The following is a 55,703-nucleotide window of genomic DNA, read 5'->3' as shown; positions in this document are numbered from 1 at the left end:
GTCCGGACGAGTCCGAACCCGGCCGCGGCGACGGCCGCCCCGAAGAAGTTACACGCCACGTCGACGGCGGTGTCCGCCGCCCCGCCGGCGACGAAGACGTAGTTCGGCGTCGCGAACTCGGCCACCTCCCACGCGCCCGAGAGGGCGGCGAGGGTGACGAGGACCCACGCGAGGCGGAGGCGGGAGAGCAGGAGCCAGCCGGTGATGGCCGCCCCGGCGAGCGTGTGGGTCAGGAGGTCCCACCACCACACCGACTCGTACAGCGGAAGCAGGCCGAGTGCGGCGGCGAACGCCGTCGCGACGGCGAGCGTCCGGCGCGTGGCGACGCAGGCGACGGCGAACCGCCACGCTGCGGCGGAGTCGTTCGCGTCGACGCCGGCCGTGTTCGGTGTGAGTGACATGCTGAAAGGGAGAGTGTGATACCGTCGAAGCGGCCGCCGCGACGCCGCGCGCCGGGTGACGGCGCGTCGAGACGCGAGTGAACCGGGGGGATACTCGCGCGGCAGCGAGCGCCGGTCTGGCGCGCCGCGTCGCACGGTGGCCGAACCGTTCCGCCCCGGAGATGGTGACGCAAGGTCGGGCGAGGGGGAACGCGCCCGTTCGGTCGAGGGGGGGGATGGGATGGAACCTCTCGGAGCGGACCGGTCTTCGACGGCCATCGAGTGCAACGCCCCGGACGGGCTTAGTTATCAGTCGAATATCGTGACTGTCGTCGTCGTTAAGGGATGCCAATCACCCGTTAGGCGGCGACGAACGCGGTGAGAGCGCCGGAACTCGGGTGAGGGCCGTCGGTGCGACTCGGTCCGCCGCTCTCCGGACCGCGGCGCTTTTCAGCCCGTCGCGTGAGGCTCGTGTATGGCCAAGCAACCCCACCTGCTCGTCGAGGAGGGCGACGTGGAAGACATCGCACTCGTCCCCGGCGACCCCGGGCGCGTCGAGCGAATCGCCGCGCAGTGCGAGAACGTCGAGGAAGTCGCGGAGAACCGCGAGTACAAGGTCGTCAACGCCACCTACGAGGGCGTCCCGCTCACCATCTGTTCGACCGGCATCGGCTGTCCCTCGGCCGCCATCGCCGTCGAGGAACTCGCGCGCGTCGGCGTCGAGACGTTCGTCCGGGTCGGCACCATCGGCGCACTGCAGGAACACGTCGAAATCGGCGACATGATCGTGGCGACGGGTGCCGCGAAGGAGGAGGGGACCTCCAAGCGCTACGAGTCGGCGGTCATCCCGGCCGTCCCCGACTACGACGTGCTGTCCGCCCTCGTCGACTCGGCGGAAGCGAACGACGAGGACGTCCACGTCGGCCCCATCGTCTCCGACGACGCGTTCTACAACGAGTCCGAGGAGTACGTCGAGGCGTGGAACGAGGCGGGCCTCCTCGCCGTCGAGATGGAGGCGGCGACGCTGTTCTCCCTCGCGCGGCGGCGCGGACTCCGAGCGGGCGCCATCTGCACGGTGGACGGCAACCTCGTGAAGGGGACGCAGAAGGGCGCCGACTCCGACGAGGAACTGCCGGAGAAGGCGAAGAACAACGTCGAACGGGCCATCAAGCTGACGTTGGACGCGGTCACGACACTCGCGTAAGCCGTGTCTCGACTCCGACGGGTCGCCGCCTCGCTGCTGGCGCGAATCTCGCCGCTCCTCGCCCGGGTTCGCCGGGTCGAACGGCGTGAGCTGTCGGAGTTCCGTCGCTGGCTGGAGAACACGAGTAACCTGCTGCATCTCTCTATCCTGCTGTTCGTCCCGCTTATCATCGGGTTCGTGACGTTCCTCACGGGACGCATCGGCACGCTCTCGTACCTCCTGTTCCCGCCGCTTGCGTCGGGGACGTACACGCTGTTCTCCGACCCCGAGGGGCGGTACGCCGACCCCGTTCGCTTCGTCGGGAGCCTGACCATCGGGGCCGTCTGCGGCCTCGTGTCGCTGTGGTTCATCGTGGCGACGTACGGCGAACCGCAGACGGCGACGCCGCACCCCGTGAGCGCCGCGCTGGCGGTGTTCCTCACCGGCGTCGTCACGTGGGCCATCGACGTCGAGGCGCCGTCGGCGTTCTCGACGGCGCTCCTCGCCCTCGTCTCCAACCCCGCGACGGCGGTGTCCCAGACGGAGAGCGCCGTCGCGTACGTCGTCAACATCTTCCTCGCGTCGGCCATCGTCGCCGGCGCGTTCGTCGTCTGGCGCGAACGGTTCTACGAACGCCGCGCGCAGTACCTGTACGAGACGGTCCACGGCGACGACCACGTCCTCGTCCCCATGCGCGGCGACGACGCCCCGCGCACGGCCCTGTTCGGCGCGCGCCTCGCCGCGGCCCACGACGCCGGGAAAGTAGTCTTGCTCGGCATCGTCGCGGAGGCGCCCGATACGGCGATCGACCCCGACGAGGCCGACATCGCCACGACCGAGGGCGACGACGACGCCGACGCCGAACTCTCCGCGGAGGCGGACGAGACGGTGTCGGAACTCGAGTCGTGCGCCGCCGACATCCGGACGAGCGTCGGCGTCCCCTGCGAAGTCGTCGTCGCCGCGGGCGACCCCGTCCCGACGACGGTGCAGGCCGCGCAGAACGCCAACTGCGACCTCGTGGTGACGCCGTACGAGGAGGACCGCGGCCTCCTCTCGGAGTACGTCCGCGGCATCTTCCAGAGTCCGCTGGACGCCGTCGCGTTCCGCTCGGTCGGCGACACCAAACGCTGGAAGCGCATCCTCGTGCTGGTGTCGCGCCCGGGCGACACCGCCCACGCGATGATAGACTTCGCGACCCGCCTCGCCGGCCGGAACGGCGTCGTCAGCGTCACCACCTGCATCAACAGCGAGGTGGAACGCCGGACGGCCGAGACGCGACTTGCCAACTTCGCGGAGACGGCGGACGGCCCCATCGAGACGCGCGTCTCGCGGTCCGACGTGCAGTCGTTCATCTCCGCGAACGCGGGGTCGTACGACCTGCTCGTCCTCGGGTCGAGTCAGGAGCGCTCGGCGGCCTCGCGGTTCGTCTCCCCGCCGACGTTCGAGCGACTTCGGAGCGTCGAGTGCGACGTCGCCATCTTCGACCGCGGGACGCCCTGACCGCACCGGCCGCCGTCGTCGGCGGCGCGCACACTCGCCGAGTCGTCGTCGGCCTCCCCGGCGAACCGTCGTCGGCCTCCCCGCCGAATCGTCGTCGGCTTCCCCGCCGGACCGTCGCCGGCGTCGTCAGTCGCCGTCGCCGCCGTTCTCGTCGTCCTCGTCCTCCAACACGTCCTGCGCGCCGCCGTCCTTCGACGGTTCCTCGGCAAGCAGTCGCCGTTCGAGTTCCTCGACGCCCTCGCCGCCGAGGGCGGACTCCGCGAGGAAGTGCGCGCCGAGAGCCGCGGGGCTGATGACGGTGTCCGCGCCGGCGCGCTTGAGTTTGTTCACGTTCTCGCGCTGGGTCGCCGCGGCGACGATGGTCACCTCGGGGTTGAGTTGACGCGCGGTCAGGATGGCGAGGGCGTCCTCGGCGTCGTTGTTCGTCGCCACGACGACGGCCCTGGCCGACGCCACGCGGGCGCGCCGTTGGGACTCCTCGTCGCTCGGGTCGGCGGTGAGGACGGTGTACCCCCGTTCGGTGAGGCGGCGCGTCCGCTCCTCGTTGTCGGTGAGGATGAGGACGTCCGACTTCGGGCTGAGTTCTTCGAGTATCGGTTCCGTCAGGTCCCCGTAGCCGAGCACGAGGACGTGGTTTTCCAGAAGGTCGAGTTGTTCTTCGGTCATGCGTCCGAGTGCCTTGGAGAGTTGCGCTTCGATGAGCGGGGTGAAGACGACACCGAGGACGACGGCGAACGACGACACGGTGACGAGCAGCACCGAGAGGGCGAACAGTTCGCCGACGGCCGAGTTGGGCGTGATGTCGCCGTAGCCGACGGTGCTCCCGGTGACGAGCGAGAAGTAGAACGCGTCCAGCAGGTTCCGGACGCCGTCGAAGTGTTCCCGCAGGGCGAACGCGCCGACGGTGCCGTACGCCTGCGCGCCCGCGAGAGCGGCCAGCGCGGCCAACTGCGTCGTCGTCAGCTCCAGTTCGCGGTCGAAGGCGCGGAAGTTGAGCCCGACGACGACGAACGCGACGGCCGAGAGCCCGATGAGCGGGAGCGACTGCTCGTTCGACTGCAACGCCCCCTGAGCGGCGGTGACGGGGAACAGAAGCATCGTCGCGTACCACCCCGCGCGCAGGCGCTTACGGAGGCCGAACGCGGTGACGAGGAGGACGAACCCCGTGAGCGTGCCGGTGAACGCCGCCACCTGCTGGACGTAGCCCGGGAGGGTGACGCCGAACAGGACGAAGTCGGGCGCGTCGATGGTGACGGTGATGTTGGCGATGCCCGTGACGACGGAGACGACGCCAACGAGGAACGCCAGCACCATCGACGCGCGCGCGCCCACCCAGTCCCGTTCGAGCACCATATTTCACCGGTGGCGGGTTCGCTACTTAACGGGCACGACAGCGAAGCGATGCCGCTCGCCTCACAGGTCTACCACGTCTGCGGCTCTCTCGTCGCCCGCGGCGTCGCCGGTGTTCGCCGTCCCCGACGGTTCGAACAGGAGCACGTCCGCCCCCTCCGGAGCGACGGGGCGGTGTTCGACGCCGCGCGGGACGACGGCCATCTCGCCGGCCGCCAGTTCCACGTCGTCGCCCGCGCGGAGTTCGAGCGTCATCGACCCCGCGACGACGAGGAACAGTTCGTCCGCGTCGGGGTGACTGTGCCAGACGAACTCGCCGTCCATCTTCGCCAGCTTCACCGCCTGTCCGTTCAACTCCGCCGCCAGTCGCGGGGACCACGTCTCGTCGAACGATTCGAACGCCTCGGCGAGGGTGACGGGTTGGACCCGTCGGTCGTCGTCTGTCATCGGTGTCCCGAGAGACGGCGGGCGATACACGTAAATCGTTCCCGCCGAGAGGAACGTCCAGATGGAACCACTCCCCGTCGAACTGCTCTACGGGCTCTACCTCGGCGTGCTGACCGGGTTCGTCCCGGCCCTCATCGCGTGGGCGCTCGGCTTCACGTTTCGGTACTTCACGGGCGTCTCGATTCCGGGGCTGGCGGTCGTCGGTCTGGGCGTCGCCATCGCGGGGCTGAACGGCGGTCTGCTCGCCCTCGCGGACCCGGCGGTCACCGTCTCGGACGACCAGGTGCGCCTCACCGTGGCGCTGCTCGTCGTGTTGATGGTGACGCTGTACGCACACAGCATGGGCGACAAGATGGGCGCGAACCTCCCGCGGAAACTCTCGCTGCGCGAACTCACCGCGCGGACGCTCTCCTCGGACGTGGTGGAACTCGTCGGCGGCCGCGGGCAGGTCCGCGTGAGCGTCGTCGGCGAAGTCGGCGACGTCGAAGGCTACCCGCCCCTGCCGGCGACGCTCCGCGACGAGATTCGGGCCAGCGAGTGGACGTTCCCGGCCGACGTACCGCTCCTGGAACTGGAGACGCGCGTCGAGGAGCGCCTGCGGACGGCGTTCGACCTCGCGGAGGCGTCGGTGACGCTGGACGAACACGCGCGGGCGACCATCGCGGCCGCCCCGGCGATGAGCGGCCTGTCGAAGCGGCTCGAACCGGGGACGCGCGCCGTCTCCACCACCGCGCTCGTGCCGACGGGGACCGCCCGCGGCGACGAGGTGACGGTGCTCGCGGACGGTGAGCGGGTCTCCGCCACGGTGCTGGGCGTCGCAGACGACGCCGGCGGGAAGAAGGCGGAGCGAGGCGGCGACGACGCGGCCGTGACGGACGGCGGCGAGCGAACCGCGGGTTCGCGAGGTTCGTCGGGGCTCCGGTCCGACGGCGGCGTCGACGTGTCCCCGCCCGTCGAGACGGTCACCGTCCCCACGGCGGCGGGCGGCGAGGCGCGCGTCACGCTCTCGGTCCGTCGGCAGGACGCGACGACGGTGCTGTCCGCGGCCGACGTGGCCCTCCTCGTTCGCTCCCGCGGCGTGCGTCGCGAGTTCGAACTGGTGACGCTCCTCCGCCGCGCGGGCAAGCGGTTCCGACGCGTCACCGTCCGCGACGGGGGCGTCCTCGACGGCGTCACCCTCGGTGAGGCGAACGTCCGCGAGGTGTACGGCGTCGTCGTCCTCGCGGTGCGACGGGACGGTCGGTGGACCATCGCGCCACGCGGCGGTCAGGCCGTCGCCGTCGGCGACGAACTGGTGGTCGCCGGGGCCTACCCCGACCTGGCGGCGTTCACCGAGGTGGTGTCGTGACGCTCGCCGCCCCCCGCCTCGTCCTCCAACTCGACTCCGCGGTCCGACTGGTCGGCAGTCTCCTGCAGGACGGAGCGCTGGTCGTCGGGCTGACCGCCCTCTCGGCCGGTATCTCCGCCGCCGCGGCACTCGTCTACCGGTGGTACACCCGCGAACCGGTCCCGAGGTGGCTCTCGGCGCTGTTCGGCGGGTCCGCGGCCGCCTTCTACCTGAACGCCGTCGGACTCCTCCGGACGACGACGCAGGACCCCACGGCCGTCTTCGACCCGCCGCGGATACTCCTGAACTCGACCATCCTCGTCGCCGCCGTCGCCCTCTCGCCGGTCGGACGGGCGGTCGGCGACCGACTCGCAACCGACGTGTTCGCCGTCGCCGGCGCGCGTTCGATAGACGCCGAGGTGAGCCGCATCGTCCGGACCGTCGGGCGCGTCACCGCCGTCGAACTCCCGGCGGAGGCGTCCGACGTGGGCGACATCGACGGCTACGACCCGGTCCCCACGGACCGGAAGGAGGCGATGGCGGGCAAGCGACTCCTGTTCCCGCGCACCCTCTCCCGCGAGGAACTCGCCGACCGACTCGTCACGCGCATCAAGGAGGACTACGGCGTCGGCCACGTCGACGTGGAACTGGACGACGAGCGAAACGTCTCGTACCTCGCCGTCGGCCGCCGCGTCGCCGGTCTGGGGCCGACGATGCCGCCCGGCGTCGCTGCCGTCGCGGTACGTGCAGACCCCGGCGCGGGCGCCTCGGCGGGCGACGCCGTGCAACTCTGGCGGATGGGCGAGGACGGCGACCCCGAACGCGTCGCCAGCGCCGAACTCCGCGCGACGGCCGGCGACGTGGCCACCGTCCTCCTCGACGAGGCGGAGGCCGAACGCCTCGACCACGAGGAGACGTACCGACTCCTGACGCTGCCCTCCGACCCCGGCGCGGAACACGAGTTCACGTCGCTCCTGCGGAGCGCCGACGAGACGATGGAGACGGTCACCGTCGAGGCGGGCAGCGAACTCGCGAGCGCGACGCTGTCGACGCTCGACGCCACCGTCGTCGCCGTCCACCCGTCCGACGCCCCCGTCGAGACCATCCCGAGGCGCGCGCGGGAACTCGCCCCCGGCGACGTGCTGTTCCTCGTGGCCCGCCCGGAGACGATTCGCCGCATCACGCGCGCGGCGTCGGCCCCCGACGACGGGTCCGCGGAGACCGACGAGTCGGGGCCGGCGGCCGCCGACCGCTCGGACGACGACGACTGAGCGTCGGCGGCCGACGCGCCCGTGGCGCAATACTCATGACTCCCCGGCGGGGAATATCGACACATGACGACCGTACGTTGGCGCCTGTTCGCCGACCTCGCGGAGGTGGCCGGCGCGAGAGAGACCACCGTAACCGTCGGGGACGACGCGACGGTCGGAGACGCACTCGACGCCCTCTTGGACGGCCACGACGGCCTGCGCGTCCGCGTCTTCGAAGACGACACGCTCGCGGACCACGTGAACCTCCTCCGAAACGGCGACGACGCCTCGCTCTCGGAGACGGTCGACGACGACGACGAACTCGCCCTGTTCCCGCCCGTCAGCGGTGGCGCGGGACGGCGTCGCGTCTGACCCCCCGTTCTCGTCTCGGGTCCGACCGCTCGCGCACGTCCCCCGTCCGACCGTCGCCTCAGGTCATCGCCGCCGACGAGATGTCCGGGTGCTCGCGCACGAACTCGACCAGCGCGGGGGCGTACGCGGCGAACGGCGGCGGCGAGACGCCCGTCCCCGACAGGTCGCGCCGCGCGTTCGGCGCGACGTAGCGCGTGGGGTGCGTGTAGTACGGCACGACGGCGGGGTCGAACCCGGTGGCCGCGCGGACCGGACCCGCCGAGAGAAGCCGTTCGAGGAGCGACTGCGTCGTGGGGACGGAGACGACGCGCCGACCCGCCGCCTCGGCGAGGACGCGTTGCGCCTCGACGGCCGTCGGCGGGTGCGGGTCACAGAGGTTGTACGTGACGCCCGCGGAGCGGTCCATCCGCGAGAGCGCGTCGATGGCGTCCACCACGTAGTCGCGCGGGACGACGTTCAGTTCGGTATCCGACGCGCCGAGGGGGGTGAAGAGGACGGCGACGCGCGGTTGCCGGAGGAGGTACCGAATCACGTGGTACGGACCGTCGTACTTCTGCGTCTCGCCGGTCCGACTGTCGCCGACGGTTATCGCGGGCCGGTATATCGTCGCCGACAGGCCCTCGGCCATCCGTTCGCGGACGGCCACCTCCGCGCGGAACTTCGTCTCCTCGTAGTGGTTGGTGAACGACTGCCCCTCCCGGAGCATCTCTTCGGTGAACACGCCGTCGTACCGCCCGCTGACGTAGCAGGTGCTGACGTGGTGGAGTCGGGCGTCCGCCGCTTCGGCGAAGTCGAGGACGTGTCTCGTCCCGTCGACGTTCACTCGCTCCGCGAGTTCCGCCTCGACCCCCAGGTCGTACACCGCGGCGAAGTGGAACGCCTCCTCGGCGTCGCCGGCGAGGCGGTCGTACGTCTCCTCGGACAGTCCCAACCTCGGGTCGGTGATGTCGCCCTCGTGGAGGGCGATGTCCGCCTCCCAGTCGTCGCCCGCGAGTTCGGCGGCCCGACGTGCGGCGTCGTCGCGGTACTTCGACTGCACGAGACAGTCGATTCGGTCGGTTCGGTCGAGGAGGCGACCGACCAGCGCCGACCCGAGGAAGCCCGGAAAGCCCGTCAGGAAGACGCTCATCCGCCCCCACCTCGCCGCCACGCGGTGAGTCGACTCGTCAGTCGTTCGTTCGCGTTCAACAGGAGCGTCCAGAGGCGGCGCGGCACCTCGGCGGGACGGGTGAGCGGTCGGCCGCGTTGCGTCGCCACGGTCTGTGACTCGGTGAAGCGCGTCATCCCAACCTCGCCGTGCCGACGGCCGATGCCCGAGTCGCCGACGCCGCCCATCGGCGCGTCCAGCGACGCCCACGCCGCGGCGTAGCCGTCGTTGACGTTCACGGTGCCCGCGTCGACGCGTTCGGCGACCTGTTCGGCGCGGGCCGTGTCGCCGGACCAGACGCTCGCGTTCAGGCCGTGCGGTCCCTCGTTCGCCCGTTCGACGGCGTCGGCGATGCCCGACGCCTCGTGGACGGCGACGACCGGCCCGAACGTCTCCTCGGTGGCGCACGTCATCTCCTCGGTCACGTCGGTCAGCACCGTCGGTTCGTACGCGTACGGCCCCACGTCCTCGCGGCGGCGGCCGCCCGTCAGCACCGACGCCCCCTCGTCGACGGCGTCCTCGACGTGCGCCTCCACCTTCTCCAACTGGGCCGCCGAGGTGAGCGTCCCCACGTCGTAGTCGAAGTCGTATCCGGCCCCGAGGGTGAGTCGCCGCGTCTCGCGGACGAACGCGTCGAGGAACGCCTCGCGCACGTCGGCGTCGACGTAGATTCGCTCGACGGAGAGGCAAAGCTGTCCCGCGTTCGAGAAGCAGGCGTGCGCGGCGTTCTCGGCCGCGGCGTCCACGTCGGCGTCCGCGAGGACGAGCATCGGGTTCTTCCCGCCGAGTTCCAGCGAGCAGTCCACGAGGTTCCGCCCCGCCGTCGCCGCGACGGTGCGGCCCACCTCGGTACTGCCGGTGAAGCAGACGTAGTCGGACGCGGAGACGAGGGCCTCGCCGAGTTCGTCGCCGCGGCCGGCGACGACGGCGAACAGGTCGGCGGGCAGGCCCGACTCCACGAGCAGTTCGCGAATTCGCAGGGCGGTGAACGGCGTCCCCTCGTCCGGCTTACAGACGACGGCGTTGCCGGCCAGGAGCGCCGGGACGGCGTCGGAGATGGAGAGCGTGAGGGGGTAGTTCCACGGCGAGATGACGCCGACGACGCCGACGGGCTTCCTGTGTTCGGTCGTCCGCGTGAGGAGGGGGACGGCGCCGGTTCGCCGGCGACTCGCGAGGAACGCGCGGGCGTGGTTGGCGTAGTACCGCGCGGTGGCGGCGACGTCGACGGCCTCCTCGTGGGCGTCGAGTCGCGCCTTGCCCGTCTCGGCCTGCACCACGTCCAACAGCGACGACTGTTCGTCGAGCACCCGGTCGTGGAACTCCTCGAAGACGGCGATTCGCTCGCTCAGCGGTCTGTCCGCCCACTCCGCTCGCGCCGCGCGGGCGCGGTCGAACGCGTCGCGCACGTCGTCTGGCGAACAGGCCGGCACCTCGCCCACCGTCTCCGCGTCGAACGGCGACTCGACTGCGAGCGAAGGACGGTCGGCGACGGTGACGACGGCGTCCGCGAGGGCGTCGAGGCGGGACCGTCGGACGGTTGTCGGCGTCGAGAGCGTCATGACTCGTCGTTCGGTCGCGTCTCGTATAAGCGAGGGGTAACGAAGCGACGAGAGTCGGGGACCGCGGGGGTATCGGGGACGCGTCCGTCGGTCGAATCAGTCGGGACGCGGACGAGCGACGAACAGGGTCTCGACGATGCTGAAGGGGTCGTACACCGACTGGTGGCACTGACAGTAGACGTCGTTCTCCGCGTTGAACTTCTCGGAGCCCTCGGTCTTGTACTTCGGCACGCAGCAGAAGTGCGTACACTTGTTCAGCCACGCGATGAAGCCGTCCTGCGTGGACGCCTGTAGCCACGGGTCGTTCTGGGCGGCCTCTTCGATGCGTTCGGAGCGGAGGACCTGAATCGGGATGACGTCTTCGGCGTCTTCGGACCGCCAGCGGCCGGTCGCGCCCTTCCCGATGCCCGACTGCCCGACGCCGTTGCCCCACTCGCGGTAGTCCGAGAAGTCGTCCACGTGGAGGCGGTCACCCTCCGAGTACGCCTCGGACTGCCAGTCGTATCCGGGGTTCGACCCCGAGATGAAGTAGTTGTCCGAGTCGTAGTCGGGTTCGATGCCCGCGTACGACTCCACGCCGCAGTACTGGAACCACTCGGAGGTGTACGTGACGCCGGAGCCCTCGTAGTCTTCGGTCTCGGCGACCTGAATCTGGACCCCCTGCTGCTCGATGGTCTTCACTTCGGGCCAGACGCCCTTGAGGTACCCCTCGGAGTCGATTTCGATGGGTACCTGCGGCATCCCGCGCGGTGCGGGACCGTCGGTGTTCTCGATGGCCATCGCCTGCGTCGAACCCCCGCCTGCGCCGGGAGAGGTGGTCGCGGAGTTGATGGCGGCCGCGCCCGATGCGCCGACGCCGGCGAGTGCCGCGCCCCCCACGACACCTTTGACGAACCGGCGACGACCCGAGTCTTCCGGGTACTTGTCGCTCATACACGAACCTTCGCCCCGCCGGTAAAAAGGGTGACGAAACCCGACCCCACGAACTGGTCCGTCCGTCGAATCACCCGTCTGACCGCCGCGTCGTCGGCGTCTCAGTCCGAGGCGCCGTCGCCCTCGGCGTCGGACCCGCCGCGCCCGCGGGTCACCGCCCACAGGACGAGACAGAGCCCTTCGAATCGCGCGGCCGCGTACACCCACCGGCGGACCTCGGCGTCGCCCGTCGTCGCGAGGTTCATCCAGAAGTCCACCACCTGCTTCGGCCGGAGGAGTTCGACGAGTCCGAGCACGAGGAGGGCCGCTCTGAGCAACATAGTCGTACGGAGGCCCGACGCGTTCAAAAGCGTGCCGCCGCGCCCGAGCGGCGGGCAATTTTTTCTAACGACTCGTGGCTTTTACACAGATGCGAGTATAGCCTTGGTCATGGAGTTACACACGCGAGACGTGAGGCGGGACGTCCGGGAGCTCGGGGCGCTCCTGGGCGACGTGCTGGAGGAGCAGTCGTCCACCAGTTCGTTCCAGACCGTCGAAGACATCAGGACCGCCGCCATCGACTACCGGAAGGGCGACCTCGACTCCCGTGCGCGCCTGCTGCAGGTACTCGACGGGCTCTCGCCCGACGGCGAGAGCGTCGTCGCCCGCGCGTTCACCACCTACTTCGAACTCATCAACCTCGCGGAGGAACGCGAGCGCGTCCGGACCATCCGCGAGGCGTCGCAGGCCGGCGACCTTGAGGACGGCCTGCTCGCCACCGTCGAGTCGTTCGCGGACGGCGACGCCGACCCCCAGACGGTCCAGCGCATCCTCGACGACGTCCTCATCGAACCGACGTTCACCGCGCACCCGACCGAGGCCCGGCGGAAGACGGTGAAGGCGAAACTGCGCTCTATCGCCGCGCGCATCGAGGAGATGGACGAACGCCTCCTCACCGACCGCGAACGGCAGCAGCTCTGGCGGAAGGTGGACGCAGAGGTGACGAGCCTCTGGCAGACCTCGCAGGTCCGCGACCGCCGCCCCGAACCGCAGGACGAAGCGCGGAACGTCCAGTGGTACCTCGAGTCCATCCTGTTCGACGTGGTCGGCGAGGTGTACGCCGAGTTCGAGGACGTCCTCGCAGACGAGTACCCCGAGGTGGACGTGCCGAAACTGTTCGAGTTCCGCTCGTGGGCCGGGTCGGACCGCGACGGCAACCCGTTCGTCACGCCAGAGGTCACCGAGGACACGCTGGCTCGCCAGCGCACGGTCGTCTTGGAGAAGTACAGCGACGCGCTCAAGCGCCTGTCCGGCGTCCTCAGTCAGGACGGGTCCCGCATCGACGTCGGGGCCGACTTCGAGCGCTCGCTGATGGCGGACCGCGAACGCCTCCCCGTCGTCGCCGAGGAGACGGAGGAGCGCTACCCCGACGAGCCCTACCGGCAGAAGCTGAAGCTGATGCGCGAGCGCATCCGCCGCATCGAGGACGTTCGCCCCGACGGCTACGCGAGCCACCACGAACTCCTCGAGGACCTCGAGACCATCGACGCGAGCCTCCGCGCCAACGGCGCGGACGTCGTCGCCGACGAGTACGTGAGCCCGCTGATGCGGCAGGTGGACACGTTCGGCTTCACGCTCGCCAGCCTCGACCTGCGCGACCACCAGGAGAACCACACCGAGGCGGTCCACGAGGCGCTCGAACACGAGGGAATCGACTACCGCGGCCGCGACGAGGCGGGCCGCGTCGAGGTGCTGACCGAGGCCATCCTGCAGGACGAACCCCTGCTGGACCTCGCCGACCCCGGCGACATCTCGGACACGGCCCAGCGCGTGCTGACGCGCTTCGAGAAGCTCGGCGAGTGGCAGCGTGAGTACGGCGTCGGCGCCATCGACACCTACTGCATCTCGATGACCGAGGAGCCGAGCCACGTCCTCGAAGTGCTGTTCCTCGCCGACCAAGCGGGCGTCGTCTCCCTGCCCGACCACTGCGGCCTCGACGTGGTGCCGCTCCTCGAGACGGAGTCGGCGCTGAACGGCGCGCGCCGCATCATGGGGACGCTGTTCGAGAACGAGGCGTACGAGCAGGTGCTGGCCGCCCGCAACGGCCTGCAGGAGATAATGCTCGGCTACTCCGACTCGAACAAGGAGAACGGCTACCTCGCGGCCAACTGGGACCTCTACAAGAACCAGCGCCGCCTCGCGACCATCTGCGACGACTTCGACGTGACGATGCGCCTGTTCCACGGCCGCGGCGGGTCCATCTCCCGCGGCGGCGGCCCGATGAACGAGGCGATGCTGGCGCTCCCGAACGAGACGGTGACGGGCCAGATTAAGTTCACCGAACAGGGCGAGGCCATCGCCGAGAAGTACGCCAACCCGCGCATCGCCGAACGCAACCTCGAACAGATGCTGAACGCGCAGGTCCGGTCGCGACACGAGGCCATCAAGGTGCCCGAGGAGGAGGTGCCCGAGGAGTGGGCCGACGCGATGGACACGATGGCGACTGCCGCCCGGCGGGAGTACCAGGACCTGCTCGAATCCGAGGGCTTCGTCTCCTACTTCGAGCAGGCGACGCCCATCACGGTCATCGAGGACCTCAACCTCGGCTCACGCCCCGCCTCCCGGTCCGGCGAACGCACCGTCGAGGACCTGCGGGCCATCCCGTGGGTGTTCTCGTGGACGCAGTCCCGCTGTATCATCACCGGCTGGTACGCGCTGGGCGCGGGCATCCAGGCGTACCTCGACGACGGCGGCGACGTCGCCACCCTCCGCGAGATGTACGACGAGTGGCCGTTCTTCCAGACGACGCTCGACAACGCCTCGCTCGCCCTCGCGCGGACGGAGTTCGGCATCGCCGAGCACTACGCGGCCCTCGCGGACGACGACCTGCGCGAGCGGTTCTACCCGCGCCTGTACGACGAGTACGAACGCGCCCGCGACATCGTCCTCGACGTGAGCGGCCGGGAATCGCTCCTGAAGCGCCAGTGGCTGGACGAGAGCCTGCGTCGGCGGAACCCCTACGTGGACCCGCTGAACCTGCTCCAGACCCACCTGCTGTCGCAGACCCACCGGACCGAAGACGAGGAGCGGACGCTTCGGCTGACCGTGAAGGGCATCGCGGCGGGGATGAAGAACACCGGGTGACCGCGGAGGAGAGCGGCGAAGACGCGTCGCTCGGCACCGGAGGCTGCCGTCCCCCGACGGCGGCTACGGCTCCCTGATGTCGTACTGCGACCCGCACTCCGGACAGGTGTTACGAGTCGCCCGGTACTCGGCTTTCAGCCGTCTGCGGACGCCCTCCGTGCAGACGCCTGTCGGGCACTCAGCTTCTACCATCTGCCCACAGTGTGGGCACGCCACTACGGCGACTCCCATGTCTCGAAATTTCGCACGAATATTTGTAAAACTTACTACCCTATTCGGACTTGTTAGCACCTGAGAACGTCGAAGACGGGTGATGTGATGGTCAGTCAGACCGCGGCGTCACCGACGCGGGTCGGCGGGGGGATTCAGACCTGGTTCCACGGCGCTTCGTCGAAGTCGACGATGCGCTCTCGCGTCTCGATACTGCCGATGGTCTCGCGGTCCTCGTCGTCCAGTTCGAGTTCGAGCGACTCGTAGTTCTCCTCGACGTGGTCGGGCGAGGCGGCCTTCGGGATGGCCGTGACGTTCTCCTTGTCCATCAACCACGCCAGCGACACCTGCGCGGCCGTCGCGTCGTGCTTCTCGGCGACCTGCCGAATCTCGGGCACGTCGGCCACCTTCCCGCGGGCGATGGGGCAGTAGGCGACGAGTTGGTGGTCCTCCTCGACGGCGAGTTCGTGCAGTTCCTCCTGCGGGAGCATCGGGTGCATCTCGACCTGATGCGCGTAGACCGGCGCGTCGAGTGTCTCGATGGCCTCCCGCATCTGGTCGGGGCGGAAGTTGCTCAGGCCGACGCGTTCGACGAGTCCGTCGTCGACGAGTTCGTCGAGTGCGGGGAGCGTCTCCTCGGGGTCGTACGTGTTGATCGGCCAGTGGACGTACAGCAGGTCGATGCTGTCGGTACCCAGTCGCTCCGCGCTCTCTTGCGCCGTCTCGACGACGTCGTCGGACGCGAGGTTGTCCGTGTCGAGTTTCGTCGCCACGAACACCTCGTCGCGGTCCACGCCCGAGGCGTCCAGGCCCTCCGCGACGTACTCCTCGTTGTCGTAGCCCTGCGCGGTGTCGACGTGTTCGTAGCCCGTCTCCATCGCCAGTTCGACGGCCTCGACGCACTCCTCGCGTTCGTCCATCTGATACGTGCCGAAGCCGAGTCTCGGAATCTCCATACCGCCGCCTCGGACGCCGCGGTGTCAACGGCACCGGTCCCGGCAGTCCAGTCGGGGTTCCGAACGCCGGTTCGCCGGCCCGCGACCGGGGGCGGAGCCGGTACGAATAACCGGCCGAGGACCCAACGCCGAACCATGGCAGACGACTCTCAGTTTCTCGTCTACGGCGCGTACGGATACACCGGTCGCCTCGTCGCCGAGGAAGCGGCCGACCGTGAACTCGACGTGGTCCTCGCGGGCCGGGACGCAAAGCGGACCCGCGACGTGGCCGACGAACTCGACCTCCCCTACCGGACGTTCGACGTGTCGCAGGCGGCGACGATGCTCGACGACGTCTCCCTCGTCCTGAACTGCGCCGGCCCGTTCGACGAGACGGCCGACCAGATGGTCGACGCCTGCGTCGAGACGGGGACGCACTACCTCGACATCACGGGCGAACTGCAGGTGTTCGAGCGAATCAAGCGCCGGAGCGACGACGCCGAGGACGCCGGCGTCACCCTCCTGCCCGGCGTCGGGTTCGACGTGGTCCCCACCGACTGTCTGGCCGCCCACCTGCAGTCCCGCCTCCCCGAGGCGACGCACCTCGCTCTCGCCCTCGAGGCCGACGGCGGCGTCTCGCCGGGAACGCTCAAGACGGTTCTCGGCAACGCGGCCGACGGCGGCGCGGTGCGACGGGACGGCGACCTTCGCTGGGTGCCGATGGCGCACAAGACGCGCGCCGTGGACTTCGGCGACGGCCTCCACCGCGCCGTCACCTTCCCCTGGGGCGACGTCTCCACCGCGACGTTCACGACGGGCATCCCGAACGTCGAGGTGTACCTCTCGCTCCCGTCGAACGCGCGGCGGGCCTTCGCGGCGACGCGGTACCTCGGCGGCCTCCTCGACACGAAACCGGTCCAGTCGCTCCTCGAATACGCCGTCGAACGGTACGTGGAGGGCCCCGACGCGGAGAAGCGCGAGTCCTCGGAGACGCGCATCTGGGGGGAGGTTCGCTCCTCGCGCGACCGGGTCGTCTCGCGCCTCCGGACGCCCGACACCTACGACGTGACCGTCCAGACGGCCCTGCTCTGCGCGGAGAAGACGCTCGCCGGCGAGGCGCCGACGGGGTACCAGACGCCCGCCGCGGCGTTCGGTCCCGACCTGATTCTGGAGGTGCCCGGCGTCGAACGCGTGGACCTCGAAGACGACGAGGTCGTCGCGCGGGAGACGGGGCCGGCGACCGACGCGACGGGCGAGAGTGACACCGACCGCGCCGAGGACGGCGAGACGGGCGGGGGTGCGGACGCGGACGCAGATGCCGAACTCGGCGCGGACGCCGTCACCGTCGACGTCGACGACGACCACCCGGCCGAGGAGAGCGAGGGGGCGGCGGACGACGACACGCCCTCGCCGCGGGCGCTCTCGGACGACGCGAAACCGGCGGTTCGACGGCGGGAGACCGAGGCAGGGACCGTCGAGGGCGAGGCCGAAGAGTAGTCAGACGGCGAGCGTCACCGGGTCGAGGCCGCTGTCGGCGACGAACGCGCGGAGTTCGGCGGCCAGCGGACCGACTTCGTCGGGCGCGTGCGCGTCCGACCCGAGGGTGAACTCGACGCCGCGTTCGCGGAGCACCTCGAAGAACTCGGTCGTCGGGTGGAACCGTCCGTACTCGCTGCGGACGCGTCCGGCGTTCACCTCGGGCACCGTCCGCGACGACGCGAAGGCGTCGGCGACTCGCTCGTACTGCTCTCTGGTGGCGAACCCGCGGAGCGCGGGGTTCCGCTCTATCAGGTCGGCGTGGGCGGCTATCTCGAACAGTTCCGACGCCACGAGCGATTCGAGTTTCTCGAAGTACCGCTCGACCAGTTCGCGCCGCCGGGACTCGGACATCCCCTCGAAGTGGCCGGTGGCGTGGACGTTCGCGCCGTCGAGTGCGTGGACGCTCCCGACGGCGTAGTCGAAATCGGCGTCGGCGAGGAACGCACGTATCTCCGCCTCGTGGCCGGGTTCGTAGTCCACCTCCGCGGCGTCGAAGACGCGGAGGTCGAACTCCTCGCGCAACGACTCGATGGCCTCCCGGCGGCGTTCGTACGTCGTGTCGAGGTTGAACCCCAACTCGCGGCGGGACTCGCGCGCCCAGTCGGTGGAGACGACCATGCAGTGGTCGGCCACGCCGACGCCCGACAGTCCCGCCGACGCCGCCGCGGCGACCATCGCCCGCAGGAAGTCGCCGTCGGAGTAGTTCGAGTGGAGGTGGTAGTCGTACACAGGTGGACGAGGGTACGGCGCCCCGAGGGTAGTACCTTCGGACGCCCCGTCGGGACGAGAACCGGACGCGCGTGTACTTTCAACCCGGAAACACGTGGGGGTGTGTGGCACGGAATCGGTCGCTCCGAAACGGTTTTGACGTGGGCTGGCACACAGTCGGTATGCCGAAGGAACCCGAAACCGGGTACGACCCGTCTCTGGGTCGGAAGTTCATTTTCGTGACAGGAGGTGTGATGTCCGGACTGGGCAAAGGCATCACCGCCGCGAGTACGGGCCGTCTGCTCTCGAACGCCGGGTTCGACGTCACCGCGGTCAAGATCGACCCGTATCTGAACGTCGACGCCGGGACGATGAACCCGTACCAGCACGGCGAGGTGTACGTCCTGAAGGACGGCGGCGAGGTCGACCTCGACCTGGGGAACTACGAGCGATTCCTCGGGGAGGACATGACCTCCGACCACAACGTGACGACGGGGAAGACGTACCAGCACGTCATCCAGAAGGAACGCGCCGGCGACTACCTCGGGAAGACGGTGCAGATAATCCCGCACGTCACCGACGACATCAAGCGACGCATCCGCGAGGCGGCCGCGGGGACGGACGTCTGCATCGTCGAAGTCGGCGGCACCGTCGGCGACATCGAGGGGATGCCGTTCCTCGAAGCGCTCCGACAGTTCGCCCACGAGGAGGAGGACGACGACATCCTCTTCACGCACGTCACCCTCGTCCCGTACTCGAAGAACGGCGAGCAGAAGACGAAGCCGACGCAGCACTCCGTGAAGGAACTGCGGAGCATCGGCCTGCAACCCGACGTCCTCGTCGGGCGCTCGGAGGACAAACTCGACCCCGAGACGAAGGAGAAGATAGCGCTGTTCTGCGACGTGCCGACGGAGGCGGTGTTCTCGAACTCCGACGTCGAGGACATCTACCACGTCCCCCTGATGGTCGAGGAGGAGGGCCTCGACGAGTTCGTGATGGAACGGCTGAACCTCTCGGTGGAGGCGCGGCCGAAGCCGGAACGCGACAACCGCTGGCGCGAACTCGTCACGCGCGACCGGGAGCAGGAGGTCGACGTCGCCCTCGTCGGCAAGTACGACCTCGAAGACGCCTACATGTCCGTCAACGAGGCGCTGAAACACGCCGGCATCGAGACGCGGACGGAGGTGAACGTCCTCTGGGTGGACTCCGACGAGATGCTGGACAAGCACACGAACCGCCTGAAGGAGGCCGACGGCGTCGTCGTCCCCGGCGGGTTCGGCACGCGCGGCACCGCGGGCAAGATAGAGGCGATTCGCTACTGCCGCGAGAACGACGTGCCGTTCCTCGGCCTCTGTCTCGGCTTCCAGATGGCCGTCGTCGAACACGCGCGCAACGTCCTCGGCCACGAGGACGCCCACTCGGCGGAAATCGACCCCGACACCTCCTACCCCGTCATCGACCTGCTCCCCGAGCAGTACGAGACGGAGGACATGGGCGGAACGATGCGTCTCGGTGCCCACGAGACGGCCATCGGCGAAGGGTCCCTCGCCGAACACGTCTACGGCGCCACCGCCTGCACGGAACGCCACCGGCACCGCTACGAGGTCGCCCCCGACTACATCGACGAACTCGAAGACGGCGCGCTGACGTTCTCCGGGCGGGCGGACAACCGGATGGAGATTCTCGAACGGACCGACCACCCGTACTTCCTCGGGACGCAGTTCCACCCCGAGTTCCGGTCGCGCCCCGACCGGGCGAGTCCGCCGTTCGTGGGATTCCTGCAGGCCGTCCTCGGTGACCTCGACGCGCGCGAACTCGCCGCGGACCCGGAGGTGCAGGCGTAATGGTCGACACCGACTCGTTCGTCGACGAGGCGACCGAGGAGATTCGGGAGACGGTCGGCGACGCGAACGCCGTCATCGCCCTCTCCGGCGGCGTCGACTCCTCCGTCGCGGCCGCACTCGCCTACCGAGCCATCGGCGACCAACTCACCCCCGTCTACGTCGACACCGGCCTGATGCGGAAGGGCGAGACGGAGAGCATCCACGAGACGTTCGACTACATGGAGTCGCTCCGCGTGGTCGACGCCGAAGACCGGTTCCTCGGCGCTCTCGAGGGCGTCGTCGACCCCGAGGAGAAGCGAAAGGCCATCGGCGAGCAGTTCATCCGCGAGTTCGAACGCGAGGCGACGGACGTCGGCGCGGACTACCTCGTGCAGGGGACCATCTACCCCGACCGCATCGAGTCCGAGGGCAACATCAAGTCCCACCACAACGTCGGCGGCCTGCCGGACGTGGTGGACTTCGAGGGCATCGTCGAACCCGTCCGCGACCTCTACAAAGACGAGGTTCGGGAGGTGGCCCGCGCCCTCGGTCTGGAGGAAGTCGTCTCCGAGCGCATGCCGTTCCCCGGCCCCGGACTCGCCGTCCGCGTCATCGGCGAGGTGACGAAGGAGAAGGTCGAGGTGGCCCGCGAGGCGTGCCACGTCGTCGAAGAGGAACTGGAGGAGTACGACCCCTGGCAGGCGTTCGCCGCCGTCATCGGCAAGGGGACGGGCGTGAAGGGGGACAACCGCGTCCACGGCTGGATCGTCGCCGTTCGCTCCGTCGAGTCGCGCGACGGCATGACCGCCCGAGCGCAGGAACTGTCGTGGGAGACGCTCCAGCGCATCCAATCGCGCATCACCGGTCAGAACGACAACGTCGCGCGGGTCGTCTACGACGTAACGCACAAGCCCCCCGCGACCATCGAGTACGAATGACCGTGCTCATCACCGGACCCGACGAAGACGGACTCGGCGACGCCATCGCGGCCCTCGGCGTCGAGTTGATTCGCTTCGACGGCGTCGCCAACCGCGACGCCCTGCTCGAGGCGGGCATCGACACCGTAGATACGCTCGTCCTCACCGACATGGACGACGCCTCCATCATCCCCGTCGCTCGCGAGGAGAACCCCGACGTCCGAATCGTCACCTACTCGCACGACTCGCTCCCGGAGTTCGCCCGCGGCCAGACCGACCTCGCCGTGGACCCGAACCTCCTCGCGGCCGACGTGGTCGCCGAGGAACTCGTCGAGGTCTGACTGCGACCCACCGCTCTTCGGTCCACTCGTTCTCCCGAGTCTCTCCCCTCGCGAGTCGCGCGTCCGCCGCCCCCCTCGGCCGCACCGGTCGCGCACTCCGCGTTCTCGCGCGCGAGTCGTCGACCCGCCCCGAACCGACCGCCGCCGGAGTCCGTCCCGAGAACGGCGAGGCGGCCGCCAAATACGCTCAGGAATCTGATACGTGTATGACGCGGCCCAGTCGTGCGATTCGGCGGATTCGCCGCGGGGACCGGGTGACCCTTCAGCCGAATTAACTCCGATTTAATGTCGGCTTACCGGTGGAAACGGCTGAATTCGGGTTCAGCGTCGCCCCGGTTGAAGTGGTCTCCGCTCCAAGCGAAAGACGCGGTGACGCACCGGACGGCCGGACGGCCACCACGCTCGAAGACACCCCACAGTCGGCGATTCGGTGGTCGACGGCCGCCCACGCAGATCCGCTCGTCGCAGTCGGGCGGCGACGGCGGCCCCCGACGGTCCGCAGCGAGCCGTCGGGGGCCGGCGCGTGCCCCGCACGCGACGTCGCCCATTCCGACACAGACCGCGGACGCCCGCCGACCCCGCCGGCGGGCGTCCGGCCCGTGCCCGCCGGGTCGTGACCACTCCCACCACCCCACCCCCTCACGAACCCGGCGCACGTCAGGCAGACCGAGGCACCCCCACTCCTCCCCGTCGTTCGGCCCTCGACCCGCGACCGGTCGGCGCCGTGACCCGAGACGCCGGACGAGTCCGAACGTTCTGCGACAGTCCCCCGCGCCGACGGCGCGGACGCCGCGATGTTGCCACCGTCGAAACCCACATACTCGCCGGTCCGGAACGTCCACCGATGAGTCGCGTCCGCGTCTCGACCGGTGCCCGCCTCCACTTCGGCTTCCTCAACCTGAGCCTCGCCCATCAGCGACTGTACGGCGGACTCGGCGTCGGACTCGACGAACCGCGGACCGTCGTCGCGGCCGAACCGGCGACGGAGATAGACTGCCCGGACGCGGACGCGCGAGCGTACGTCGAACGCGCCGTCGATGCCCTCGACGTTCCGGGGGCCGCCGTCGCCGTCGAGTCCGCCCTCCCGCGACACGCCGGTCTCGGCAGCGGAACGCAACTGGCGCTCGCTGTCCTCGAAGCGGTCGCCCGCGCGCACGACCGCACGGTGTCGGTCCGGGAACTCGCCCCCCGCCTCGGCCGCGGCGGCCGGTCGGGCATCGGCGTCGCCGCGTTCGAGGACGGCGGCGTCCTCGTGGACGGCGGCCACCCCACCGCCCGGTTCACCACCGACCGCCCGGCCGACGGCGACTGGACCGTCCCCCCGGTCGCCGTCCGCCACGCCGTCCCCGACGACTGGCGCTTCGTCGTCGTCGTCCCCGACGCCGACTCGGGCCGGAGCGGCGAGGAGGAGGACGAGAGCATGCGCTCCGTGGTCGAACGCGCCGACCCCGGCGTGGCCGACCGCATCTCGGGCGTCCTCTCCCGCCGACTGCTCCCGGCCGTCGCCGACGGGAGCGCCGCGCGGTTCGGGGAGGCCGTCTCGGAAATCGGGCGGCTGAACGGCGCGTGGTACGCCGACGAACAGGGCGGGGTCTACCGCCCGCCGGTCGGCGAACTCGTCGCGTCGCTGGAGGACGACCCCGCCTGCTACGGCGCGGGGCAGTCGTCGTGGGGGCCGGCCGTGTACGCCGTCACCGACGCCGACCACGCCGACGCGGCGCGGGCGGCGGGACGGGCCGCCCTCGACGCCGCCGACGTGGCCGGCGAAGTACGCCTCGTCCGCGGGCGAAACGAGGGCGCGACGATTCGGCGAAACGGTTAACGGACCCCGACGTGAGTCCGGGGCATGAGCAGTATCCCGTTCGGCGTCTCCCGCCTCGACCGTATCGTGGACGGCGGCGCACCGCCCGGTTCGGTCGTCCTCCTCGCCGGCGAACCCGGCGCGGGCGCCCGCGAGTTCATGTTCACGAGCGCGACGATGAACGCCGTCTACGAGGCCGACGACGACCTGTTCGACCTCTACTACGGCGACCTCCACGAGGACTCCGAGCCCCCCTCGGAGGTGCACTACCTCTCTTTCACCGACGACGAACGGAGCCTCCGGCGGGAGATGTCGTACGTGTTCGACCGGTCGCTCGTGGACGCCGCCACCGACCGAATCCGGTTTCACGACCTCTCGGCGACCTACTTCCGGCCCAGCCCGATTCCGCGCGAGTGGTATCAGGGGGAGGCGACGACGCTGCAGGACCTCGGCGAACGCCACAACCGCGATTCGGTGCTGACGGCGCTGGGCAACTACCTGAGCGAACACGCCAGCGGCAACCTCGTCGTCATCGACTCCATCACCGACCTCGTGGCTGGCATCTCCGACGAGATGTCGTGGAACGACATCGCGATGGTGATGCGCGGCGTCAACAAGGCGGCGTACCGGTGGGGCGGACTCATCCTCGCACTCGTCGGACGCGACACGCTCGAACGGACCGAACTCGCCCACCTGATGGACGCCGTCGACGGGACGCTCCAGTTCGAGTGGGAGACCGGCGGCTCCAAGCGGGCGCGAACGCTCGTCGTCCAGGAGTTCCGCGGCGTCCTCTCGCAACTGGAGTCCGAGGACATCGTCCAGTTCGAGACGCAGATACACGACGGCGGGTTCGACGTGAGCGACGTCAGGAAGATTCGCTGACCGTGCCGTGCGCCGCGCTGCCAATCTTTAAGTCAGAATAACGTAAGGTTCTGTTGAATGGGAGGGGAACGGGCGAAGACGCTGTCTGACGAACTGGAGCGGTGGGTCGAACAGAAGACCGCGGAGTCGGACGTCGACCGGTCGGAACTGGTGAGGCGAGCGCTCACGGCGTACCGTCTCGTCGACGAGGGCGACGAGTCGCTGGCGACGCCGGTCGAGCGACTGGACCGACTCGACGGCCGCGTGGCCGACCTGGAGGCTGACCTCGACGAGAAGGTGACGGACGTGCGCGAACGCGTCATTCAGGTCAAACGCGAGGCCGACGCGAAGGCCCCGGCGGACCACGACCACCCGGAACTGGCGAGCGACGTGGCGGCCGCGGAGTCGGAGGCCGAGCGAGCGCACGACGCCGTCGCGGAGGTTCGCGAGACGGTCTCGACGCTCCAACGGCGACTGGACGACGGTTTCGAGAACTACGAGGAGGTGCTGGAGTACCTCACCGACGCCACCGAGGAGACCGAAGAGAAACTCGACGCCGTCGCGAGCGCCGTTCACGACCTGCGGCGCCGGACGGCGGAGGCCGAAGGGGCCGCCGCGGAACGGACGGCCGCCACCGAACTCAAGCGCGAGGCGAACCGCAAGGGTGTCTCGACCGCAAACTGTCAGTCGTGCGAGAGGTCTGTCGACGTCGCCCTCCTCGACCTGCCGTACTGTCCGCACTGCGGGGAGACGTTCGACGGCGTCCGCGAGAAACAGGGGCTGTTCGGGTCGCCGTCGCTCACGACCGGGCGCCGACCGGCCCTCGAACGACCGACCGACGGTGACGACGGCCCGGAACCGGTGTTCGAAGTCGACGGGGAGGAGGACGGACGATGACCGACGACGACGAACCCCTCTCGGACGTCGCTCGGCGTCTCGGGGGCGACGAGGACGGCGACGACGCGGCCGCGGCGGACGGAATCGGCGAGGACGGTCCGACGGATGCGACGGACGGAATCGGCGAGGACGGTCCGGCGGACGCCGCAGACGCGACGGACGACGCACCGCTCTCGGACCTCGTTCGACGCATCGAACGCCGGCGGTCGGAGCGACGCGACGCGGGTCGGACGGACGGACGCGACGGCCGGGTCGACGGTGCGGCCGCGGCGGACGACGCCGAGTCGCTGTTCGAGTCGATGGCCGTCGAGACGGTGGACTCCGAGGCGATGTGGGCCGGACTGGTCGAGGAGGACGACGGGGCGACGGGGGTCGGTCCCGCCGGCGACGCGGCCGAACCCGTCGACGACGAGTTGCCGGGCCACGACGACCACGTGGTCCCGAAGTCGGAGTTCTGCCAGCAGTGTCCCCACCTCGCGGCCCCGCCGGAACTGGCCTGTACCCACGAGGGGACGGAGATAGTCGAAGTGGTCGAGACGGACCGGTTCCGCGTGCGGAACTGTCCGATGGTCGACGAGGACTGACGCCCGTCGCGCCGAGGCGTGCAACACATTAGTGACCGCGGCCGTAGGTCGGCGTATGCAGTTCTGCGACGAGTGCGGTTCGATGATGCACAATCAGGACGGCGAGATGGTCTGTTCGAGTTGCGGCGCGACGCAGGAACAGGACACAGACCGCGCCGCGGAGTTCGTCTCGACCGAAGCGCAGGACGACTCGGACGTCATCGAGACGGAGGAGGGCGCGGACTTCGAGGGGAAACCGACGGCGACGGACGTGACCTGCGAGGAGTGCGGCCACGGCGAGGCGTGGTACACCATCAAACAGACCGGGTCGGCCGACGAACCGCCGACGCGCTTTTTCAAGTGCAAGAACTGCGGGCGGCGGTGGCGCGGCTACAACTGATACAGACTTTTTAAGGACTGTTATCGCCGGATTCGATTTTCCGAAGTCCGTAGATTTGCTGGCAGGATTGCATCAGTGAACTCTACACATAGAATACGGTAGTATGGGATACTGGGGAGACACCGGGGAGCCGGTATATCGCAGGGAAGGTGCCCCATTTCGGCTTCGTAGACCAGATGGAGGATGCCTCGGTGGAATGGGGGGTGCCGTCGCTCATGCAACGACGAGGCAGTTAGTCGGCTGTTCGTATATGTTGAGTAGTAATGTCGAGTGAGCGTTTCGGGACTCTGCCAGAGTTGTCAGACTTCTACCCCCATTATACCTTTATAAGCAAACAACAAATCGTAACCGAAATTGACTATACCCCCTTTCTAACGAGGAATATACCTGTGTTTCGACTGTATAACCCTCCGATGTAATGCGATTATCGTTCATAGCAACCCACTTTCACCGTGCTTTGATTACAGTTAAACCCCCCATTTTGGGACATTCTGGCGGCGAAAACGTTAAGTAGTGCACAGACGTGTTTCCGAGCAACATGCTATGACGAATCAGTAACAACGGAAATGAAGGGTGAACCGCCCTGCGCGAACCACTCGGCTCCTACACAGAACGGTTCACGCAGGCCGATTGCCCCTACCCGCCGACAGGGGATTGCCCTGCCTCGGGATACCTCTGCCTTGGCATGGATGGTATTTCTGTGCTTTGGTCCCGGTGAAAGTAGTCCGAGGTACTGGGAATAGTCGGCACCCACCGCCAAGAATGTCAACTACAACAACTGTCGCTGAGAGAGTCATTGAATACGTTGAGAGCGAGGATGAGTGGTTTCGTGCCGCTGAGATAGCGGAAGAAATCGACTCATCAACCGACTATACCAGAATGGTCCTGAACGGCCTTCACGACTCAGATGAGGTCCAGAAGAAGGAGGAGGGCCAAATCATCGGCTCCACGATTGAGGGCGAGATGTGGGTCCTTGATACGAAGGAGCACGCGAGAACCGTAATTCGGATGTTCGGAGACTTACCCGACGAGAAGGTCAACGCAATGGGCCTTGACGAACTCCGAAGTTACGTGAAAGCTGAGATTGCAGATTACACCGGACATATCGGAAGCAAGGTCTGGTACAAGCAAACCTGAAGTCCGACACTACACGATTTTTTGCTTGGCTCGACTTCGCGGGGGTTCGCTAACGAGATTAGCTCCGTCTTTCGCTCGAATCTATCATAAGCAAACCCCTCTGAGCCGCAATCTTCCAAGTCCAAGAACTGCGGACGGCGGTGGCGCGGGTATAACTGACCGAAGCCGATTCCCGCGTCGGACTGCCGATACCGCCGCCGATTTAGACCCGGCCGCGGAGGTGGACGCACGGAGCCACCGACGCGAATGACCGACGACGGCGTCTCGGCGGAGTCGTACGTCCTGCTCGTCCTCGCCAGCGCCGGCTACTTCTGCTTCACGTTCTCGTGGTTCTCGCTCGCGGCGTTCCTCGTGCCGGTCATCGAGGAGTTGGGGCTGTCCGGCACCGAGGCCGGAGTCGTCACCGGCGCGGTGCAACTGAGCTACATCCCCCTCTCGCTCCTGTCGGGCCTCGTCATCGACCGGTTGGGTGCGCGGCGAGCGCTCGGTGCGGGCCTGTTCGTCGTCGGCGTCGCGCACCTCATCCGGGGGTTCGCCACCGGGTTCGCCTCCGTTCTGGCGCCGACGCTCCTCCTCGGCGTCGGCGGCACCGCCGTCACCTTCGGCCTGCCGAAACTGGTCTCCGACCTGTTCCCGGCCGAACGCGCGGGGACGGTGTCGTCCGTCTACACGGTGGGCGCGACGCTCGGGAGCGCGACGGTGTTCGCCGTCGCGCGGCCACTCGTCGGCCAGTTCGGGGCCGGGTGGCGGCAGTTCTTCCGCTACGGCGGCGTCCTCGTCGTCGGGTTCGCCCTCCTGTGGGTCGTCGCGTCGTGGGCGCTGTGGGGTCGCGTCGAGCGGTTCGGCGCGGACGACGGAGACCAGACGTTCGCGCGGGCGTCGATAGCGAGCGACCTCCGCTCGGTGTTCACCCACTACGGCCTGTTGCTGCTGGTGGTCGTCGGCACGATGCGGCTGTTCATCAGTCACGGCCTGTCGAACTGGCTCGCGACGATTCTGGAGACGCGCGGCATGACGCCGGCGCTGGCGGGGACGCTGACGAGCCTGTTCGTCCTCGTCCGCGTGCTCGGCATCGTCGGCGTCCCCGCGCTCTCGGACCGCCTCTCGACGCGTCGACTCCCGATAGTCGGTTGCGGCGTCGCCGGGACGCTCGGACTGCTGGGACTGGTCGTCGGTACCTCGCTGTGGACGCTGTCGGCGTCGCTCCTCCTCGTCGGCGTCTTCGCCATCGGCGGATTGGCACCGCTCGTCCGGGCGATTCCGATAGAGATGGACGGTATCGGACCGCGCCTCACCGCCGTCGCGACGGGGCTGATATTCACCGTCGGGGAAGTCGGCGGCTTCCTCGGGCCGTTCACCGTCGGCTTCGTCTACGACCGCACCGGGACGTTCGCGCCGGCACTCGGCACGCTGGCCGCCGCGAGTCTCGTCACGGCCGTCGTCGGCTACCACATGGACGAACCGTCGGACTCCGAGCGTGACGGGCCGTCGGGCGGGTCGGCGGGTGAGCGACGCCCGAGCGGCCCCTCATAATAGTGTACCGGCCGATAACGGCCACCTCAGCCGGCAACAAAGCCTTTCAGTCGCCCGCTCGACGCACGAACAGTAATGTCCGAATACACCCTGCACGTTCCGTCGGTCCGCGGTGCGACGAAAGACGCCCCCAAGACGCCGTACGAGGCGGACGACTTCTCGGTCGACGACATGTCCGACATCGACGACTACTTCCTCCTCTCGACGTCCGGCATCCCGCCGGAGTCGTTCACCGACCTCTACCTCCCGGTCTGCCACGTCGACGGCCGACTGAGTCTCCCGCTTCTCCGGCGCGCCCTCGACCAGATAGAGACGCTCGAAGACCTCGACGCCCAGACGAAGACCGAGACCATCGACATGATTCACGACCTCGGGGAGTGCTTCCCGAACGACGCCCTCGACGCCGAACGCGCCGACGACTGACACCGGCCACCGACCGGCGCCGTCCCGCCACGGCACTTCCCACGCGACACGTTCTTGTCACTCGGCGGTTACGTCCGCGTATGTCCCTCCAGCGACGACTTCGACCGACCCCGCGCCCGTGGCACGCCGTGATGCTGGCCGTGTTCCTCGCGGGGACCGCGTGGTCGCTTCGCGGGCGACCCCTCGAACCGCTCCCCGTCCTCACCGCCGTCCTCGGCGGTCTGTTCGGCCTCGTCGTCTTCCAGTTCACCGTCGGGAACCTCTGGGCGTACGCCGTCGAGTACTACAACGCGGGCGGCAGTTGGACCGACCCGCCGTTCGTCGCCCCGTTCGCCGTCGCCCTCGTCGCCGGCGCGGCGACGTACGTCTTCCTCGCCGACGTGGCCGCGGCGGCGTGGGCGGCGTTCTGGACGTTCATCGTCGCCGCGGGCGTCGTCGCCGTCCTCGTCAACGCCGCCGCCGGTTACCGCGAGGCCGGGGGCTGAAGCCACGGCACGAGGAAGTCGACCACCGCCGTCGCCGCCTTCTCCTCCTGTCCGACGAAGAAGTGGTCCGCCTCGAGTTCGACCACCGCCTGCTCGAACTCGCGGGCGCGTTCGGCGACGAGGTGGGCGGCGGCGACGTCGTCGCGCGTCCCGTACACCACCTGCACGGGGACGGGCACGTCGGGGAACGCGGCGACGACGTCGAGGTCCTCGGCGAGTCTGTGCGCCGGCGCGAGGGCGGAGACGGCCCGCACGTCCGCCCCGCCCGCGGCCGCCAACAACGCCATCGCGCCCCCGAAACTGAAGCCGAACAGGGCGACCCGTTCGTACCGGTCGGCGGCCCACTCGACTGCGCGGTGGGCGTCGGCGAGTTCGCCATGCCCCTCGTCCCACGCGCCGTAGTCGAACCGGAGGCAGTCGACGCCGCGCCGACCGAGGGCGTCGCTGACGGCGACGAGGCGCCCGTCGCCGCGGTGCCCACCGTGTTGCGGGTGGGGCGGGCAGGCGACGACGACGGCCTCGGACGCAGTCCCGTCGACTGGTTCGCCGTCGCCACCGGCGTCGTCGCCCGCGTTCTCGCCGTCGCTCCCGGCGACGTCGAGCGTCGCCCGCACGTCGCGTCCGCCCGGTATCAGGACCGTCTCGCTCACGCGACACCTTGACCGCGTGAGGTTTTAAGGCCAGCGTGAACAAGATAGGGCTATGGGAATCCTCTCACGCGCGTCTTACGTCGTCCGCTCGAAAATCAACTCCCTCCTCAACCGCGCGGAGGACCCGACGGAGACGCTCGACTACTCCTACGAGAAGATGCGCGACGAACTCCAGCAGGTCAAGCAGGGAATCGCCGACCTGACGACGCAGAAGAAGCGTCTGGAGATTCAGAAGCGCCGTCTGGAGGAGAACGTCGAGAAACACAACGAACAGGCCCGCGAGGCGGTCAGACAGGACCGCGACGACTTGGCCCGTCGCGCCTTGGAGAAGAAGCAGGCGAAGATGAACCAGATAGAGGAACTGGAGACGCAGATCGCCAACCTCCAGGACACGCAGGACAACCTCGTCGACAAGAAGAACGAACTCCAGAACCGCATCGAGGAGTTCCGGACGAAGAAGGAGACGATGAAGGCGCGGTACGAGGCGGCCGAAGCCTCCTCGCGCGTCTCCGAGGCGATGTCTGGCGTCGGCGACGAGATGGGCGACGTCTCTCGCGCCCTCGAACGCGCGGAGGACCAGACCGACGAGATGGAGGCCCGGTCGGCCGCGATGGACGAACTCGTCGACACCGGCGCGTTCGACGACGCGATGTCCGACAAGGACTCCATCGACCGCGAACTGGAGACGGGTCGGACGAACGCCGAAGTCGACACCGAACTGGAGACGCTGAAGACCGAGATGGGCAAGTCGTCGGCACCGGCCGAGAGCGACGAGGAGACGTCGAGCGCCGACGTCGACGAGGAACTGGAGGAGATGGACGTCGCCGACGAGGACGTCGAGGCGGAACTCGAGGAACTGAAGAACGAAGACGACGCCTGAACCGTCGTCGCCGCTCTCCTCGTCCGGCCGCTTCCGCACCGCGAGTGGCCACGATACCTATACCGTCTCTCTCGAAAGCAATACGGAACTGATGGTTGCCGACGACGAGACGGGGTCCGACTCGGGCGACGACGACGCGTCTGCCGACGAGGGTGACCGACCCGACAGCGACGAGGGTGACCGGCCTGACAACGAGGAGGATGACCGGCCCGAGGCCGACGGGGAGAGCCGTCGCGACGGTGAGCCGAGCGACACGATGCGCGAACGCGCCGGGGAGAACCGGGTCAAACTGTGGTTCCTCCTCGACGCGAACCGCTGGTTCGTCGCGTTCATCCCGATCGTCGTCTCCCTCGTGGCGATGCTGACGTTCGGCATCCTCGACCCGGCGCCGTTGGTCGCCGCCATCGTGTCCGGCGACCCCATCGAGACGCTGTTTCAGGCGTTCGTGACCGCGACCATCACCGGGGTGACGCTCGTCGTCTCCATCAACTCGCTCGTCCTCTCGCAGGAACTCGGGCCGCTGGGCGACCAGCGCGACCGGATGGAGGGCGCGATGTCGTTCCGCGCCGACGTCGAGGAGGACCTGGACGTTCCCGCGGCGCCGCCGGAACCGTCGGCGTTCCTGCGCGCACTCATCGACGCCGTCCAGAACCGCGCGAACGACCTGCAGGAGGCGGCGAAGGGGCAGGCGGAGACCGAAGACCGCGTCTCGGCGTACGTCGAGGGGCTCATCTCGCACGCCGGCGAGGTGTCGGACGAACTCGAAGACGAGCAGTTCGGGACGTTCGACGTGCTGTTCGCCGCACTCGACTTCAACTACTCGTGGAAGATCTACGAGGCGCGACGGCTCCGCAACGAGTTCCGTGATAGCCTCAACGACGAGGCGCGCGACGCCCTCGACAACGTGGTGAACACGCTCACCTACTTCGGCCCCGCCAGAGAGCACTTCAAGACGCTCTACTTCCAGTGGGAACTCATCAACCTCTCGCGGGCGATGCTGTACGCGGCCGTCCCGACGCTCGTCATCTCCTCGTCGGCCATCCTCTTCTTGGACAACCCCGGCAGCATCACGGGGTCGACCGCCGGCGTCCACAACCTCGTCATCGTCGTCAGTCTCGCGGCGTCGCTGTCGCTGCTCCCGTTCGGCATCCTCCTGTCGTACATGCTCCGCATCGCCACCGTCGCCAAGCGGACGCTCTCCATCGGCCCGTTCATCCTACGCTCGGCGAGTCGGTCCGAGGACCTCGACTGGGAGTGAGCGAGGCGCTCGGTTCGTCGAGCGACGGACGGTCGACTGTCGGCCGTCGGGCGTCTACTCGTCAGTCTGTCCGCCGCGCGCCCGTCCCGCTTCGGTTCAGGTCGCGGAGTCGAATCTCGCCGTCCTCGATGGGGACGCCCTCGTAGTCGTCCTCGCCGAGGAGGAGCGCGCCGTCGAGGTCGGCGTAGTCCAGCAGGGGTGCGAGGTGACACGCGGCGGCGATGGCGGCGTTCGACTCGATCATACAGCCCAGCATCACTTCCAGTCCGTGCGCGCGGGCGGCGTGGACCATCCGCGTCGCCTCCGAGAGACCGCCGCACTTCATCAGTTTCAGGTTCACGACGTCGGTGCGGTCGGCGACCCGCGGCACGTCCGCGAGGGTGACGCAGGACTCGTCGGCGGCCAGTGGGAGCGCGGCGCGTTCGTAGACGAACCGCAGTCCCTCGGGGTCGGCGGCCGGGACGGGTTGCTCGACGAACTCCACGTCGTACGACGCCAACATCTCGGTCTTCGCGACGGCCTCGCGCGGCGTCCACGCCTCGTTTGCGTCCACGCGAATCGTCGCCTCGGGCGCGGCGTCGCGCACCGCCTCGACTATCTCCTCGTCGCGGTCGGTGCCGAGTTTGACCTTCAGGACGGGAAAGCCCGCCTCGACGGCCTCCTCGGTCTTCTCGCGCATCGTCTCGGTGTCGTCGAGGCCGATGGTGAAGGAGGTGGGCGGCGCCTCGTCCGCGTCGAGTCCCCACTGGCGGTAGAGGGGCAGTCCGAGGCGCTTGGAGGCGAGGTCGTGGAGGGCGATTTCGACGCCGGCGCGGGCGGCGGGGTTGCGGCCGACGCGTTCGCGCATCCCGCGCTCTATCTTGGCGATGCCGTGCGGGTCGCCGACGGACTCGACGACGTCGAGCAACTCCGGCAGGACGGCCTCGACGGTGTCGGCCGTCTCGCCGTAGTGAGCGGAGGGGGCCGCCGCGCCGACGCCGGTCATGCCGCCGTCGTCGGTGATGCGGACGACGACGTTCTCGGCCGCCGTCTGCGTGCCGCGGGAGATGGTGAAGTCGTCGGCCAGGGGGTACGACACCCGTTCGAACTCGGTCGTCAGGAGCACGGTCAGTCCTCCAACACCGCGTCGAGTATCTCGTCGGCGCCGAACCGCACGATGTCCGTCGCGGGCGCGCCGAGTTCGTCGGCGTACGCGTCGACGGCGTCGCGGGCGGCCTCGTCGTCGTCGACGTCGGCGGTGTTCAACGCGCCGGCGACGACCGACGACTCGTGGACGGGGGCGGCGAGCGACTCGTACAGGTCGACGTACTCCGGAATCGGCGGGAGGTCGAACGACTCGTAGCCGTGGATGACCTCCTTGCCCGCGACGTGACAGAGGACCATCGCGTCGGGCATCGCGCCGTGGAGGATGCCGCAAGTGACGGCGGAGTACGCGGGGTGGACGATGCTCCCCTGTCCCTCGACGAACAGCACGTCGTATTCGTCGCCGACTTCCAGAATCATCTCCTCGACGGAGCCGGCGGTGAAGTCCGAGACGACGCGGTCGACGGGGTTACCCCACCCGGAGATCATGATGCCCGTCTGCCCCGTCGGGATGAACCCGGCGTCGACGCCGCGTTCGCGCGCCGCCTCGAGCAGTTCCAAGGAGACGGTCATCTTCCCCACCGAGCAGTCGGTGCCGACGGTGAGGACGATGTCGGCGTCCACGTCGGCGGCGGTCCCCTGTGCGACCGACAGGTCCTCGTGGGGTTTGCGCACGTCGTTCAGTTCGACGCCGTGTTCGGCGGCGAGTGCGGCGAACTCCTCGTCGTCGTTCAGGAAGTAGTGGAGGCCGGCGATGATGTCACAGCCGCGTTCGATGGCGGTGCGGACGTCGTCGCGCCACGACTCGTCGAAGCCGCCGCCGATGGGGGCGATGCCGACCAGCAGGGCGTCCGCCGCCGGCGCGTCGTCCATCGAGGCGACGACGGGCACGTCGGGCAGGTCCGCGCGGTGGTCGGACGCGACGGTGCCGGGCTTGTCTCGGTCGAGGACGGCGACGACGTCGTAGTCCGCGTACTTGAGGACGCCAGTCGCCGTCTTCGCTGCGTCGGGAAACTTCTCGTGCGCCAGGACGACGACCCGTCTCGGGTCGCCGCCGTCGGCCTGCGCGGCAGTCATCGTGCGTGGGACGACGACGACCGGACGCTTAATTTCGGGTGGTTCGACCCACGGAGATCCATCGTTCCGTCGGGACGGCGACCGCCCCGGCCGAGGGGACCGCGCCCGCCGATGCCGCGCTCCGAAAGGCTTTGTGTCGACTCCCCGTCAGTCCGAGTAGATATGGCGCACCGAGCCAACTACGCGCTCCTCCCGATTATGGAGCACCTCGGCCCTACCGAGGACAGTCTGAGCGTCGACTGGGCCGAATTCGTGGGGGAGCGCACCACCAGACACGAGTTCACCGTTCCCGTCGCGGACGTCCGGGACGTCTACGTCGAACTCCAAGTGTACGAAGTCGGCGATTTCGGGCACGAAATCGTCCTCAACGGCGACCCGCTGACCGGGTTCGACATCCCACCTGGCGACGGGTGGCAGTACTGGATGGACTCGCTCGGGGAGGCGAGCCTCCAGACGGGGACGAACTCGCTACAGATTCTCCGAGACAGGTCGGGAGACGACGCGTTCGCCGTCGGCAACGCCGTGGTGAACTGGCGAGAGCCGGTCGGATAGCGGGCCCGCCCGACTACAGGCGGTACAGCCGCGTCGTCCAGAACTCTCGGACGGCCTCCCGCAACGCGTCCTCCGGGTCGCCGGAGGCGTCCACCGTCGCCACCCGGTCGGCTCGTTCACGGAAGTCGCCGAGGACGGTGCGTTCGCCGAGGACGACGAGTCCGTCGGCGACGCCCTCGTGGGCGTCGAGCGCCTCCGTCGCCCTGTCGAGGTGGTTGTCCACCTGTTCGTCGCGCCGTCGCTCGAACCGCGCCTGCGAGAACCCGCCCTTCGAGTGGGCGTTCATCACGTCGGACTCCACCTCGTCCACGAGCGTCACCGACTCGCCGTCGTAGACGCCGAGGGCGAACAGGTCCGACCGGACGAGGGCGACGCGGACGGGTTCCTCGGGGACGAACCACGAGCGCTCGATTCTGAACCGGTCGTCCCACGCGGCGAACTCGTTCGGCGGCGTCGGCGCGTCGAGGGCGACGGAGACGAGTCCGGCGTCGTCGGTGAGGCAGAGACAGGGAGCGGCCCGGCGGACGAGAGCGCTTCGGTCGCCGAACGCGTCGGCCACCGTCGCCGGCACGTCGTCGCCGACGACGGCCGAGAAGGCGCCCTCGGGGCCGGTCGCGAACGAGTCGAGGCGGGCGAGAACCTCGTCCAGTCGCTCGCCGAACAGGTCCTCGGTGCCGCGGTAGTCTACGTCCGCCTCCTCGTCGCCGCCGAGTCGGTCGACTCGGTCCTCCAACTCCGTGATGCGGTCTTCGAGGCGGTTGACCTCGGCTTCGGCTTCCTGACGCTCCTTGACCGCCTCCGCGCGACGCTCCTCCTCGGCCTCCGCGCGGCGTTCGAGGTGGTGTTTCTCCTCCTCCAACTCCTCGATGCGCGCCTTGAGTTCCGCCCGTCCCAGCAACTCGTCCAGCATCTTGGTACGACGCGCGGACTGGGTGCACTTGAACGTGCGCCTTCGGTCGAACGGTCGCGCTCGCCGTCGACCGTCAGGTCTCGGACGGACTCCGGACGCAGCGGAACGCGCCGGGGTAGTCGCGGACGACGCCCGCGGCGTCGACGGCCACCGTCGCGGTGAACCCGGACGTGAGACTCTCGTACCGGTAGCGGTCCCCGTCGCCGTCGCTCTCGCCTGCAGACGGAAGCCGCGTGTACCGTTGCTCCGCGCGCGACACGTCCAGCGTTCGCGGGTCGAGGTACGCGACGGCTATCGCCGCCGACTCCCCCGGAGCCAGTCCGAGACGCCGAATCGGGAGCGTGTTCGTCAGCGGCGTCACCGCCACGTCTACGTCGAGACAGTCGTCGAGGGCGGGAGCCGGTTCGCCGTCGACGGTCCACGACCCGCCCTCGGCGACGAGCGAGAGCGAATCGGACGCCGCGGCGTCGTCGCCCTCGCCGGCGTCGAAGCGGTCGACTCGGACCGTCTCGGTTCGGAACTCCGAGTCCGTCCGGAGGCGGTATCTCACTCTCGTCGCGTCGTCGTCTCCGCCGACGGCGACCACCAGTCCGTCCGCCTGAATGCCGGGGGAGAACGAGACGGCGCAGTCCTCGAACCCGACGCCGTCGACCGGTTCCCAGCAGTAGTGGGCGTACACGGCGAACGCTCGCGAGAGGCGGTATTAAAGCGACCGCTGCGGCGGTCGAACCGCGCCGACCGAGGACTCAGGCCATCACGGCGTCGTCGTCGAAGTCGTACCCCGCGTAGCGGAGGAGTTCCGTCGCTCGCTCCGGTTTCGCGAGGAGGACGTCCCTGTCGTCGGGGAGGTTCGCGTCCGCGAACTCCTGCGGGAGGGCGAGTGTGCCCGACGGGACGCTCTCGTCGCCGACGACGGGGAAGTGCCCGGCGTCGAGTTTCATCACGAGGGGCACGTCGAGGCGGACGAGTTCCGCCTCGGCGTACAGTCGTTCGTTGACGTGCGTGTGGTCGGTTCGCTGTATCGCGGGAACGTCGCCGTCGTACGGTTCGACGTACAGGCGACCCAGGTAGTAACCGCTCGAGAACTGCTCGAACATCTGTGCATGTGATTGTCTCCCACGGAAGAAGATAAGTCTTGTCGCTAACGTACTTATGGTCGAACAAACAAAGCGCTCGCCGCCGCGGCGGTCAGTCGTCCTCGTCGCCGCCGTTCGTCGCGCCCGTCATCGACCAGACGGCGGTGAGGCCGAGAATGCCGGCCGGGAGGAGGGGGAGGACGAGGAGCGCGACGGTGTAGGGGATGCCGAGCGACGCGAACACCGACGGGTCGAGGTAGATGATTCCCGGGACGACGAGCGTACACAGCACCAGTACGGCGACGAGTCCCCACCCGCGCGTGCCGAACCCCGCGGGTTCGGGTTCCTCGTAACCGGCGTCGCTCCCGGCGGTGCCGTCGGGTCGGTGGACGTATCCGCCCGTGTCGTCGTCCTCAGAGCTCACTATCGGGAATTACCACCACCTTGCCAAAGCCCTCACGGTTCTCTATCATCTCGTGGGCGCGGGCCGCCTCGCTCATCGGCAGCACCTCGCGAACGCGCGGTTCGAAGGTGCCGTCCCAGACGAGGTCAAGGGCCTCGTCGGCCTGTCCGGGCGTCGCCATCGTCGACCCGATGACCGACAGTTGGTTCCAGAAGATGCGGTTCAGGCCGGCGTCGGGGTTCGGGCCCGTCGTCGCCCCGCAGGTGACGACGCGGCCGCCCTTCCGGAGACTCTTCAGGGAGTCCTCGTACGTCGCCGCGCCGATGTGGTCGACGACCATGTCGACGCCGCGGCGGCCCGTGGCGTCGCGAATCTCCGCGGCGAAGTCCTCGTCCTCGTAGTTGATGGTGTGGTCCGCGCCGCAGTCGCGGGCGTACTCCAGTTTCTCGTCCGTCGAGGCGGTGGCGAACACCTCCGCGCCGGCGTGGTCGGCTATCTGGACCGCGGCGTGGCCGACGCCGCCGGACGCGCCGAGGACGAGGACGGACTCGCCGGGGCGGAGTTCGCCCCTGTCGACGAGCATCCGCCACGCCGTCTGGAACACGAGGGACGACGACCCGGCGACTTCCCAGTCGACGCCCTCGGGCACGGGGACGAGGTTCTCCTCGGGGACGGCGGCGTACTCGGCGTGGACGCCGCGGACGTGTTCGCCGATGATGTGGAAGTCGTACGACAGGGTCGGGTCGCCCTTTCGGGAGAACTCGGTGTTCTCTCCGGCGACGCCCGCGATGAGTGCGACGCGGTCACCGGGTTCGAAGCGGGTGACGCCCTCGCCGACTTCGTGGACGACGCCGGCCATGTCGCTGCCCGGGATGTGCGGCATCTCCAGGTCGATGCCGGGCATCCCCTTTCGCGTCCAGATGTCGAGGTGGTTCAGCGCGGCCGCCTTCACGTCCACCACGACTTCCCCCCGTCCGGCCTCAGGGTCCGGGAAGTCGCCGTACTCGATTACCTCGCGCCCGCCGTGTTCCGCGAATTGCACAGCCTGCATAGACACCCCGTCACGGGGAGACGACAAAAGCCCCCGTCTCCACACACGTCTTACCGTTAGTTCGACGAACGACGATATTCGCGGCGTACCCGTCCTCGGAATCGCCGGCCGCGACGGTGCCGGCCGGAGGCCGTGCGAGAGTGATTCACAATCTTCATGCGGGTCGTCTACGATGTGGAGACGATGCCGGGAGACGGACGGCACATCGAAGAGGTAGTTCTCAGCCGGGAAGGCGTTCTTCGGGCCATCGTTCGGGAACCTCAAACAAAGCGGGAGTTGACGGAGACGGTCAGCAGTTCGCGTTCGACCGTCGACCGGGCGATTCGCGAACTCCTCGACGCGGGTCTGGTGAGACAGGCCGGCGGCGAGTACGAGGCGACGATGGCCGCCGAGTGCGCTCTGGACGCCGTCGGGGCGTTCCACGACCGGATGCGGACCGTGAGCGACGCCGTCGCCGCCCTCGGCCACCTTCCCCCGGATACGCCGTTCGACCCGGTGTTCCTCGACGGTGCGGAGGTGCAGGTGACGACCCCGACGATGCCGGACGGCGTCGTCGAACGCCTCTTCGAGAGCATCGAAGACGCCTCGCACGTGCGCGGCATCGCTCCGGTCGTCCTCTCCGGGCACCTGCAGTCGTTCTACGATGCCGCGAAGGAGGGCGAGGCCCGCATCGAGATGCTCATCGACGGCGACGTCCTCGACCGAATGGTGGCCTCGCCGAGCACCCGTGACATCCTGGCCGCGCAACTGCGAGACGAACAGGTGTCGATTTCGCGCGTCGACGTCCCGTTCTCCTTCGGTGTGTGGATAACCGAGGAGGAGGCCGGCGTCGTCGTCTACAGCGACACCGGCGTCCGCGGCATCATCGTCAACGACACCGACGAGGCGTACGCGTGGGCCGAGCAGTGGTTCGACGACCTGTCCGCGGCGGCGACCGCACTCACGGTCGACGGCGTCGCGAACGCCGGCGACGAGTAGCCGAGGGCGCGAGAACTTTGTCCGGCGGGGCCGAACCGGTCGGTCGTGAACGACCACGATAGCCACGACAGTCACGAGGAACACGGCAACCACGAGGAACGCGACCAGCACGACGGCCACGACCATCACGACCACCACGGGGAACACGACCAGCACGACGGTCACGACCATCACGAGGAACACGACCAGCACGACGGCCACGACCATCACGACCACCACAGTCACGACGTCGAGACGCTCGGCGTCGGCGTCGTCACCGTCTCCTCCTCCCGGTCGATAGACGAGGACGACGCGGGCGACGCAATCGTCGCCGCGTTCGAGGACGGCGGGCACGAGGTGACCGTCCGCGAACTCGTCGCCGACGACTTCGACGGCGTCCAGTCCACGGTGAACCGCCTCGTGGACCGCGACGACGTGGACGCCGTCGTCACGTCGGGCGGGACGGGCGTCACTCCCGACGACGTGACCGTCGAAGCCGTCGAGGACCTCGCGGGCAAGACGCTCCCCGGATTCGGCGAACTGTTCCGCCGGCTCTCCGCCGACGAAATCGGCACGCGCGTCGTCGCCACCCGCGCGACGGCCGGCATCGTCGACTCGACGCCCGTCTGCTGTCTCCCCGGGAGCGAGAACGCGGTCCGACTGGGCGTCGAGGAGATACTGCTCGCGGAACTTCCCCACCTCGCCGGCTTGGCGGGCAGAGAGAACTGAGACGACGACGCCGCCTCAGTCGTCGGTCGCAGTCGCCGCGTCGTCCCGAATGGACGGGGCCGACCCGACGACGCGCTGATTCTGGGCGACCCAGCGGAGGAGCAGGTACGCGAAGACGTACTTCGCGAGGATGTCGAGGCCCGAGTAGCCCCACGAGGTGAGTCCCACGCTCAGCACGGCGAACCCCTCGCTTCCGAGCGCCCACAGGATCGGGTAGCCGAGCCACAGCGTGACCGTCAGCAGCTTCAGCGTCTCGAATATCTCGTCGGTCCCCGCGGCCGTCGCGTCCGCGGGCCACTCCACGAGGAGAACGTACAGCACCGCGACGAAGAACGCACAGCTGACGAGGAAGAACACCCAGCGGAGCAGGTGCGACGACGTGACGAGCGCCGCCGCCAGCCCGGTCACGCACATCCCGACGTCCATCGTAATCGCGGTGAACAGCTTCGTCGTGTCCGTCCCCGCGAGGAGACCGAGGGCGAGCAGAATCATCGGCGTCGAGAACGTCCACGTCAGATACCGCCCCCACGGGGAGAGGACCTCCTGACCCGCCAGCGCGTGGCCCGGGGGCATCTCCAGGACGCCGACCGTCAGCCCCGACACCAATCCGACGTAGCTGGATATCGACACGAGCGGGACGAGGAGGGTCGCGACCCAGATGAGCCTGGCGCGCGGTTCCGCGACGTCTCGTCCCATGTAGACGAACAGCAGTATCGACAGGCCGGCGAGCGCGATGTTGACCCACAGCGACGACGCGAGCAGCGGGTCGTTACGTATCGCTTCGAGGACCTCCGGTTGCGTCGCCTGCGCGAAGCTGTCGGACTGTACGACCGCCGCAGACAACTGTGGAACTGTCGATGGCATATGTCGGGTCTTGTCCGGCATCTCGCCGCTTCGAGTGCCGGTCCGACAGTTCCTAGGGACGCGACCGGCATGTAGTTATCTCCTGCTTGACACTCCCGGCCGGTCGCTCCGCGGCCGGGCCCCGACGCCGTCGGGCCCGTCGTCGCGCCGACGATTGGATGTAAATACTGTCCGGGCGCGGCACTTTAAGGGTACAGACGGATAGGGGCCTGTATGAGCAGTCAGAAACCCCGCGAGGAGGAGGACGACGAACCGTTCTCCAGCGGAAAAGATGCCAGCCTCCCGAGTTCGGAGGTGACAGAGGGCGCAGACCGCGCCCCCCACCGCGCGATGTTCCGGGCGATGGGGTTCGACGACGAGGACCTCGGGTCGCCGATGGTCGGCGTCGCCAACCCCGCGGCCGACATCACGCCGTGTAACGTCCACCTCGACGACGTGGCCGACGCCGCCATCGAGGGCGTCGACGAGGCGGGCGGGATGCCCATCGAGTTCGGCACCATCACCATCTCGGACGCCATCTCGATGGGCACCGAGGGGATGAAGGCGTCGCTCATCTCCCGGGAGATAATCGCCGACTCCGTCGAACTCGTCGCGTTCGGCGAACGGATGGACGCCCTCGTCACCGTCGCGGGGTGCGACAAGAACCTCCCCGGGATGATGATGGCGTCCATCCGGACGGACCTCCCCTCGGTGTTCCTCTACGGCGGGTCCATCATGCCCGGCGAACACGAGGGGCGCGACATCACCGTCCAGAACGTCTTCGAGGGCGTCGGCACCTACGCCGAGGGCGAGATGAGCGCCGAGGAACTCGACGACATGGAGCGTCACGCCTGCCCCGGTGCCGGTTCCTGCGGCGGGATGTTCACCGCCAACACGATGGCCTCCATCTCCGAAGCGCTCGGGATGGCCCCGCTCGGGTCCGCGTCGGCCCCCGCGGAGTCCGCCGAACGCTACGACGTCGCCCGCCGCGCGGGCGAGGCCGTCCTCGAAGCCGTCGAGAACGACCTGCGCCCCTCGGACATCCTGACGAAGGAGTCGTTCGAGAACGCCATCGCCCTGCAGGTGGCCATCGGCGGGTCGACCAACGCCGTCCTGCACCTCCTGGCACTCGCCGCCGAGGCCGACATCGACCTCTCCATCGAGGAGTTCGACGAGATATCCCGCCGGACGCCGAAGATAGCGAACCTCCAACCCGGCGGCACGAAGGTGATGAACGACCTGCACGAACAGGGCGGCGTCCCTGTCGTCGTCCGCCGCCTCCTCGACGCGGGCCTGTTCCACGGCGACGCGATGACCGTCACCGGCCGCACCGTCGCCGAGGAACTCGACCACCTCGACCTGCCGGCCGACGAGGACGTGTCGGGCGACTTCATCTACACCGTCGACGACCCGTATCAGGAGGAGGGCGCCATCAAGATTCTCACCGGCAACCTCGCGCCCGACGGCGCCGTCCTGAAGGTCACCGGCGACGACACGTTCCACCACGAGGGCCCCGCGCGCGTCTTCGAGAGCGAGGAGGAGGCGATGCGCTACGTGCAGGAGGGCCACATCGAGTCGGGCGACGTCATCTGCATCCGCAACGAGGGGCCGACGGGCGGCCCCGGCATGCGCGAGATGCTCGGCGTCACCGCCGCCGTCGTCGGGCAGGGCCACGAGGACGACGTGGCACTCCTCACCGACGGCCGGTTCTCCGGCGCCACGCGCGGTCCGATGGTCGGGCACGTCGCCCCCGAGGCGGCCGACGGCGGCCCCATCGCCCTCCTCGAAGACGGCGACGAGGTGACCGTCGACATCCCGAACCGCGACCTGTCGGTCGACCTCTCGGACGAGGAACTGGCGTCGCGAAAGGACGACTGGGAACCGCCCGAACCCAACTACACGACGGGCGTGCTGGCGAAGTACGCCGACGACTTCGGCTCCGCGGCGAACGGTGCGGTGACGAACCCCGGCGCGAAGCGGTAACCGCGCGACTTCGGACAGTCTCCGTACTCTGACCGATACTCGTCCTGCGTCTCCCGCGCCGAACCTCAGTCCGCTTCGCCGTCGGAGCGCGTGAGTTCACGCCCGGAGACCGTCTCGGGGATCAGCCGGTAGAACGCCATCGAGAGGTCCTCCGCCTCGGTGTCCGGATAGACGTTCAGCGCCGGAATCTCCGCGTTGTCCGCCATGGCCGCCGACGCGGCCGCCCGGTCGGCGTCGGGGACTCGTTCGAGGCGACCGCGGACGAGGACGCTCTCGGCGGGGTCGTCGGTGTACACGGTGAAGGTTGCCACCTCCGTCGCCCGAACGAACGCCATCTTTCGACTCGTCTCGTGGTACACGAGTTGGAAGTAGAGGGCGTCTCCGTCGTAGCCGAACGATTCGGGGACCGCGTACGTCTCCGCCCCGTCGGCCAACGATAGCACGCCCGACCCGGATTCGGTGAGGAGAGTATCGACCGCAGACGGCGTCATCTCGACAACCATTACCGGTCGTTCGCCGGGAACCGGTTTGTCTGTGTTGGATTCGACGCTCGATTCGCGGGCCGGGCTATGTCAGCGAGCGTGAGTCTCCGTGCGCTAGTGAACCTGTAGCCACACCGGCCGCGTTTCACCACCTACTTTATACAGTATCCCTGAATATTCAACCGCCCTACATCGGACCTTTTCTGTTCGGCGTAGGGCGCATCCCACCCGTCGGGGGATTCCCCTCTCCCCCAACCCCTTCCTGACGGCTCGCAGTCCCATTCCCCCTCCCGTTTTTACCGCACGACCGATGCGTCCTCGTCTCGGGCCCAGAGGCAGAACGCCGGAGTCGATACGGGGGCGTCCACGGGGCCGGTCCAACTTCGAGGCTCCGTCTCGAGAGTGAGTAGCACCACCCGCGTACGCTCCCGGCGAGAGACGCCCGTCTCTCGAGCGGGTCGTCCCGCGAGGCGAGCGAAGCGAGTCTCGCGGCTCTTTTTGGTCCAGATTTTTGCGAGGAGCGGTTCCCGCAGCGAGCCGACGGCTCGCGAGGAAACCCGACGAAGTAAAAAGGTGGAAGTGGGACCGCTGAGAGTCGAACTCTGCTCGTCCGTCTCTCACCGGTGTACGCTCGACAGACGGCGCGGGCGACTCGCTTCGCTCGTCGCGTAGCGCCGTCAGAAGTGAAGTGGGACCGCTGAGAGTCGAACTCAGGTCCTACCGACCCCATCGGCAGAGGATACCACTACCCCACGGTCCCAGGGTGTATTCGACAGAAGGAGTGTCCGACCGTTAAGTGCTTCGTTTCGACGCGACGGGGTCACTCGGTGACACGGTCACGCTTCCGCGTCGGCGTCGCGGGGGACCACCAGTTCGCCCTCGTCCCTGACGGCCATGCTCAGTACCGGGTCGCCCTCGTAGGCGGCCAACCCCTCGCGGCGAGCGACGACGTAGCCGTCGTGTTCCGACTCGACCGTCGCTCGGCGGTCCCCCTGCGGCGTCACCACGTCGGCGACGGCGTCGCCGGTCGCGACTACGTCGCCGGGTTCGACGCGGTGGCGGACGAGTCCCGGCGTCGACACCCGCGGGTGAACCGCGCGGCGAACCGGGTAGTCCACCGGCGCGTCGGGGACGCCGGCACCCGGTTCGCCGACGCCGTCGGGCACGTCGCCGGCGTCGAGCATCCCCAGTTCGACCATGACGCCGTAGACGCCGGCGACGCCCGCCGCGCGGACGTCCTCCTCGACGACGCTGTGGCCGCCGAGTTCGACGGTGACGGACGGAATCCCGGCGGCGTTCAACGCCGCGCCGGCCGTCGAACGCTGGAGGCTCTGTTCGACGTACTCGCCCGCGGGGTACTCGGTCAGGAGCGGAAAGCCGAACGCCGAGGCGAGGCGGTCGAGTTCGTCGGCGAGTTCCTCGGCGGCGGACTCGTCGCGACGCTCGCCGTACAGCACCCGGTCGCGGATGACGAACGGCATCGACCCCACCTGCGCGGTGTGGAGGTCGACCAGCGCGTCGGCCGACGCCGCGAACGCCTCGTACAGGCGTTCGTCGATGCGTTCCTGAACGCTCGGCGGCCGCGAGGACGTGGACTCGGGGTCCGGGAAGTAACGGTTCGGGTCGTCGTCGCCGTAGTACGACCGGCGGTCGTTCCGCCGGAGACCCGCCGGGTTGACGACGGGGACGCAGACGACCGTTCCCGAGAGGTGGTCCGCCAAGTCGTCCCGCATCGCGTCCTGCGCGACGGCGACGCCGGTGGCCTCGTCGCCGTGGACGCCGCCGGTGAGCCAGAGGGTGGGGCCGTCGGCGTCGCCCTCGGCTATCACCACGGGGAGTCGTTCGCTCCCGCCCGTCGGGAGGTCGGTCACCTCGAACCAGCCGCTGACGACCGCGCCGGGTTCCGATTCGACGCTTCCTACGTGCATGTCTCGGTCTCTGCGGGCACGGGCAAAAGTCGTCGGATACCGGTGTTCCCGTCGCTGCGTCGGGGGCACGCGAACCGGCGTCGGGTCGCGGGTGAAAGTGCGTTCAGACCAGCACGCGCTCGAGAGAGACGACTTCGCCCGACTCGGCGTCGGGGTCGCCGACCAGTCGGCCGAGGCAGACCGCCGCGTCGTCGGGCGTGACGCAGGCGACGAGCGACCCGCGTTCGGCGTCGTCGGCATCGAACACACCGGGCGCGTACACCGGTGCGCCCTCGGCGACCTGTTCGGCCGCGGAGTGAGCGATGGTGACGTGCGGGAGGTGCGTGAGGGCGCGTTCGGCGGGCGCGACCACCTCGCGGAGGAGGCTCTCGTCGCCCGCCTCGGCGAACGCGAGGGCGTCCGCGAGGTCGTACAGCGTCACGAGGTCGGTGTCGTCGAACGGGTCCGTCGCCGTCCGGCGGAGGTGCCCCATGTGCGCGCCGGTGCCGGCCGCCAGCCCGATGTCGTGACAGAGCTTCCGGACGTACGTCCCGCTCTCGCAGCGAATCCGCAGGAGGGCCTGCCGGTCCCGAACCTCCAGCAGGTCGAGTTCGTACACCTCGCGCGACCGGAGGCGGCGGGAGACGGCGCTCTTTCGGGGCGGTTTCTGGTACACTTCGCCCTCGAACTCCGCGACGACGCTCTCCAAGTCCGACGGCGCGGGCTTGTGGAGTTCCAGCACCGAGATGTACTCCTTGGATCCTTCCAGAAACACCTGCGCCATCCGGGTGGCGTCGCCGAGGAGCATCGGGAGACAGCCGGTGACCTTCGGGTCGAGCGTGCCGGCGTGCGCCGCCTGTTCGACGCCCGCCATGTCTCGGACCCACGCGGCGACCTGATGCGCCGACGGACCGGGGGGCTTGTCGAGGTTGACGACGCCGAACGAGAGCAGGTCCGCGAGCGAACGGTCGTGGGGAGGGTCGCGAAGGTCGGTCACGGTTCAGAAGTCGTACTCGACGCCCTCGACCGGGAACTTCCCCTCGTCGTCGTCGGGGTCGTACGCCTCGACGGCGGCGGTCAGGATGTCCGGCACGTCCTCCTCGCTCCACCGCGCCGTGTTGAGCGTCACGTCGTAGATGCCGAGGTCGGTGATGTCGATGTTGTAGTACTCCTCGTAGCGCAGGGCTTCGCTCTCCTCGCGAGCGTGCGTCTCCTCGCGGGCGGTGTCGAGCGACTTGTCCTCCCGCGCGGCGATGCGCTTCGCGCGCACGTCGAGGGGCGCGTCGAGCCACAGGCGGATGTCGGCGGCGTCGCCCGCCAGCCACCCGGCGAGGCGCGATTCGAGGAGGACGTCGTCGCGTTCCAGAGCGATGGTGCGGAGGCGACGGTCCAAGTCGCGGTCTATCTGGTCGTCCTCCTCGGCGAGTCTGTTGAACTCGACGGCCGTCATGTCGCGTTCGGCGGCGAGTTGGCGGAAGATGTCGCCGCCGGAGATGTGTTCGAGGCCGAACGCCTCGGCGAGTGTGGCGACGGTCGTACTCTTTCCGGCACCCGGTGGACCGGAGACAGTCAGCAACATAGAGACTCTCGGACGGTACGGCTAAAAGAGGTTGTCTTTACCGACGAGTGTGCGGGGCGGTACCGCACGGAGGGCGGCGGCGGAGCGAGGCGGTCCGCGGCGTCGAGTCTACGACGCCGTCGGGCAGTGCGGCGTCGAGTCTATGACGCCGTCGGGCAGTGCGGCGTCGAAAACCTACGACGCCGACGGCGAGATGTCGATGTTGAGGCTCTTGCGGATTATCTGGGTGAACCCCATCGAGCAGAGGAAGTACCAGACGATCCACGCCTGCATCGGGCCGAGGACGCCCTCGGTCCAGCTAACTTCGCCGACGAGTGGCAGGACGATATTCTGCATCGTCACGTGCGCCTCGGCGTTGCCGCCGACGCCGATGGCCCAGTACATCCAGAGGAACGCCGGGATGGTGAGGAACATGATCCACACCATCGGGCGGAACTGCTCTTTGAACATGCCCATCTGGTCGCCCATCGCCTCCATCTGCTCCTGCTGGATGGCGTCGAGGGCCTCGTCGTCGTCGTTCTTCTGGGCCTCCTTGCGTCGCTCCTGAATGTCCTTCATCCGCTCTTGGTACATCGACATCTTGTCCATGTCCATCAGGTTCGCCTGCAGGAGCGTGGAGTAGAGCCCGGTCGCCAGCGCGATGACCATGATGACCGCGTAGAACGGTAGCAGGTCGGTCAGCGGTCCGAGGACGACGTTCATCACGTTGCCGATGATGTCGCGGAGCGGTTTCCACCCGTACGCGGCGAACAGACCCACCGTCACGACGGCGGCCATCTTGTCGTAGGTGGACCACGAGGAGTCGCCGAGGTCGTCGTCGTCGACCGACGACGAGGACGACGCGCCCGACGAACTCGTCGACTCGGTCTCGAGGGCCGCCCGCGTCGCCTCGGGGTCGGCGAGTCGGAACCCCTCGTCGCCGTCGACGAGGACGCCCTTCTCGATGAGACGCCCCCAGTGACCGCTGGTGATGTCTCCCTTCACGTCGACCCACTTGACTTCGCCGTCGTCGGCCCGCGCGAGGACCGTCTCGACGGCGTCCCGCATCTCCGGGTCAGAGGAGACGAGGTCACGCACCTTCGGTTCGATTCGTGCCATTGCCGAGAGAGTAGTTACTCACCGGTTATCAAGCTTTTACTCTGGATTCGTGTTCGCGCGGAGGGCCGCCGGCGTCCGCGAGGGTGATCCGGGCGGTCAGGGCCAGACGCCGCGCGCGTCGTGTGCGGCCGCGACGCGCCGAAGCGCGACGGCGTAGGCGGCGTCGCGCCACGTCCGCGCGCCGTCGTCGAACTCCGCGCGGACCGCGTCCCACGCCGCGAGCATCTCCTCTTCGAGTTCCGCGTGGACGCGTTCGAGCGGCCACGCCCGACGGTTGATGTCCTGCAACCACTCGAAGTACGAGACGGTGACGCCGCCCGCGTTGGCGAGGATGTCCGGAATCACCGGCACGCCGCGGTCGTCGAGCATCTCGTCGGCGGCGGCCGTCGTCGGTCCGTTCGCCCCCTCGACGACCACGTCGGCCCGCACGCGGTCGGCGTTGTCGGCGGTGAGGACGTTGCCGACGGCGGCGGGCACGAGGATGTCCACGTCGAGTTCGAGAACGGCCTCGTTCGACAGCGTCTCGGGCGCCTCGTGCGTCATCACTGCTTCGGGTTCCTCCTCGTGGGTCGGCACGGCGTGCGTGTCCAGTCCGTCGGGGTCGTAGACGGCGCCGTTCACGTCTGAGACGGCGACGACGGTCGCTCCCCAGTCGTCGAGGAGACGCGCGGCGTTCGCGCCGACGCTCCCGAACCCCTGCACGGCCACCGTCGCCCCCGAGAGGTCGATGCCGTGGTGGGCGGCCGCTTCGCGCGCGACGATGGCGACGCTCCGGCCCGGCGCGCCGTCGCGCCCGTGACTGCCGCCGACGACCGGCGGCTTACCGGTGACGACGCCGGGCACCGTCTCGCCCTCCTGCATCGAGTAGGCGTCCATGAACCACGACATCGTCTGCGCGTCCGTCCCCATGTCCGGCGCGGGGATGTCCGTGTGCGGGCCGACGACGTCGCGCAGTTCCTGTGCGAATCGGCGGGTCAACCGCTCGGTCTCCCCCTCCGAGAGGTCCTTGGGGTTCACGACGACGCCGCCCTTCGCGCCGCCGAACGGCAGGTCCATCACCGCGCACTTCCACGTCATCCACATCGACAGGCCGACGCACTCGTCGCGCGTCACGCCGGGGTGGAACCGGATGCCGCCCTTGTACGGCCCGCGGACGCTGTCGTGTTGCGCGCGGTAGCCGACGAACACCTCCAACGTGCCGTCGTCGCGTTCGACCGGCATCCGCACCTCGTGGACGGCGTGCGGGTGTCGGAGGCGTTCGACGACGTTCGGGTCGACGTCCAGTCGCTCCGCGGCCCGGTTCAGTTGTGTGCGGGCGGTTTCGACGGCGGACGCCTCCTCGGCCGGCGGCGACGCCGTCTCCTCCGCGGCCCGGTCGGTGTTCGCGGCCATCTCACTCCATCGGTGTCCCGCGGTTTCTCAGCGCGCCGCCGCACTCGGGACAGGTCGCCGGACCCGACCCGGATTCGACCACGTTCCCGCACTCGAAGCATTCGTAGGTGGACTGTTCGGCCGGTTTCGCGGGGCTGTCTTTCCAGAACGACATGGTATCTCGGGCGCTTCGCCCTATCAGGGGTAATAGGAATATTAGGTTGAACGTGTTCGTTGAACTGTGACCCCACTCCGTCGCGGGAGGTTCAGTATTCAACCATAGTTTGCAATACTTGCCGAATACTGCGTCTCCTCGAACAGGGCGGCGAACAGTTTGCGCTGGACGGTCCGGACGTGCCGGTAGAACGCCGCGGGCGAGATGTCGAGAACGTCCGCGACGGCCTCCCCCGAGTACGCCCGCGGGTCCTCGAAGTAGCCGGCGTGGTACGCCGTCTGGACCACCTCCAACTGTCGCTCGGTCAGTCGGTCCAGGACGGTGGCGGCGAACTCGCCGCTGGAGGGTTGCTCGCGGTGTCGTTTCGACCGGAGCGTGACGCCGTCGAACGTTCCCGACAGCAGTTGCGTGACGCTGTGCAGTTCGACGCCGTCGGGGACGTCGATTTCGAGCGTCGTGCCCGCGGGCGTCGCCTCGACGCGCCGGAGGACGACGCCGTGGTTCGCGAGGCGCGAGGCGACGAACGGCCGGACGAAGCGGAACCAGACGGTGGCCGAGTCGTCCTCGGCGGCGACGACGCGGTACTCGGCGACGCCGGCGGTGGCGTCCGCGACGGCCCGCAGGTCGGCCGTCGTCGCCCCCTCGACGGTGGCGAACACCGAGTCGTCCTCGACGGTCTGCTGGATGCCGGTGACGACCGAGAGCGTGCAGTCGGCGCGTTCGGCCACGCGCGAGAGCGGAAACCCGCCGCCGGAGACGGCGTACTCGACGCGGGTGACCGCCGTCGTCAGGAGCGCCGCCTTCCGTTCGACGGCGCTGATGGCCGAGGCCACCGTCTCGCCGAGTTCGGCCATCACCGTCCGGACCATCCCGTCGAACGCTGCGGGCCGGTCGGCGTAGACGGCCAACACGCCGTAGGAGACGCCGTCGTACGAGATGGGGACGGCCACGGCCGACTGGAAGTCGCGTTCGAGGGCGGCGCGACGCCACGGCGTCCGCCGCAGGTCGGTGGCGACGTTCGAGACCAGCGTCTCCTCGCCCGTCGCGGCCGTCGCGCACGCCGGGTCGCCGTCGGCGTCGGCCGCGAGGGCGACGTCGTCGAGGTAGCCCCGTCCGGTCCCGCTCTCGGCCCGCGGGACGAGCGTTCCCGACGCCGGGTCGACCGACCCGACCCACGCGAACCGGTAGCGGTCGCCGTCGGTCAGTCGCTCGCAGACGGCGCGTTCGACCGCCTCCCGCGTCTCCGCGCGGATGACCGACTGGTCCACCTCGCGGATTATCTCGTTGACGCGGTTGAGCGAGACGAGTCGGTCGTTCCGTCGCTGGAGTTCACGGTCCTGTTCGCGGAGTTGCGACTGCCGCTCCACCCGGTCGAGCGCCGCCTCCGTCGTCGTCGCCAGCAGGTCCGCGATTTCGCGGTGGACGTCGTCGAACGCGCCGACGGCGTCGACGCCGGCGACGAACACGCCGTGGTCGCCCAGCGAGAGGACGACGACGCTCCGGAGGTCCGTGGCCGGATTCGACAGCGCCGGCGACTCGTGTACGTCGTCGAAGAACAGGGGGTCGCCGGTCACGAACGCCCGACCCACGAGGTTCTCCTCGGAGGGCCTGAACGACGGTAGCGGCCCGTACAGCCGGTCCATCGCCGGCGTCTGCGCGACCGGTTCGAGGCGGTTCGTCTCGGCGTCGAACCGGAATATCGCGCTCGCCGCACAGCCGAGGACCTCCTCTGCGTCCTCGACGACGTGCCGGGCTATCTCCCGAACCGTCTCGGCGTACTGCAGTTCGCTCGTCGTTCGGTGCAGTCCCGTCAGCGACTCCTCGCGCTGCTTTCGCTTCGTCACGTCGCGACAGCTATAGAGCGTCGTCCCGCCCTGAATCGACACCTCGCGGACGTTGACGAGGAGCGTGTGCTCCGCGCCGGCCTTGTCGGTCGCCGTGGTCTCGACGTTCGTCAGGACGCCCGACTCGGCGAGTTCGGCGTCGTCGAACAGGTCGTCGCCGAGGAGGGCGTCGATACTCCCGAGTTCGCGAATCTCCGCCTCCGTGTATCCGAAGATGAAGTGGACGTTCGGGCAGACGTACGTGAACCGGCCCTCGTCGTCGGTGATGAGCACCGTGTCGGTCATGTTGTTGAGCGTGACGCGGTGGAGTTCCTCCGACCGTCGGAGTTCGCGCTCCAGTTCGACGCGCTCTGCGGCCTCGGCGGCCGCTTCGACCGTGCGCTCCCGGACGTACGACGCGAACTCGGCGGTGTCGGCCGGCACGTAGTCCGTCGCCCCGGCGGCGAGGACGTCGCGGGCCAGCGACTCGCTGCCGGCGTCGGTACAGAAGACGATTGGGAGGTCCGTCGCGGCGGCGCGGAGCGTCGAGACGGCGGCGACGCCGCCCTCGGACCGCGCCACGACGACGGCGTCGGGACGCCCCGACGACAGTCGCTCGCGCCCGTCCGCGACGCCGTCGACCCGGGTGACCGACGCGACGGACGACAGCGCGTCGGCCGCCGACTCGGCCCAGTCGGGTCCCCCGACGAACAGCACTCGGGGCGGCGTCGCGGCGTCCGGTTTCGCATCCATGTCCGCCGCGTTCGCCGCCGGAACGGAAAACTCCGCCGTCACGCCCGGGGTGGACGCGGCGTCTCGCGAGGCGGGTTCGAGAACGAGTGTGGTCGCTGCGGGTCGGTCGTTACGCGTCTTCGACGACGGCGGCGACGTCCTCGAACACGTCGTCCGGCGTCTGCTCGCCTTCCACCTCGACGAGGACGCCCTCCTCGCGGTAGTGTTCGACGACGGGTTCGGTGTTCTCGCGGTAGACGCTGAGGCGTTCGCGCACCGTCTCCTCGGTGTCGTCGTCGCGCTGAATCAGTTCCGCGCCGCACTCGTCGCAGACGCCCTCCTCCTCGGGCGGGGCGAACTCGACGTGGTAGTTCGCGCCGCAGTCGGGGCAGACGCGCCGGCCGGTGAGTCGGTCGACGAGTTCGTCCTCGCTCACGTCGAGGTAGACGACGGCGTCGAGGTCCGTAATCTCCGTGAGGTACTCGGCCTGGTCGAGGTTGCGCGGGTAGCCGTCGAGGACGTAGCCGTCGGCCTCCCGCAGCGCCGTCTTCACGATTTCGTTCACCACGTCGTCGGGGACGAGTTCGCCCGCGTCCATGTACTCCCGCGGGGTGTCGTACTCGAAGTCCATGTCGCTGATGTCCATGTCCTTGTTCGCGCGGAGCGCGTCGCCCGTCGTGACGTGTTCGAGGTCGAACTCGGCGGCGAGTCGCTTCGACTGCGTTCCCTTTCCGGCGCCGGGGGCGCCCAGCAGCAGGATGTGCTTACCCATGTTCCCCCCAATCCGGGCCGACGGTATAACGTTGAAGATAGCGTCTCACCTTTCGACGCTCCAGCCGCCGAGCGCCGAAATCAACACAGTAAGGGGCCCGCGCACGAACCGGCAGACGAGATGCCGAACGCGACGCTCCCGAACGCTCCCCGTCCCGTCGGCGCGGGGACGAACCGAGCGCCGACCGACGCGCGGCCGTGACCGACGCTCGACGGGTCTCTCGGCGGGTTCTGTCGGCCGTCCCGGGCCTCCTGCTCCTCGCCGCACTCGCCGGACTCGCGTTTCTCGTCGCCGACGTGGTTCCCGGACTGAACGCGCTCCTCCTCGCGGTGGCGTTCGGCGCCGTCGTCGCGAACGTCGTCGGCGTCCCCGACCGGGCCGCCGCGGGCGTCCGGTTCCACGGCCGCCTCCTCGAAGCCGGCATCGTCCTCCTCGGCGCGCGCGTCGCGTTCGCCGACCTCGTCGCGAGCGGACCCGTCGTCCTCGGACTCGCCGCGGCCGCCGTCGCCTTCGGCGTCGGCTTCGTCGACGTGCTCGCGCGACGGGTGTTCGAAGTCCAGCGCCAGACGGCGTCGCTCCTCGCGGCGGGGGCGAGCGTCTGCGGCGTCTCCGCCGCGACGGCCGTCGCGGGGACCATCGACGCCGACGGCGAGTCGCTGGCGCACGTCGTCGCCGCCATCCTGCTGTTCGACGCGGTGACGCTTCTGGTCTTTCCCGTCGCGGGCGACCTGTTGGCGCTCTCCGGCCGGCAGTTCGGCGTCTGGGCCGGCCTGAGCATGTACAGCACCGGTCCGGTCACCGCCGCCGGCTTCGCGCACTCCGCCGAGGCCGGCCAGTGGGCGACGGTGACGAAACTCGTCCGGAACTCCCTCCTCGGCGTCGTCGCCCTCTGGTACGCGTTCCGCGACGCCGACCGCTCCACCGAGTCGGGCGTGGCGTCGGTGCTGGGCGGCGTCCCGAACTTCCTCGTCGGGTTCGCGTTCGTCGCCCTCGCCGCGAACGCGGGGCTCCTCTCGTCGGGGACGCTCGCCCTCCTCGAGACGACGAGCGACGGCCTGTTCGCGCTGGCGTTCGCCGGCCTCGGACTGGACGTGCGCCTCGAAGCGATGCGCGACGCGGGTCTGGCCCCGGTGGCCGTCCTCGCGGTGTCGCTCGTCGTCGTCTCCGCCCTCGCGTTGCTGGCCGTGGTGACGCTGCTCTGACCCGCCCGAGTCCCCCTCGTTTTTCTACCGACGGCGACGAACGTCCGGTATGACCAGATTCGACGCCGACGACCCGAAAGCGCGACGGAAACTGTTCGCCGAGGCGGTCACCGCCCACCGGACGCGCGCGAGTCCGTTCCTGACCGTCGAAGTCGAGCACGACCCGGACGTGGACGGGGAGGACGCCCCGGCGCCGTGGGTGCAGTTCGCCGACCAGACGTTCAACATGGACCTGACCGAGGCGGAACTCGAACGCGCGAAGACCCTCCTGACCGACTTCCCGGAGTTCCGCATCGACCGGATGGAGTCGCCCGAGGAGGCCGAGGGGACGAACCTCCGCATCATCGCGCGGTCGGACGCGAACCGCCTCGCCGCCTTCGTCGACCGGGTGTTCGTCGAGGTGTACGGCCGCGACGACGACTACCGCGCGTGGGTCGCGGCGGTCTGAGTCGGGCGGGCGACGGCACGTCCCGTCGGCCGGCGGTCCGGGTCGGTCCGTCGAGGCCGAATCGGCCGCGGCCGCCGGTACGTCGGTTTGCGAACTTCTAAAGCCGAGGAGGGACAATCGCTCTCGTATGACTCTGTGTCGCATCCGTTCACGTACACGTACGTCTCGTTCCGCGGGGGACGACCGGAGGGTCGGGGGACTCCGGGCCGAACGCGACGACGCGGGCGCGGACCGGGAGACGCCCGGCCGCCGAACCGGACCCGGTGTCGACGGCGGTGGCCAGCATGGCTGAGGGGTCGCCTCGGTCGCTGTTCGACCGACCGCTCGTCCCCGTCGCGAACGCCGACGACGCCGCCGCGACGGCCGACGCCGTCCTGCCGCACGTCGCCGCCGTCGGGGGGCGCGCCGTCTTCGTCCACGTCATCGAGAAGGCCGGCGGCGCCCCGGACAAGGCGTCGGTCGAACAACGCGAGGACCTCGCGGACGAACTGTTCGCACTCGTCCGCGAGGCGGGCGAAGACGCGGGCGTCGAGGTGGAGACGGACCTCCGCTACGGCACCGACGTCGCCGACACCATCATCGACGCCGCCCACGACGTCGGCGCGACGTGCATCGCGTTCACGCCGCGCGGGGGGAGTCGGTGGTGGGACCTGTTCTCCGGCGACACCCGCAAATCGCTCGTGACCGAGAGCGACCTGCCGGTGGTCACCCTGCCGGACGCCGACGAGGAGGACGCCGCGTGACCGACGACCGTTCTCCCCCGGTCACGATTTCGTCGCACGGAGGTGACTCCGCGTGACCGACGATTGTTCTCCGCCGGTCACGACTTCGTCGCACGGAGGTGACTCCGCGTGACCGACGATTGTTCTCCGCCGGTCACGACTTCGTCGCACGGAGGTGACTCCGCGTGACCGACGATTGTTCTCCGCCGGTCACGATTTCGTCGCACGGAGGTGACTCCGCGTGACCGACGATTGTTCTCCGCCGGTCACGACTTCGTCGCACGGAGGTGACTCCGCGTGACCGACGAAGAACTCGCCAAAGACCTCGGGCCACTCGCCGCTCTCACCATCGGCGTCGGCACGATGATCGGTGCGGGCATCTTCGTCCTGCCCGGCGAGGCGGCCGCAATCGCCGGCCCCGTCGTCGCCGTCTCGTTCGTCGTCGGCGGCGTCGTCTCCATCTTCACGGCGCTCTCGGCGTCGGAACTCGGCACGGCCATGCCGAAGGCCGGCGGCGGCTACTACTACATCAACCACGCCCTCGGCCCCCTGTTCGGGAGCATCGCCGGCATGGGCAACTGGATGGGGCTGGCGTTCGCCTCGGCGTTCTACATGCTCGGGTTCGGCGGGTTCATCATCGAACTCGTGGACGTGCCGACGGTCGGACTCGGGATTCTCACGCTCGACCCGACGCAGGTGGCTGCCCTCGTCGCGGGTGCGACGTTCGTCGGCGTCAACTACGTCGGCGCCAAGGAGACGGGGACGCTCCAGAACGTCATCGTCATCACGCTGGTCG

Annotated in this window: 56 protein-coding genes and 1 tRNA gene (2 of these 57 cut by a window edge); 29 read left to right on the top strand and 28 right to left on the bottom strand. The window is 68.9% G+C overall.

From position 1 onward, the window contains the following. A protein-coding gene (locus BM310_RS12400; protein WP_089808155.1) for a hypothetical protein crosses the window boundary here: on the bottom strand, positions 1-401 show its 5' portion. Its footprint begins 82 nt before the window's first position; 401 of the gene's 483 nt are visible here — the first part of the coding sequence; it begins with the start codon at positions 399-401; the stop codon falls past the left edge of the window. Positions 402-855: 454 nt separating this feature from the next. Here BM310_RS12400 and BM310_RS12395 point away from each other — a divergent pair, with 454 nt between their 5' ends. Further along, a complete protein-coding gene (locus tag BM310_RS12395) occupies positions 856-1,584 on the top strand; it encodes a nucleoside phosphorylase (protein ID WP_089808153.1) in 729 nt (242 codons plus the stop codon). A 3-nt stretch (positions 1,585-1,587) separates the two neighbouring features. After that, entirely contained in the window at positions 1,588-3,063 is a 1,476-nt protein-coding gene (locus BM310_RS12390) for a universal stress protein (protein WP_089808151.1), read from the top strand. A 126-nt stretch (positions 3,064-3,189) separates the two neighbouring features. Here BM310_RS12390 and BM310_RS12385 read toward each other — a convergent pair whose 3' ends face one another. Beyond that, on the bottom strand, positions 3,190-4,416 hold the full coding sequence (locus BM310_RS12385; protein ID WP_089808149.1) for an NAD-binding protein: 1,227 nt from the start codon (positions 4,414-4,416) through the stop codon (positions 3,190-3,192). A 60-nt stretch (positions 4,417-4,476) separates the two neighbouring features. After that, on the bottom strand, positions 4,477-4,860 hold the full coding sequence (locus BM310_RS12380) for a cupin domain-containing protein (protein WP_089808147.1): 384 nt from the start codon (positions 4,858-4,860) through the stop codon (positions 4,477-4,479). 61 nt (positions 4,861-4,921) lie between these two features. Between BM310_RS12380 and BM310_RS12375 the strand changes: the two genes are divergently transcribed. The 3 genes from BM310_RS12375 to BM310_RS12365 all read left to right on the top strand — a co-directional run bounded on the left by BM310_RS12375 (position 4,922) and on the right by BM310_RS12365 (position 7,809). Continuing rightward, positions 4,922-6,208, top strand: coding sequence for a potassium channel family protein (locus tag BM310_RS12375; protein ID WP_089808145.1), 1,287 nt, complete (start codon positions 4,922-4,924; stop codon positions 6,206-6,208). Then, complete coding sequence (locus BM310_RS12370; protein ID WP_089808143.1) at positions 6,205-7,458, top strand: TrkA C-terminal domain-containing protein; 1,254 nt, start codon at positions 6,205-6,207, stop codon at positions 7,456-7,458. The genes BM310_RS12375 and BM310_RS12370 overlap by 4 nt, the downstream gene beginning before the upstream one ends. Positions 7,459-7,521: 63 nt before the next feature. Beyond that, complete coding sequence (locus BM310_RS12365; protein ID WP_089808141.1) at positions 7,522-7,809, top strand: ubiquitin-like small modifier protein 1; 288 nt, start codon at positions 7,522-7,524, stop codon at positions 7,807-7,809. Between the two features lie 58 nt (positions 7,810-7,867). Here the strand turns inward: BM310_RS12365 and BM310_RS12360 are convergent, their stop codons facing one another. The 4 genes from BM310_RS12360 to BM310_RS12345 form a co-directional block, all read right to left on the bottom strand. After that, positions 7,868-8,938 carry an SDR family oxidoreductase gene (locus tag BM310_RS12360; protein WP_089808139.1) on the bottom strand — a complete coding sequence of 357 codons (1,071 nt, stop codon included), beginning with the start codon at positions 8,936-8,938 and terminating at the stop codon, positions 7,868-7,870. After that, entirely contained in the window at positions 8,935-10,515 is a 1,581-nt protein-coding gene (locus BM310_RS12355) for a succinic semialdehyde dehydrogenase (RefSeq protein ID WP_089808137.1), read from the bottom strand. Before BM310_RS12355 ends, BM310_RS12360 begins: the two co-directional genes overlap by 4 nt. 96 nt (positions 10,516-10,611) lie before the next feature. Further along, entirely contained in the window at positions 10,612-11,448 is an 837-nt protein-coding gene (locus tag BM310_RS12350) for a cytochrome B (protein ID WP_089808135.1), read from the bottom strand. A 101-nt stretch (positions 11,449-11,549) separates the two neighbouring features. Then, the gene (locus BM310_RS12345; RefSeq protein ID WP_089808133.1) at positions 11,550-11,768 is read right to left on the bottom strand and encodes a hypothetical protein; all 219 of its coding nucleotides are present in this window, start codon (positions 11,766-11,768) and stop codon (positions 11,550-11,552) included. Positions 11,769-11,877: 109 nt separating this feature from the next. On the opposite strand from BM310_RS12345, the gene ppc reads away from it, so the two are divergent. Beyond that, positions 11,878-14,571: a phosphoenolpyruvate carboxylase gene (gene ppc / locus BM310_RS12340; protein ID WP_089808131.1), complete on the top strand. Its 2,694-nt coding sequence runs from the start codon at positions 11,878-11,880 to the stop codon at positions 14,569-14,571. Positions 14,572-14,936: 365 nt separating this feature from the next. Here ppc and BM310_RS12335 read toward each other — a convergent pair whose 3' ends face one another. Next, positions 14,937-15,737, bottom strand: a complete 801-nt coding sequence (locus BM310_RS12335) for an aldo/keto reductase (RefSeq protein ID WP_089808129.1) — start codon at positions 15,735-15,737, stop codon at positions 14,937-14,939. Positions 15,738-15,872: 135 nt separating this feature from the next. Here BM310_RS12335 and BM310_RS12330 point away from each other — a divergent pair, with 135 nt between their 5' ends. Beyond that, positions 15,873-17,213: a saccharopine dehydrogenase family protein gene (locus BM310_RS12330; protein WP_089808127.1), complete on the top strand. Its 1,341-nt coding sequence runs from the start codon at positions 15,873-15,875 to the stop codon at positions 17,211-17,213. Here BM310_RS12330 and BM310_RS12325 read toward each other — a convergent pair whose 3' ends face one another. Continuing rightward, positions 17,214-17,984 carry a PHP domain-containing protein gene (locus BM310_RS12325; protein WP_089808125.1) on the bottom strand — a complete coding sequence of 257 codons (771 nt, stop codon included), beginning with the start codon at positions 17,982-17,984 and terminating at the stop codon, positions 17,214-17,216. Between the two features lie 161 nt (positions 17,985-18,145). Between BM310_RS12325 and pyrG the strand changes: the two genes are divergently transcribed. The 12 genes from pyrG to BM310_RS12265 all read left to right on the top strand — a co-directional run bounded on the left by pyrG (position 18,146) and on the right by BM310_RS12265 (position 29,144). Beyond that, positions 18,146-19,807: a glutamine hydrolyzing CTP synthase gene (pyrG, locus tag BM310_RS12320; RefSeq protein ID WP_089808123.1), complete on the top strand. Its 1,662-nt coding sequence runs from the start codon at positions 18,146-18,148 to the stop codon at positions 19,805-19,807. Then, complete coding sequence (guaA, locus tag BM310_RS12315; protein WP_089808121.1) at positions 19,807-20,724, top strand: glutamine-hydrolyzing GMP synthase; 918 nt, start codon at positions 19,807-19,809, stop codon at positions 20,722-20,724. The genes pyrG and guaA overlap by 1 nt, the downstream gene beginning before the upstream one ends. After that, entirely contained in the window at positions 20,721-21,044 is a 324-nt protein-coding gene (locus tag BM310_RS12310) for a DUF7126 family protein (RefSeq protein ID WP_089808120.1), read from the top strand. Before guaA ends, BM310_RS12310 begins: the two co-directional genes overlap by 4 nt. Before the next feature lie 844 nt (positions 21,045-21,888). After that, positions 21,889-22,866, top strand: coding sequence for a beta-ribofuranosylaminobenzene 5'-phosphate synthase family protein (locus BM310_RS12305; RefSeq protein WP_089808118.1), 978 nt, complete (start codon positions 21,889-21,891; stop codon positions 22,864-22,866). A 24-nt stretch (positions 22,867-22,890) separates the two neighbouring features. Beyond that, positions 22,891-23,727: an RAD55 family ATPase gene (locus BM310_RS12300; protein WP_089808116.1), complete on the top strand. Its 837-nt coding sequence runs from the start codon at positions 22,891-22,893 to the stop codon at positions 23,725-23,727. Between the two features lie 57 nt (positions 23,728-23,784). Next, positions 23,785-24,603: a CopG family transcriptional regulator gene (locus BM310_RS12295; protein WP_089808114.1), complete on the top strand. Its 819-nt coding sequence runs from the start codon at positions 23,785-23,787 to the stop codon at positions 24,601-24,603. Beyond that, positions 24,600-25,187, top strand: a complete 588-nt coding sequence (locus BM310_RS12290) for a hypothetical protein (protein ID WP_089808112.1) — start codon at positions 24,600-24,602, stop codon at positions 25,185-25,187. Before BM310_RS12295 ends, BM310_RS12290 begins: the two co-directional genes overlap by 4 nt. A 55-nt stretch (positions 25,188-25,242) precedes the next feature. Beyond that, on the top strand, positions 25,243-25,566 hold the full coding sequence (locus tag BM310_RS12285; RefSeq protein WP_089808109.1) for a transcription factor S: 324 nt from the start codon (positions 25,243-25,245) through the stop codon (positions 25,564-25,566). Positions 25,567-26,328: 762 nt separating this feature from the next. Further along, positions 26,329-26,703, top strand: coding sequence for a hypothetical protein (locus BM310_RS12280; RefSeq protein ID WP_143105161.1), 375 nt, complete (start codon positions 26,329-26,331; stop codon positions 26,701-26,703). 246 nt (positions 26,704-26,949) lie between these two features. Further along, positions 26,950-28,236, top strand: a complete 1,287-nt coding sequence (locus tag BM310_RS12275; protein WP_089808105.1) for an MFS transporter — start codon at positions 26,950-26,952, stop codon at positions 28,234-28,236. Positions 28,237-28,311: 75 nt separating this feature from the next. Then, positions 28,312-28,659 (top strand): hypothetical protein, encoded by a 348-nt coding sequence (locus tag BM310_RS12270; RefSeq protein ID WP_089808103.1) that lies wholly within the window; start codon positions 28,312-28,314, stop codon positions 28,657-28,659. Between the two features lie 80 nt (positions 28,660-28,739). Beyond that, a complete protein-coding gene (locus BM310_RS12265) occupies positions 28,740-29,144 on the top strand; it encodes a hypothetical protein (protein ID WP_089808101.1) in 405 nt (134 codons plus the stop codon). On the opposite strand, the gene BM310_RS12260 is transcribed toward BM310_RS12265, so the two are convergent. Further along, positions 29,123-29,794 (bottom strand): dienelactone hydrolase family protein, encoded by a 672-nt coding sequence (locus BM310_RS12260; protein ID WP_089808099.1) that lies wholly within the window; start codon positions 29,792-29,794, stop codon positions 29,123-29,125. The genes BM310_RS12265 and BM310_RS12260 overlap by 22 nt on opposite strands. A 52-nt stretch (positions 29,795-29,846) precedes the next feature. On the opposite strand from BM310_RS12260, the gene BM310_RS12255 reads away from it, so the two are divergent. Both BM310_RS12255 and BM310_RS12250 read left to right on the top strand, forming a co-directional pair. Continuing rightward, positions 29,847-30,674 (top strand): PspA/IM30 family protein, encoded by an 828-nt coding sequence (locus tag BM310_RS12255; RefSeq protein WP_089808097.1) that lies wholly within the window; start codon positions 29,847-29,849, stop codon positions 30,672-30,674. A gap of 91 nt (positions 30,675-30,765) precedes the next feature. Continuing rightward, positions 30,766-31,932: a hypothetical protein gene (locus tag BM310_RS12250; protein ID WP_089808095.1), complete on the top strand. Its 1,167-nt coding sequence runs from the start codon at positions 30,766-30,768 to the stop codon at positions 31,930-31,932. Positions 31,933-31,993: 61 nt separating this feature from the next. On the opposite strand, the gene BM310_RS12245 is transcribed toward BM310_RS12250, so the two are convergent. Together BM310_RS12245 and BM310_RS12240 are read right to left on the bottom strand one after the other, a co-directional pair. Next, the gene (locus BM310_RS12245; RefSeq protein ID WP_089808094.1) at positions 31,994-33,037 is read right to left on the bottom strand and encodes a dipeptide epimerase; all 1,044 of its coding nucleotides are present in this window, start codon (positions 33,035-33,037) and stop codon (positions 31,994-31,996) included. Positions 33,038-33,039: 2 nt separating this feature from the next. Beyond that, a complete protein-coding gene (locus tag BM310_RS12240) occupies positions 33,040-34,092 on the bottom strand; it encodes a DUF1611 domain-containing protein (protein WP_089808092.1) in 1,053 nt (350 codons plus the stop codon). A gap of 162 nt (positions 34,093-34,254) precedes the next feature. On the opposite strand from BM310_RS12240, the gene BM310_RS12235 reads away from it, so the two are divergent. Further along, positions 34,255-34,644, top strand: coding sequence for a DUF7383 domain-containing protein (locus BM310_RS12235; protein WP_089808090.1), 390 nt, complete (start codon positions 34,255-34,257; stop codon positions 34,642-34,644). A 13-nt stretch (positions 34,645-34,657) separates the two neighbouring features. Here BM310_RS12235 and BM310_RS12230 read toward each other — a convergent pair whose 3' ends face one another. From BM310_RS12230 to BM310_RS12210, 5 genes are all read right to left on the bottom strand, one after another. Next, positions 34,658-35,554 (bottom strand): Vms1/Ankzf1 family peptidyl-tRNA hydrolase, encoded by an 897-nt coding sequence (locus BM310_RS12230; protein ID WP_089808088.1) that lies wholly within the window; start codon positions 35,552-35,554, stop codon positions 34,658-34,660. Between the two features lie 73 nt (positions 35,555-35,627). Next, positions 35,628-36,233: a putative glycolipid-binding domain-containing protein gene (locus BM310_RS12225; protein ID WP_089808086.1), complete on the bottom strand. Its 606-nt coding sequence runs from the start codon at positions 36,231-36,233 to the stop codon at positions 35,628-35,630. A 67-nt stretch (positions 36,234-36,300) separates the two neighbouring features. Further along, positions 36,301-36,651 (bottom strand): DUF5802 family protein, encoded by a 351-nt coding sequence (locus BM310_RS12220; protein WP_089808084.1) that lies wholly within the window; start codon positions 36,649-36,651, stop codon positions 36,301-36,303. A 91-nt stretch (positions 36,652-36,742) separates the two neighbouring features. Beyond that, positions 36,743-37,054 (bottom strand): hypothetical protein, encoded by a 312-nt coding sequence (locus BM310_RS12215; protein WP_089808082.1) that lies wholly within the window; start codon positions 37,052-37,054, stop codon positions 36,743-36,745. Continuing rightward, on the bottom strand, positions 37,044-38,084 hold the full coding sequence (locus tag BM310_RS12210; protein ID WP_089808080.1) for a zinc-binding dehydrogenase: 1,041 nt from the start codon (positions 38,082-38,084) through the stop codon (positions 37,044-37,046). The genes BM310_RS12215 and BM310_RS12210 overlap by 11 nt, the downstream gene beginning before the upstream one ends. Before the next feature lie 183 nt (positions 38,085-38,267). Here BM310_RS12210 and BM310_RS12205 point away from each other — a divergent pair, with 183 nt between their 5' ends. Together BM310_RS12205 and BM310_RS12200 are read left to right on the top strand one after the other, a co-directional pair. Beyond that, positions 38,268-39,062: a helix-turn-helix transcriptional regulator gene (locus BM310_RS12205; protein WP_089809212.1), complete on the top strand. Its 795-nt coding sequence runs from the start codon at positions 38,268-38,270 to the stop codon at positions 39,060-39,062. 45 nt (positions 39,063-39,107) lie between these two features. Further along, entirely contained in the window at positions 39,108-39,770 is a 663-nt protein-coding gene (locus tag BM310_RS12200) for a MogA/MoaB family molybdenum cofactor biosynthesis protein (RefSeq protein ID WP_089808077.1), read from the top strand. A 15-nt stretch (positions 39,771-39,785) separates the two neighbouring features. Here BM310_RS12200 and BM310_RS12195 read toward each other — a convergent pair whose 3' ends face one another. Further along, complete coding sequence (locus tag BM310_RS12195; RefSeq protein ID WP_245778508.1) at positions 39,786-40,613, bottom strand: bacteriorhodopsin; 828 nt, start codon at positions 40,611-40,613, stop codon at positions 39,786-39,788. A 234-nt stretch (positions 40,614-40,847) separates the two neighbouring features. Here BM310_RS12195 and ilvD point away from each other — a divergent pair, with 234 nt between their 5' ends. Then, positions 40,848-42,596 carry a dihydroxy-acid dehydratase gene (gene ilvD / locus BM310_RS12190; RefSeq protein WP_089808071.1) on the top strand — a complete coding sequence of 583 codons (1,749 nt, stop codon included), beginning with the start codon at positions 40,848-40,850 and terminating at the stop codon, positions 42,594-42,596. Between the two features lie 65 nt (positions 42,597-42,661). On the opposite strand, the gene BM310_RS12185 is transcribed toward ilvD, so the two are convergent. From BM310_RS12185 to BM310_RS12145, 10 genes are all read right to left on the bottom strand, one after another. After that, positions 42,662-43,099 carry a pyridoxamine 5'-phosphate oxidase family protein gene (locus BM310_RS12185; protein ID WP_089808069.1) on the bottom strand — a complete coding sequence of 146 codons (438 nt, stop codon included), beginning with the start codon at positions 43,097-43,099 and terminating at the stop codon, positions 42,662-42,664. A 668-nt stretch (positions 43,100-43,767) separates the two neighbouring features. Beyond that, positions 43,768-43,838: transfer RNA gene (locus BM310_RS12180), tRNA-Pro, on the bottom strand. 76 nt (positions 43,839-43,914) lie between these two features. After that, positions 43,915-45,006 (bottom strand): succinylglutamate desuccinylase/aspartoacylase family protein, encoded by a 1,092-nt coding sequence (locus BM310_RS12175; RefSeq protein WP_089808067.1) that lies wholly within the window; start codon positions 45,004-45,006, stop codon positions 43,915-43,917. Positions 45,007-45,109: 103 nt separating this feature from the next. Continuing rightward, a complete protein-coding gene (locus tag BM310_RS12170) occupies positions 45,110-45,982 on the bottom strand; it encodes an RNA-guided pseudouridylation complex pseudouridine synthase subunit Cbf5 (RefSeq protein WP_089808065.1) in 873 nt (290 codons plus the stop codon). A gap of 3 nt (positions 45,983-45,985) precedes the next feature. Further along, positions 45,986-46,564, bottom strand: a complete 579-nt coding sequence (gene cmk / locus BM310_RS12165; protein ID WP_089808063.1) for a (d)CMP kinase — start codon at positions 46,562-46,564, stop codon at positions 45,986-45,988. Positions 46,565-46,738: 174 nt separating this feature from the next. Next, on the bottom strand, positions 46,739-47,662 hold the full coding sequence (locus tag BM310_RS12160) for a DUF106 domain-containing protein (protein WP_089808061.1): 924 nt from the start codon (positions 47,660-47,662) through the stop codon (positions 46,739-46,741). A 96-nt stretch (positions 47,663-47,758) separates the two neighbouring features. Beyond that, entirely contained in the window at positions 47,759-49,054 is a 1,296-nt protein-coding gene (gene gdhB, locus BM310_RS12155) for a glutamate dehydrogenase GdhB (RefSeq protein WP_089808059.1), read from the bottom strand. A 1-nt stretch (position 49,055) separates the two neighbouring features. Next, positions 49,056-49,208, bottom strand: coding sequence for a rubrerythrin-like domain-containing protein (locus BM310_RS21015; protein WP_143105160.1), 153 nt, complete (start codon positions 49,206-49,208; stop codon positions 49,056-49,058). A gap of 98 nt (positions 49,209-49,306) precedes the next feature. Continuing rightward, positions 49,307-51,784, bottom strand: coding sequence for a GAF domain-containing protein (locus tag BM310_RS12150; RefSeq protein WP_245778487.1), 2,478 nt, complete (start codon positions 51,782-51,784; stop codon positions 49,307-49,309). 109 nt (positions 51,785-51,893) lie between these two features. Then, positions 51,894-52,535 carry an adenylate kinase gene (locus BM310_RS12145; protein ID WP_089808055.1) on the bottom strand — a complete coding sequence of 214 codons (642 nt, stop codon included), beginning with the start codon at positions 52,533-52,535 and terminating at the stop codon, positions 51,894-51,896. A 197-nt stretch (positions 52,536-52,732) separates the two neighbouring features. Between BM310_RS12145 and BM310_RS12140 the strand changes: the two genes are divergently transcribed. The 4 genes from BM310_RS12140 to BM310_RS12125 all read left to right on the top strand — a co-directional run. Then, positions 52,733-53,737, top strand: a complete 1,005-nt coding sequence (locus tag BM310_RS12140; RefSeq protein ID WP_089808053.1) for a YeiH family protein — start codon at positions 52,733-52,735, stop codon at positions 53,735-53,737. A gap of 49 nt (positions 53,738-53,786) precedes the next feature. Further along, entirely contained in the window at positions 53,787-54,185 is a 399-nt protein-coding gene (locus BM310_RS12135; protein ID WP_089808051.1) for a hypothetical protein, read from the top strand. A 284-nt stretch (positions 54,186-54,469) separates the two neighbouring features. Next, complete coding sequence (locus BM310_RS12130; protein WP_089808050.1) at positions 54,470-54,928, top strand: universal stress protein; 459 nt, start codon at positions 54,470-54,472, stop codon at positions 54,926-54,928. 276 nt (positions 54,929-55,204) lie between these two features. Further along, a protein-coding gene (locus tag BM310_RS12125; RefSeq protein WP_089808049.1) for an amino acid permease crosses the window boundary here: on the top strand, positions 55,205-55,703 show its beginning. The gene runs 1,745 nt beyond the window's last position; the window shows 499 of its 2,244 coding nt (coding positions 1-499); its start codon is at positions 55,205-55,207; the stop codon falls past the right edge of the window.

Origin of the sequence: Halogeometricum rufum (assembly GCF_900112175.1) — an archaeon.
Lineage (GTDB): Archaea > Halobacteriota > Halobacteria > Halobacteriales > Haloferacaceae > Halogeometricum > Halogeometricum rufum.
This window is presented reverse-complemented; position numbering and strand designations above follow the sequence as displayed.

What these genes read in the sequence shown, in the direction of transcription:
- BM310_RS12335 (WP_089808129.1), bottom strand. Translation starts at nt 15,737, where the DNA reads ATGGAGATTCCGAGACTCGGCTTCGGCACGTATCAGATGGACGAACGC.
- gdhB (WP_089808059.1), bottom strand. Translation starts at nt 49,054, where the DNA reads ATGGCCGCGAACACCGACCGGGCCGCGGAGGAGACGGCGTCGCCGCCG.
- BM310_RS12130 (WP_089808050.1), top strand. Translation starts at nt 54,470, where the DNA reads ATGGCTGAGGGGTCGCCTCGGTCGCTGTTCGACCGACCGCTCGTCCCC.
- pyrG (WP_089808123.1), top strand. Translation starts at nt 18,146, where the DNA reads ATGCCGAAGGAACCCGAAACCGGGTACGACCCGTCTCTGGGTCGGAAG.
- BM310_RS12285 (WP_089808109.1), top strand. Translation starts at nt 25,243, where the DNA reads ATGCAGTTCTGCGACGAGTGCGGTTCGATGATGCACAATCAGGACGGC.
- BM310_RS12300 (WP_089808116.1), top strand. Translation starts at nt 22,891, where the DNA reads ATGAGCAGTATCCCGTTCGGCGTCTCCCGCCTCGACCGTATCGTGGAC.
- BM310_RS12220 (WP_089808084.1), bottom strand. Translation starts at nt 36,651, where the DNA reads ATGTTCGAGCAGTTCTCGAGCGGTTACTACCTGGGTCGCCTGTACGTC.
- BM310_RS12230 (WP_089808088.1), bottom strand. Translation starts at nt 35,554, where the DNA reads ATGCTGGACGAGTTGCTGGGACGGGCGGAACTCAAGGCGCGCATCGAG.
- BM310_RS12295 (WP_089808114.1), top strand. Translation starts at nt 23,785, where the DNA reads ATGGGAGGGGAACGGGCGAAGACGCTGTCTGACGAACTGGAGCGGTGG.
- BM310_RS12135 (WP_089808051.1), top strand. Translation starts at nt 53,787, where the DNA reads ATGACCAGATTCGACGCCGACGACCCGAAAGCGCGACGGAAACTGTTC.
- BM310_RS12280 (WP_143105161.1), top strand. Translation starts at nt 26,329, where the DNA reads ATGTCAACTACAACAACTGTCGCTGAGAGAGTCATTGAATACGTTGAG.
- BM310_RS12255 (WP_089808097.1), top strand. Translation starts at nt 29,847, where the DNA reads ATGGGAATCCTCTCACGCGCGTCTTACGTCGTCCGCTCGAAAATCAAC.
- BM310_RS12160 (WP_089808061.1), bottom strand. Translation starts at nt 47,662, where the DNA reads ATGGCACGAATCGAACCGAAGGTGCGTGACCTCGTCTCCTCTGACCCG.
- guaA (WP_089808121.1), top strand. Translation starts at nt 19,807, where the DNA reads ATGGTCGACACCGACTCGTTCGTCGACGAGGCGACCGAGGAGATTCGG.
- BM310_RS12310 (WP_089808120.1), top strand. Translation starts at nt 20,721, where the DNA reads ATGACCGTGCTCATCACCGGACCCGACGAAGACGGACTCGGCGACGCC.
- BM310_RS12150 (WP_245778487.1), bottom strand. Translation starts at nt 51,784, where the DNA reads ATGGATGCGAAACCGGACGCCGCGACGCCGCCCCGAGTGCTGTTCGTC.
- BM310_RS12330 (WP_089808127.1), top strand. Translation starts at nt 15,873, where the DNA reads ATGGCAGACGACTCTCAGTTTCTCGTCTACGGCGCGTACGGATACACC.
- BM310_RS12265 (WP_089808101.1), top strand. Translation starts at nt 28,740, where the DNA reads ATGTCCCTCCAGCGACGACTTCGACCGACCCCGCGCCCGTGGCACGCC.
- BM310_RS12385 (WP_089808149.1), bottom strand. Translation starts at nt 4,416, where the DNA reads ATGGTGCTCGAACGGGACTGGGTGGGCGCGCGCGCGTCGATGGTGCTG.
- BM310_RS12350 (WP_089808135.1), bottom strand. Translation starts at nt 11,448, where the DNA reads ATGAGCGACAAGTACCCGGAAGACTCGGGTCGTCGCCGGTTCGTCAAA.
- BM310_RS12290 (WP_089808112.1), top strand. Translation starts at nt 24,600, where the DNA reads ATGACCGACGACGACGAACCCCTCTCGGACGTCGCTCGGCGTCTCGGG.
- BM310_RS12145 (WP_089808055.1), bottom strand. Translation starts at nt 52,535, where the DNA reads ATGGGTAAGCACATCCTGCTGCTGGGCGCCCCCGGCGCCGGAAAGGGA.
- BM310_RS12355 (WP_089808137.1), bottom strand. Translation starts at nt 10,515, where the DNA reads ATGACGCTCTCGACGCCGACAACCGTCCGACGGTCCCGCCTCGACGCC.
- BM310_RS12365 (WP_089808141.1), top strand. Translation starts at nt 7,522, where the DNA reads ATGACGACCGTACGTTGGCGCCTGTTCGCCGACCTCGCGGAGGTGGCC.
- BM310_RS12345 (WP_089808133.1), bottom strand. Translation starts at nt 11,768, where the DNA reads ATGTTGCTCAGAGCGGCCCTCCTCGTGCTCGGACTCGTCGAACTCCTC.
- ppc (WP_089808131.1), top strand. Translation starts at nt 11,878, where the DNA reads ATGGAGTTACACACGCGAGACGTGAGGCGGGACGTCCGGGAGCTCGGG.
- cmk (WP_089808063.1), bottom strand. Translation starts at nt 46,564, where the DNA reads ATGTTGCTGACTGTCTCCGGTCCACCGGGTGCCGGAAAGAGTACGACC.
- BM310_RS12185 (WP_089808069.1), bottom strand. Translation starts at nt 43,099, where the DNA reads ATGGTTGTCGAGATGACGCCGTCTGCGGTCGATACTCTCCTCACCGAA.
- BM310_RS12175 (WP_089808067.1), bottom strand. Translation starts at nt 45,006, where the DNA reads ATGCACGTAGGAAGCGTCGAATCGGAACCCGGCGCGGTCGTCAGCGGC.
- BM310_RS12235 (WP_089808090.1), top strand. Translation starts at nt 34,255, where the DNA reads ATGGCGCACCGAGCCAACTACGCGCTCCTCCCGATTATGGAGCACCTC.
- BM310_RS12305 (WP_089808118.1), top strand. Translation starts at nt 21,889, where the DNA reads ATGAGTCGCGTCCGCGTCTCGACCGGTGCCCGCCTCCACTTCGGCTTC.
- BM310_RS12270 (WP_089808103.1), top strand. Translation starts at nt 28,312, where the DNA reads ATGTCCGAATACACCCTGCACGTTCCGTCGGTCCGCGGTGCGACGAAA.
- BM310_RS12380 (WP_089808147.1), bottom strand. Translation starts at nt 4,860, where the DNA reads ATGACAGACGACGACCGACGGGTCCAACCCGTCACCCTCGCCGAGGCG.
- BM310_RS12205 (WP_089809212.1), top strand. Translation starts at nt 38,268, where the DNA reads ATGCCGGGAGACGGACGGCACATCGAAGAGGTAGTTCTCAGCCGGGAA.
- BM310_RS12240 (WP_089808092.1), bottom strand. Translation starts at nt 34,092, where the DNA reads ATGACTGCCGCGCAGGCCGACGGCGGCGACCCGAGACGGGTCGTCGTC.
- BM310_RS12360 (WP_089808139.1), bottom strand. Translation starts at nt 8,938, where the DNA reads ATGAGCGTCTTCCTGACGGGCTTTCCGGGCTTCCTCGGGTCGGCGCTG.
- BM310_RS12250 (WP_089808095.1), top strand. Translation starts at nt 30,766, where the DNA reads ATGGTTGCCGACGACGAGACGGGGTCCGACTCGGGCGACGACGACGCG.
- BM310_RS21015 (WP_143105160.1), bottom strand. Translation starts at nt 49,208, where the DNA reads ATGTCGTTCTGGAAAGACAGCCCCGCGAAACCGGCCGAACAGTCCACC.
- ilvD (WP_089808071.1), top strand. Translation starts at nt 40,848, where the DNA reads ATGAGCAGTCAGAAACCCCGCGAGGAGGAGGACGACGAACCGTTCTCC.
- BM310_RS12275 (WP_089808105.1), top strand. Translation starts at nt 26,950, where the DNA reads ATGACCGACGACGGCGTCTCGGCGGAGTCGTACGTCCTGCTCGTCCTC.
- BM310_RS12375 (WP_089808145.1), top strand. Translation starts at nt 4,922, where the DNA reads ATGGAACCACTCCCCGTCGAACTGCTCTACGGGCTCTACCTCGGCGTG.
- BM310_RS12395 (WP_089808153.1), top strand. Translation starts at nt 856, where the DNA reads ATGGCCAAGCAACCCCACCTGCTCGTCGAGGAGGGCGACGTGGAAGAC.
- BM310_RS12210 (WP_089808080.1), bottom strand. Translation starts at nt 38,084, where the DNA reads ATGCAGGCTGTGCAATTCGCGGAACACGGCGGGCGCGAGGTAATCGAG.